Below are 57,671 nucleotides of genomic sequence, written 5' to 3' on the forward strand. Positions count from 1 at the left end.
GCGTTAAGCCCTGCTGTTGATCGTGGCGCGCTAAAAATAACAGTTTATCTAACAGTGCTTTCATTAATTGAGCCTCATCTTTTAAATCCGTAATTAACTCTTTGCCAAAAGGAGTTAAATGCTTTGCTTCCTCAAGTTCTAAAATATCGAGTGAACTATAAAAAATACTAAGTGGTGTGCGCAATTCATGAGAGGCATCCGAAACAAACTTTTTTTGTTTATCAAATGACCATTGAATAGGAACCATCGCTTTGCCAGCCATGTAGTAGCTCAGTAACCCGATTAAAATCGTTGAAATACACGCTAATAGTAGCAGTAACTCACTTACTTTTTGAAAAAAGTGATGTTGTGTTGTTACAGATTTCCCAATCAGTATATAACCGACTACTTTTTCATGATAGCTAATCGGTTTTTTGAGTACAAGAAAATGCTGTTCTTTCCATTCGAAACGACGTACGACATCGTGAACTTGACGGTCTTGCGCAAAGACTTTTTCTACTTGTGTTTTAAGCCCTCTAACAGATTCATCCCCATGGATAAATTGATGATCGTTTGTATAGATATAATAAAAATAATTCCGGTTTGGGTCATAGCTCACTGTTTTTTTGTTGTCATTTGCATATTCAAAATAATCATGTTCCTGTTTTATATAAAACGCTTCTAATTCTTGTATTTGTTGATTTTCCATCAATTTAACGAGAGAAAAATAAAGAACAATAATAAACAGCGAAAACAATAAAAAATAGAGTGTGGCATACAAATAAGATAATTTTTTTCTGGTTTTATGAAACATGAGATTCCCTCAATTTATAGCCAATGCCCCGCACATTTTGAATGCGTGATTTGACTTGCCCATCATCAATTTTTTTTCGAACTAGCTTTACTAAAGCATCTAATGAATTGTTGGACACATCATAATCATAGCCCCAAATATAAATGCATATTTGTTCTCTCGTTAGAACACGACCTTTATTTAAAAATAAATATTCAAGAAGTAAAAATTCATTTTTAGTTAATTCTACTTCGGTATTATTAAGTAAAAAAGTCCGCGCATCGACTTGTAAGGTTAAATTATCTACTCTGACAACTTGCTCAATCACTTTATTTTTTCTACGCAGTAATGCCCGCACCCTTGCTAACAGTTCCTCCATCTTAAAGGGTTTTACTAAATAATCGTCAGCGCCACTATCAAGTCCTGTAATGATATCTTCTGTATCGTCCTTGGCAGTTAGCATTAAAATACTGCCATTAAAGCCACTTTGTCGTAACTGCTGACAAACAGCAATACCACTTAGCTGAGGCATCATCCAATCTAAAATCACTAAATCGTACTGTTCAGAAAATGTATTGTTCAGGGCATCCTGTCCATTATCGACAGATGCTACATGGTGGAATTCTTTTTTTAAAATATGAACAATATTTTTACGTAGTCGACTATCATCTTCTGCCAGTAATATTTTCATTTTAGTTCCCTCCTGTTTCCATATTCAAATTATTATACTATGCTAAAATGAAGGCAAACTGAAAAAATAGTATATCATCCTGTTTTTTTCACATTTAGCTATCTTTAGTGTGAACCACCAAGTTATCATTTAGTAAATTGAATCATCAATAGAGATGGCTATCGCATAATGACTAAAAGTTAGTTCTATGGTACATACCTCCATTATAAAGGGTAGTACTACAATGTATACTAACGGAAGTTTGCAGAACTGCCACGACATAGCTTATCGAAATTAAATGGATAGGATTTTTCGTATACAATAGTCGTGAAAGAGGAGGGGGAGTAAAGGATGGATAGTTATTATGCAGTTATTTTCACCTCACAACGGACGGATAACGACAACGAAGGATATGCCAAAATGGCGGATGCCATTGAAGCATTAGCAAAGCAGCAGTCAGGTTTTCTTCGTGTGGCAAGTACAAGAAATGCCGAGGGGCAGGGGATTACTGTATCGTATTGGGAATCGTTAGAGGCGATTCAACAGTGGAAAAACAATGCACAACATGTTGTAGCACAACAATTAGGTAAAGAAAAATGGTACAGTCATTATCATGTAGAAATATGCCAAGTTATGCGTGCATATTCTTTTTAAGGAAACTAGCATTCAGTCTTCAACGATAGCACAAATAAAAAAATCCGCTGTGCCTGCAAAAGGCTCCACACGGATTTTTTTGCTTTTAATAACGATAAGCCATGTTCCATTATTACGAGTATCGAGTTACTGTCATATCATTTTCACCAAACACTTTATAGGCAAGATGGTCAATGGCTCCAGCAACAGTTTCAAACGGTATAGCTCGACGAATGCCAGCAGTAACAAACTTTTTAGCCTGAATAACAGCCTCTTCAACACTTAAACCTTGTGCTAAGCCAGCAGTGATAGCGGCAGAATATGAACAACCTGCACCATTTGTATGGATAGTATCAATACGTGGGGCTTCCAATGTTACCATGCGTACGCCATCATATAATACATCTGTTGCTGGACCATCGAGACGACCACCTTTTACGAGTACAAATTGCGTGCCAAGCTTATGTAAATCACGGGCAGCATCCTGTAAATCAGTGGCAGTCGTCAGTTTTTTACCACCGAGCAAATATTCTGCTTCAGGCATATTAGGGGTCATAATTGTTGCATGCGGTAATAGTTTATCCTTTAAAGAAGACATGGCACCTTCTTCCATTAATGCAGTTCCTACTTTACCGAACATAACGGGGTCAATTACGACATGTTTGACCTGAACAGTAGAGAGCCAGTCTGACACAAGCTCAATGATATCTTTGGTGAATAGCATCCCTGTTTTTAAAGCATCTATGCCAATTTGCGTCGCAATCGTATGGAGCTGTGCCTCAATAACGTCTAACGATTGCGTAAAAACGCCTTGATTAGTACGAGGATGTGTTGCTACAAAGGCCGTAATGGCAGAAGTGCCGTACACCCCTAGTTCTTGGAAAGTTTTTAAATCTGCTTGAATACCAGCTCCGCCACGTGCGGCAGAACCAGCGATTGTCAGTGTTTTTTTCATGTTTCGTGTACTCCTCATCTTTTACGTGAAAGCTAGTTGACGATGTCTTAAAAGTAATTCTATATTACTTTATTGTAATAATAATTGTCGTTATTTTGAAATAGCCAGAAAGTAGAGTTTTTATAATGTCAGTTTAAAGATAAAGCTGAAAATTAAAACATGTATGTGCTAGTCATTAGGAAGAACATACATGTTTTAATGTCGCTATGCAATCAAAGGGATTACGTTAATTTTTGTAGATGGCGTTTCACAGGGATATTGCCAAGTTTACGCCAGATGGTTTCAACTGGACCTTGTTTATATTTTCGTAACCATAAAGTAGAAAATCCAATCATAAACAACGTAATGCCTAGCCAAGATGCGTGGATTAATGGTTGACTATAATGGTTGGATAGGCCGAGTCCCCAATTATAGAACAAAAAGGATGCGATGATATTTTGCGCGATATAGCATGTAAGTGCCATTTTGCCAACATTACTAATATAATGTTGGGCTTTAACGAACTTTTGATGGCGGGCGATTAAAAAGACAAGACCGAGATAACCCAGTGATAAAACAGGGGCAAAAACATAGCGGTCTAAAACGACAAATTGAGTACTGAATAGCGATAGCGCATTTAATGGGATGCCAATGCCTAGTCCAATCCAAAGCAAGCGGTTTTGCAGTCGAATACCGTGTTCATCCATTTTTAATAAACCTTTTCTGACGAGGAAGACACCCAGTAAAAATAAAAAAACATTCATTGGTAAAATCATAATCGCTTCTGAGCGTAAAACCCAAAAATGTTCTAGTCTGTACACAACTTGCTCCCACCATGAAAACCCAGCTATCTCAAGCAATTGATTTTCCTGACGAACTAATGCTGCTTGTTCAGCGATACTACTACGATTAGCACTTATATTGGCATATGGGTTGTTTGGAAACAATGTTCGTGCAAGTTGAGTCGTCATAATTTTGTCCATAAGGAAACCTTCTACAACTTGGTGAAAAAGGTGAATACTAGCTGCAACAAACATACAAATCTTCATGACTCGCTCTGAGCGTTGAATAATAAATGCAACGAGGATACCTGTTAGGGAATAACTCATTAATACATCAAATTCAAAAACAAATATAAAATGAAGAACCCCATCTAAAAAAAGCAATATCATAGACCATAGGTACAGTTTAAACCAAGGGAGCCCCCTATTTTGGAAACTAGCATATTTCAATTGCATGCCAATGCCGAACATAATCGTTAATAAGCCAAGAAATTTCCCGTTCGTCAAATAATCTGAAAACTTAGATATATATGAACCAATCCTTGAAATATCAGTTTCATCTAAATCGACTGAATAGCCAGCTGATCCAAAAATCCAAATGTTTGTTCCCAATGTGCCAATTATGGCTAGTCCTCTCGCAACATCCAATAATTTTATTCTTTCCATCAAAACACCTCTCAAAAAAATATATATAGAACGAAATGATAACGATTTTCATTCAGTTCTCATAAGTAATAAACGCTAAGATGGAAGAAAGGTTTCGTGAAAATAAGCATTTTTCTATATTGATGTAGCCTAAATAAGATTTTATTAGTATAGAAAATAGGTTCGAAAAGAGAAGCGAAAATATTCATCGATTTATCACTAGGGAAATTGTTTGGGGATTTAAGCTTCTAGAGGAGAGAATTTTATAGAACGCGCAAACAAGTTAATGCTTATGTTCTTCCTGCTCCGAAGCGGATAACAGCGTTTAAATGGAAAAAGTGTTAGATGATTTGCGATTTGCTGTCAATCTAACACTTTCTTTGTTTTGTCTAACGCTTTTAAAACATCTGTGGTAATAGCTCATTTATAAATTGACGATTTTTACGTAGCCAAATTTTTAAAATGATGCGATGCGTTAAAAGCTGATGTCTTTTGTTGGGCCTGTTTTTTGCTTCTAGTAAACTCTCGAGTAATAGGCACGTTTCGGTAGCGTAATTTGTAGGTTCTACTAGCACATCAAGTTTATAATCTATTAAGTGCGCTGCTTGCACCTTTGCGAGTAATTTGGCAAATAGAGTCGTCATTTCTTGGTAAGCTTCATCAAGTTCTAAGTCAATTAATGTATATAATGTATGTTCAATTTCAGCCTCTAAAGCTTGAAGCTGCTCGATTGTTGGTTGTGTCAAAAAATCACCTCTAATGTTTTAAGGACGCCCTGCATGAGGGAAAGCCCTAGTGCTACAAAGAGCAATCCGACAATTACTGTACTACAAACATAACGGAACGCTAGATGCCATTGTTTCTTTTCGATTAGTTGCAATGTTTCAAAACCAAATGTTGAAAACGTTGTATAAGCACCTAAAAAACCAATTCCTAAGAAATGCCATAGCGCATCACTTGGATGTGCACCAACTAACAGACCGAGTACAAAGGAACCTGTTATGTTGATGACAAAGGTAGCCCAAGGATATGTACTAACAATCCATTTACCTAAGTAAAACCTTGCTAATGCACCTAAAAATCCGCCTATTCCAACTAATATCATTGCATCCGCCTCCTTGCAAGTAGAGCACCTAGCCAAGCGCATACTAGACCACCGAACACACTCATCAAACAATAGGCGAGTGCTTGTCCCCATTTACTATTTTCCAACAGTAAAAGTGTCTCTACAGAAAAGGTCGAGAAGGTAGTAAAGGCTCCTAAAAAGCCTGTACCAATGCCGAGTACAAGGGGCGTGCGCTTAGTAAAGGTGGTGAAAAGGAAGGCTAAACAAAAACAGCCAACTAAATTAATGCAAAGTGTTGAAAATGGAAAGACCGCCGTATTTGCAGCTAGCATACTTATATAATAGCGGGAAATAGCGCCTAAACATCCTCCTAAGCCGATTGCAACAAATATTTTCAATGTCAAAGACTCCTTTATTTTTTAGACCGAGTATACATAATAAGATTCATCGCATGCCTTTCTATTGTATCAAGCACAAAAGCAGGATGGTAGTTTTTTAAAGTTTGTTGTAATAAAAGCTATTTTCTTGCGAATAAAGCAATTCACTACTTTAAAGCGTTAATTATTTCCTGTAATATATAAAAAATAACAGTTTGAATGTTGACAATTATTTCAATTATATGATAATCTTCAATAACACTATAACAAACCAAACAAAGGAGGGCATGACAATGATGATTTTATCCGTACGATACAAAAGCACAGCTGCATACATTGTCCATGTCTAACATTGTTATTTTTTATGCAATGAAAGGGATGGGTGCACCTTACCTTTTATAAGAGACGCATGCTCTTTTCAGGGGATGCGTCTTTTTTATTGCAAAAAAAGGTGATAGTGAACAGAAAAAGGAGTGTATGTGTATGCAAAACATCACAAGGAAATTAATTTTCAATAAGGAATTGCTAGATAGTGGGTAGCGAAGATGTAAAGCATGTAGGAAAGAAGGTATTGAAGTATGTTTGATGTATTAAGTAAACTAAGTTGGTTTTTTAAGCAATATTGGAAGCAATATACAATAGCGATTGTACTCTTAATCATTGCGAGTGGATTAGAGGTTATTCCACCGTATTTACTAGGGTCTATTATTGATATTTTAACTGCAGGCACAATGACAACAGCAATTTTAACGAAATATTTGTTGATTTTTGTGGCTATTATTGTTGGCGGTTATGTCTTGAATTTTGTTTGGCAATTTCGATTATTTGAAGGTGCCATTAATTTAGAGAAAATGTTACGTCGCAATTTAATGCAACATTTTTTACGTATGACACCGACATTTTATGAAAAAAATCGCACTGGTGATTTGATGGCACGAGCTACAAATGATTTAAACGCCGTGTCACTAACTGCGGGCTTTGGAATCATGACACTGATAGACTCGACGATATATATGGGCTGTATTATTTTTGCAATGGGTTATATGATTTCGTGGAAGTTAACGTTTTTTGCCATGTTGCCAGTGCCCGTTATGGCTATTCTTATTCAGTATTTAGGGAAAATTGTGCATGAACGGTATATGAAAGCGCAGGACGCCTTTGGTGAATTAAATGATAGTGTCCTTGAGTCAGTAGCAGGTGTTCGAGTTGTAAGGGCATATGTACAAGAAAAAAAGGACGAAGCAAACTTTGCGGCAATGAGTGAAGTCGTTTATGAAAAAAATATGCATACGGCAAAAATCAACGCTTTATTTGGACCCATCACGAAAGTAGGGACAGGGATTAGTTATGTTGTGGCACTTGGCTACGGTGCACATCTAGTATCGACTGAGGCGATGTCGTTAGGGCAACTGGTAACATTTACTGTCTATTTAGGATTAGCAGTTTGGCCAATTTTTGCGATTGGGGAACTTATTAATGTAATGCAGCAAGGGAATGCCTCACTGGACCGTGTACAGGAAACGTTACGCTATGAAGCGGATGTACAAAATAGTGCAACACCGCAAGCTGTAGCAACGCCAAATGCTATCGGGTTCAACGATTTATCTTTCCAGTATCCAATGAGCCATGTGAAAAACTTGGAGCGTATTTCATTGTCGCTAAAAAAAGGGCAAACACTTGGTATTGTTGGAAAGACAGGTGCAGGGAAAACAACCTTCTTACGACAGCTGCTACGTGAATATCCGATTGGAGAAGGTCAGTTGTCTATTGATGGCATTGATATTACAGCTCAAACAAAAGAGCAGTTACTCGATTGGATCGGCTATGTGCCGCAGGATCATGTATTATTCTCCCGTACAATTCGAGAAAATATTTTATTTGGAAAAGAAGATGCTACAGAAGAAGAGCTGAAACAAGCGATTTATGCAGCATATTTTGAAAAAGATTTAGCCCATCTCCCAATGGGGCTTGAAACACTTGTTGGAGAAAAAGGGGTATCACTTTCAGGCGGTCAAAAGCAACGTGTATCAATTGCGCGGGCACTCATTAAAGACCCTGAAATTTTAATCCTTGATGATTCACTTTCAGCGGTAGACGCTAAAACGGAAGCTAAAATCATCGAAAATATTCAGCGTGAACGACAGGATCGAACGACGATTATTACAACCCATCGATTATCGGGAATTCAACATGCAGATATGATTATTGTGCTTGATGAAGGACAAATCGTAGAACAGGGAACACATGAACAGCTCCTTTCACAACAAGGCTGGTATAAAGAACAATTCGACCGTCAGCAGCTAGAAGGGGGTGCCTCATGAGTACGAGTCAACGCTTAACACGCTATGCAATGTATTTTAAAAAACCAATATTTTTAGGGTTATTTTTCTTAACCATTGCTGTCTTTACCGAACTTGTCGGGCCATTTATTGCAAAGCATATCATCGATAATTATATGACGATCGGTCAAATAGAGATTAAACCGATTACGTGGTTGTTACTATTGTATTTAATTTTGGCGATTGCTACAGCGGTATTACGTTACTTTATGTATATTTATTTACAAATGGGCGCAAATCGGGTTGTTCAAAAATTACGTAAAGATGTATTTGAGCATATTCAAACGTTACCGATTCAATATTTCGATAATTTACCAGCAGGGAAAGTTGTTGCGCGTGTAACCAATGATACCGAGGCAGTACGCAATTTATATGTCCAGGTGCTATCGAATTTTGCAACAAGTTTAATTTCAATCATCGGTGTATATGTAGCGCTGTTTATTTTAAATTGGCAAATGGCATTATTGGCATTAGTCATGGTGCCGGTTATTTATGTATGGATGATTTTATATCGGAAATTTGCTTCGAAATACAATGATGTTATTCGCACAAAGATTGCCGATATCAATGCAATGATTAATGAATCCATTCAAGGAATGACAATTATTCAAGCATTCCGACGTGAGCAACAAATGACGAAGGAATTTGATGATATGAATAATGAACACTATGCCTATGAACGTAAACTATTAGTGCTCGATTCGGCGACTTCATTTAACTTAGTGAATACGTTAAGGCTTTTAATGTTTACGATTTTTATTTTCTATTTTGGGACCCAATCGATGACGACAACGCAAATAATTTCAGCAGGGACTTTATATGCTTTTGTCGATTACTTAACAAAACTCTTCAATCCAATCACCAATATTGTAAATCAATTTTCGCAGCTTGAACGCTCGCTGATTGCAGGGAAGCGCGTGTTTGAGGTGTTAGATATAGATGGAGAGCCCGTATCTGAAGTAAGTCTACCAAGATATAAAGGAAATGTAGTGTTTGAGGATGTTTCCTTTGCCTACAAAAACGATGACTATGTTTTGAAAAACTTATCATTTGAAGCACATCAAGGAGAAACAATTGCACTTGTAGGTCATACGGGCTCTGGAAAAAGTTCGATTATGAATTTATTATTCCGCTTCTATGACCCATCTAAAGGCAAGATTTCGATTGATGGTATTGATATCACAACGGTTGCTCGTCAATCTATGCGTGAGCATATGGGGATTGTCTTACAGGATCCGTATTTATTTACAGGGACCATTGCTTCCAATGTGAGCTTAAATAATCCGAAAATCTCTCGACAAAAAGTGGAAGATTCTTTAAGAGCCGTTGGAGGAGATCGCGTGCTTGCAAACTTGCCAAATGGCTATGATGAACCAGTGATTGAAAAGGGAAGTACATTATCTTCTGGTCAGCGACAATTAATTTCTTTTGCACGTGCATTAGCCTTTGATCCAGCCATTTTAATCTTAGATGAAGCAACTTCAAATATTGACACTGAGACAGAAGAAATTATTCAACATGCAATGGATGTACTGAAAAAAGGGCGCACAACATTCATTATTGCCCACCGTCTGTCAACAATTAAAAATGCGGATCGAATACTTGTCTTAGATCGTGGAAATATTGTGGAGCGTGGTACCCACGATGAGCTATTAGCACATGGTGGAATTTATGAAAAAATGTATCAAATGCAAGCAAACTCTTTGCAGTAAAAGTAAGGACAACGAGGCTGGGACAAAAGAGAAAAGGTGTTAGATTGATGGCAGTCAATCTAACACTTTTTTGCTGCGCCGTTGTTGCCCGCGTCTTACGCTGTGTGCGTTCTGAGCAGGAGTCACCGCCTTCGCTACCAACAACTAGTGAACACTTCTAATTTTTTATTTATTGCAAAAGCAAGAATAGCTAAGTTAGCTAAGTTCTCCATATAGCAAAAATTTACGAAAACCTTTCTTTTTTATTAAAAGTCAAGAATTAGAGTAATGCACTTAATATTTCTGGATCTATATACAATGTGCAACATTATAATATGCTATTTTTAAGCTGAACTAATTTTGATCTTGGTTCAGCTTTTATGTGTGTTTTAAGTGTTGGTTTGAAATAAAGATTGATCAAAAGTATGCTACGGTTGTTGTTATAATCTAACTCAAAGTTGAAAGGGTTTAGACCTCAACTACTCGCCCTGCTGTAACAGTCAATCTCCCTTGTTAATCATACACATTCATCTCCCACCAACATTTGGAAACATGTTACACTATACCAAACAACTGATTACTCAGATATTCAACTAACGGTCCAGTTTAGTTGAATAGAAGATTGATGTAAAGGAGGATAAAATGAATATATATTGTAAGAGTGCATTACATCAAATTAAAGTCGCTGTAACGACAATTGTTGAAATGATAGAAAAGTTAACAGAAAATGACTTGGAAAAAAGGCCTACACCTAATAAGCAGTCCATAGGAGAGCTGTTAGAGCATATTGCTATAATTTGTGAAGCTGATTCGCTTATTTCGGACGGGGCATCTCAAGACACGATGAACAAATTTTATTCAAGTGTTTCATATAAAAGTCTAAATGGAATTAAAGAGGCATTAATAAAAAATCATCAATTTTTAGAAGATAAATTTATGAATTTCACTGAAGTCGAACTTCAAGAGGAAGTTACTTCTTTTTGGGGTGTTACATACTCACGATATGAATGGTTGTTAGAGATTGTAGCTCACATTTATCATCACAGAGGGCAATTACACTCTATGCTTATTCATTGTTATGGAATAGACCCAAAAGTTCCATTGTTTGAATAGAACTTTACTATTGAACTAACGGAGTGCGTTAATTAGAGATCATTACAAAGCATGCATTAAAATTAGACTTTCCAATTAGTCTGGTAGGAGATGGCTTAATTCAGTTGAAATAACGTTTGATAGTGATGAATTATACAGCAGAGGTTGTTAAATGATTGGAAACTTTAGCTTTCTTATCGTGGAAAAAGCCTACTTAGATATTAAATTATTGACTGTAGAAACTCTAACGGAAATATTAAATGATAGCAGACCAATGTAAAAATAAAAGACAAAGTCGAAACACTCGACTTTGTCTTTAGTAAGTAACTTCGCAATAAAAGTATAATATTACGATTCATAAAAAAAACTAACGCTCACCTATCATGAAAAGTAGTATAATAGACAAGAAAATACCAAGGAAATAAAGCCACAAAACAATATAAGGGGAATACTTCCAAAATCCTTTTTCCTTTTTAATAAAGCTTAAAATACTAAAGATTATTCCTATCGCAATTAAAATTTCTCCAACTAAAATTACGATTACCGCAGCAATTTGAAAATAATAAAAGCAAGCAATTACAATAAGTCCTGCTATAGAAAATAATGCTGATAACTTCCCACTTTTACCAAGCATAATTTCCCTCCTTATTCCTTTTTCTTACTTCTCAAGTCATATGTATATACTGAATTATATCAAAAAATAAAAAACATAGCGATTCATCATATCGCCTTAAGGTAGTTTCATGAATAACCATATAAGAGAAAGACGCAACCTTAGAGAAAAATCGAAAGTTGCGTCCATCGCATGTATGAATAAATCATAGAAATAAGGTGGCACTAGTAATTGAGCTGTGAAAAGGTGTAGTATAACCTTTTTCCATTTGGCAATGTAGCGTAAGAACACTAAAGTCAATGCTAGTAAGAAAATTAGCAGCCCATTGCAACCATTTTTGCAGAGAACGCCCCAACGATACGTGATGTCCCTGCTTCATCTGTCTGATTAGCACATTCGATAATAATACGGTCACAGCCACAACGTTCAGGATATTTCGTATTTGCATCATAACAATGATCGTGATATTTACAGCAATTGTCTAATGCATTAACAGTAGGACCTGAACCACAGTTCGCCCCTTACCAGTTATATCTAACAAGTGGGTTAAATGGATTTCCTTTATAACGGAAAGAACAACAACCGTTTTGAAGACAAGGTAAACCCCACCCCTGTGCACTAAGTACATCATCGTCTTGAAAGTCATCTGATGTTACATTCTTGTAATCTTCTGGTATCGTTAACTTACTATCAGAGGACAACTGCTCCCATTCATTTAATAGTTCATCATCTAAATACATAATAGTCTTCTTAATTTCTTTTTCTATATCTAATGATACAACTTTCACTAAGTAAGATGTTCTGTTTGTCTCAGTGTTTATTGTTTTGAAAATAGTACCAATAAGAAAATTATTAAATTGTAGGAAGGTGGTTTTTTGTTTCACTTTTGTTTTGTTTTGTTCATTGAATTCGTTGAATGCATAAGTAGTTTCGTAGTCTACTTGTTCTATTTTGGGGTCATTGAATAATTCTTCTTTATTCAATTTATCTAGTGCTTTTGTTAATAGCGCTTGGCTCTGCTGATCTAAAGTACTTACTCCATCGGATGGTACTTTTCTTACTCGAATATCAGTAATGTTCATTCTTATTCCTCCTTTGGTGGTTTATACTTTATAAAAGAGGTATGTTATAAAGAAAAAACAAAAATTAAGCTAAACTAATTGGCTCGTTATACCAAAAGAAGGAAGTGAAATCCTTAATGAGATATTAAATATGTGAGAAAATCAATGCAACAGCCCTAATAAAATTTTTAACACAGTCTAAGCCCCACTTTGCTAAGTGGGGCTTAAGTGTTGACGAAAGGCATCAAGAAGTTCGCTCTTGATGCCTTTGCTTTATATTGTGTAGAGTGAAAAACGCCCTCTATATTTAATAAGTACTTTTCACATTTTTTAAGACATTGACAAAGAATAATAAAATAGAAAGTGCAACGGCAATTCCACCGCCAGATACGAACAGTTCAAATAACCAATGAGGCACATCTAAGTAAACCATCATCATCCCAACTAACAGAAACGGTAAACCGATATTGTAAAGCCAAAACTGTGCCTTGGCGAGCCCTGTTTTTGCAGCATCCTTAAAATGACAATAAACGAGCCCTATGAATCCCGTAGTTAGCCAACCAACGACACCAATATGTGCATGTGTCGTCTTCCATTGAAGTTGAAATGCATAATGCATAAACAGTCCAAAAGCGATTGTAAGTATTAAATAGAAGATCGATATTTTAATCCATTTTGCGCCCATCGAAACCAACTCCTACCTTGAAAGCGATTTTAGCTAGCTACTACAGTCTATTCATGTCGAAAAAAAAGATGTCTGTCCACTTCAGAAGAAGTTAGAATGGCTGTTGAATTGAAAAAATAAGTGCTTTTACTTAAAATAAAAAATAATTAGAGAATATTTTATCAAATGGAGGTTTTATGAAAAAGAAAATTGTTATATTGACGATGCTTCTAACATTGTGTTGTTACCCATTGCTATTTGTTGAACAAGCACAGGCAAATGAGCAAACGATGACGAATAAAATCAATACAATCATCGCTAAAAACTGGAAAAACAATGAATATAGTATTACGGTGCGAGAAATGGAAAAAGGAGACGTTCTTTATAGTAAGCATGGAGAAAAAATGATACGTCCCGCCTCCACACATAAATTGCTTGTTAGTGCTGCGGCATTAGATTTACTCGGCTCTGATTATCGTTTTGAAACGAAGGCTTATGTGGATGGTCCCATTGAAAATGGTGTATTACAAGGAAATATTTATTTACAAGGTGGGGGTGATCCGACATTATTACCTGTCCATTTAGAAACATTCGCCAATGGGCTGAAAAAATTAGGAATCACCAAAATTACAGGTGCATTGATTGCTGATGATTCATGGTTTGATGACGATCGATTAGCCAAAGGAATAGTACCACAAGAAGAGGCATTCTCTTATGCATCACGTATTTCTGCTCTAACGCTCTCACCGAATGACCAATATGATGTCGGCAATGTCCATGTAAAAGTGACTGGCACTAAAATTGGACAAGCAGCCAAAATTCAGCTTATACCATATGCAAGCACAATCCCCATTGTCAACAAAACAAAAACTGTGAAAAAGGGTGAGAAATCGACCGTCAAAATCACAAGAGAATATGGAACAGATCGTATTGTTGTAACAGGCAATTTACCAGCAGGTACAGAAAAAAATACATATGTCACTGTTTATAATCCAACAATGTTTACGCTGGATGTATTACGAGAAAAACTAGTAGCAAAAGGAATTCAAAAAATGCCGCTTGATGTAGGGAAAGTGCCAGAAAATGCACAGCGAGTTGGCATTACTTACTCCATGCCATTAAAGGATATGAATTTTCGATTTTTAAAGTTAAGCATTAACGGTATGGGAGAAATGCTAACTAAGCAATTGGGAAGGGAGCTTCTTGGAGAAGGAAGCTGGTCTGCGGGCATTGAAGCCATTCGCACCTATGGTATAGATAGTGGATTAAATATGGACCAATGGTACTTTGAAGATGGCTCAGGCTTAAATCATCAAAACCGCGTTAGCAGTATGCAGGAAAGCTTATTACTATTTAAAGTTCGACAAAAACCTTGGTACTTCTCGTATTTGGACGCTTTACCACATGCGGGACGAAAAGGAAAGCTAGTTGGGGCAACATTAGAAAACCGCTTGAAAGGCTATAGTGTCTCAGCTAAAACGGGGTATATAAGTGGTACCTATGCGTTAAGTGGCTATGTTAAAGGGAGAAGTGGCAAGTGGTATATTTTTAGTATTTTAACGCAAGGCAATAAAGGTTCAGCAATCGCTACGATTGATGAAATTGTCAAGCAAATTGCCAATGAAATGTAAAGGGTTTCAATAGAGTGAGCAATCTAGTTTAACTATTAATAATTTAGTGATAAACTATTTAATGATTAATGAAAAGGAGCTGTTCACTCATGGGCAAATTACAAGACAAAGTAGTAATTATTACTGGTGGAGCTGGCGGTATCGGTAGTGGTATGGCAAAAGCGATGGTAAAAGAAGGCGCAATCGTCACGATTGTAGATTTAAATGAAGAAACAGGGAAAGCAATGGAAAAGGAATTGCAAAAAATTTCTCCAAAATCAATGTTTTTACAGGCAAATTTAATAGATCGTGCTAATTTGCATAAAATAATCGATACAGTTGTTGAAAAATACGGTAAACTAGATGTATTAGTTAATAATGCACATGCTTCAAAACAAGCAACGATTGAAGATACAACGCAGGCTGATTTAGATTTATCATTTGATACTGGTTTTTATCCAACATTTTATTTAATGCAAGCAGCATTACCGCATTTAAAAGAAACAAAAGGTAATATTATTAACTTTGCTTCTGGTGCTGGAATTGCTGGTCATGAAACACAAGGTGCGTATGCTGCAGCAAAAGAAGCAATCCGTGGTATTTCTCGTGTAGCGGCAAATGAATGGGGACGTTTCGGTATTAATGTAAACTTAATTAGCCCAATTGCAAATTCACCAGGTGTACAAGCATGGGCAAAAGCACAACCAGAATATTACGAAGCTGTTAAAAATAAAATCCCAATGGGCCGCTTTGGTGATGTAGAAGATGACATCGGCCGTGTAGCAGTATTTTTAGCATCAGAGGATTCACAGTATATCACAGGTCAAACACTTATGGTTGACGGTGGTTCAATCATGCTTCACTAATTTTCTCGGTTATTGTTCGAGGAGGATTTTTTTGACACAGACAAGTATTTTTAAACTCATTCATATGATTGATCAGATGAATAATGCTAATATTATACGTTTTACGAAAGGTTTTCCATATCCGCTAGGCATTTCACCGATTTTAGTTTTAAGTGAACTAAAAATTAAAGGTCCGCAAAGACAAGCAGAATTAGCGGAAACGATTGGTTATACGAAAGGTGCTATGACAAGCATTGCTGAAAAATTAGTAAAACTAGGCTTAGCAGAAAGACTATACGATGAGGCGGATAGACGTACGATTCGTTTACAAATTACGGATAAAGGTGTAGAGGCATTAATAAAAGCACAAGAGGTTGGAAAGGACGTATTTATTCAGCTTTTTGAAGTATTGAATGATGAAGAGATTGCACAATATTTGTCCATTCAAGAAAAGTTAGTGCAAGGAATACACGACAGAAATAATCAATAACAAAGTTGCGTTTTCCAGTAGCTTGGAGAAATATCTTGAGCGTTTTTACTGCTCTAGGTATTTCTCTTTTTTTTCGTAATGATTGCGTTAAAAATGCAAATCCAAATCCAAATCGAAAGGCTTGTGCCTGAAAAATGATTATGCGATTGAGATGGTTTTGTTGGCGAATTTAGTTGTCTAACTGAATCTTCTTTTAAAAAAACCGTAAAATCGACAAAAAAACTTTATAATTTAAGGAAAATTTGCTATTCTATACGGTACAAAGGGGTTTTTACATACATAACGAAATATTTTCTTACTGTAGGGAAATGATAGAAGGTAGGTTAAAAAATTCAAAGATAAAACAGCGGCATTTACAAACAGGATTGCCAATTTTACATATTAACGAATATAAAGACGCATATTTAGTAAATACTAGTGTACGTCTTTTTTTCGTCCAATATGCATATAAATAGACCATATAAACTTTTTTCCAACCTAAAACGTCAAAAAGAGGGGCAAATTTTTTTAAAAAGCTAGAGAGGACTTAAGTATGGAAAAAAACATGAAACGAATGAAAGAAAAGAAAAAAAAGAGTAAGAAGAAAATATGGCTTTGGATAGTAGGTAGCCTATTAACAATTTTTTTAATATTTATAGGTACAGCTTATTATACTATTCAGAAAACGATGAATAAAATCAATACACCTTTAGTTGAAGCGACAGACATTACTGAAGAAGCGCCAAAAACAATGAAGAAAAAAGAACCGTTTTCTGTGCTGTTACTCGGTGTTGATGAACGAAGCAACGACAGTGGCCGCTCAGATACAATGATTGTCATTACGGTCAATCCTGAAAAACAAACGATGAAAATGTTAAGCATCCCGCGAGATACACGTACCGAAATCATCGGTCATGACACAGTAGATAAGATTAATCATGCTTATGCTTTTGGAGGCGTACCAATGGCAATGGATACAGTTGAAAATTTGTTAGATATTCCACTCGATTATTATGTATTTATTAATATGGAAGGGTTTCTACAAATTATAGATACGCTTGGCGGTGTTACGATTGAAAATGATATGGATTTAACCTATGATTCATACCATTTTCCTAAGGGAGAACTATCTTTAAATGGCGATGAAGCACTTATTTTTTCACGTATACGATACGAAGACCCCCGAGGGGACTTTGGTCGCCAAATTCGTCAACGTCAAATTATTGAAGCAGTAATGAAAAAAGCTTCTACACCGTCCGTGATTTTAAAGGCTAGTGATATGCTCGATGTTGTCGGAGACAATGTCCGCATGAATTTTACAGTGAAAGATTTAATCCAGCTACAAAGTATATATAAGAAAATGGATAGTAGTATTGAGCAGTTATCATTTGAAGCAGAAGGAGGGCAAATGATTGATCAAATTTGGTATTATGTACCAGATGAAACGGAGCTTCAACAAATACAAACAGAGTTAAAAACCCATTTAGAATAAGGCACGATCATTTGGCTACAATAGTTGTAAAAATATGTTTGCGAAGGGAGCGAGATGAATGAATGGGAGGACCCAGGTGCTTAGGTATACAGCATTAAATAATTGCATGCAAAGCTATGTACCTAAACGGAAAGTACAAAAAAGTCCAGTTAAATTCATGATGCAACAGCTACAACTATTATGTTTTAAAATTTTTATGTAATACAAAAAAATCATTCAGGTAGGATGCATGCCTAGTTGAATGATTTTTTTCGTTATAAAACGTGCTAGCAGTTTTTTATTTCGTTTGAAATATCTGAAAATTTAGTGTATAATTCTTTATAAGAAATGGTTGAGGGAGTGATTGTGATGATGATTGGTACAATATTGTTAGCTATTGCGTTGCCTGTTGGGATTGTATTAGCAGTTGATTTATTTAACGAGCAACATCACTCTACTACATAAAGCAACTAGTTAATGTACATAAATAGAATATATTTTCCAAGACACAAGCGACTGAGCTTATGTCTTTTTTTCATGGTATGGAAACATTTTGTGTTTTTATTCGTCAATAGACACTAGAAAATGCTATACTATTAAATAAAAAAGTATCGGGGAATGAGCATGCAAGCAGAAAAAACGAATATGAAAAAAGAAATTCTATCCTACATTAAAATTATTGTCATTACAGCAATCGTCGTCTTAGGCTGTAAGCAATTTTTATTTGCACCGATAAAAGTACAAGGTGCTTCTATGTATCCGACATATGAGGATAGGGACATCATTATTGTAAGTAAAACAAGTAAAATTGAACGCTTTGACCAAATTGTCTTTCAATCTCCAACTGAGGATGAATTATATATTAAGCGTGTGATAGGGCTTCCAGGGGATACAGTCGAAATGATCGATGATGTATTGTATGTAAATGGAAAGGCCTATAAAGAAGATTATGTAAATCGTCAAACTGATGATCCGAGTCAACTACGCATTACCGAGAATTTCACACTAGAAGGTTTAACGAATGAGAAAAAGGTGCCAGAAGGTAAATACTTTGTCATGGGTGATAACCGTTTGAAAAGTTATGATAGTCGCCATTACGGCTTAATCGCAAAAGATGCTATTTATGGAGAAGCGAAATTGACACTTTATCCATTTAAGCATTTTCACATTGGCATTGAATAGAGACCAACGATAAAAATTCAAAAGGGGGCAGCTCATTGTAAATGGGCATGCCTCCTTATTTTATTTTGCTGATAATGCTTTACACACTTTATAAGAAGGGTAGTAAACGCAAACTGTTGAATCTTCAACAGTTTCTTTTAGCGGATGTTGACTTTTTTCTAAGCTAGTAGTTGGTTGATCGATTGAGAGCTCTTCTACAACTAATTCCGCGCCATAAAATAGCATTAAAAAATAGCATACTAATCCAAATATCCGCAAACAATCACCCCATTGCTATATTTCATGTCTATTACTATGTATGGTCGAATGATAAAAAATATAAGCAAAAAGCTAAAAAAATATATAAAAATAAATTGAGCCTATGTAAAGTACTGCTGGTGTTAGCAAATAGGGTGATAGAAAAATGTTGTAACGCAAAAATCCATATGCTAATATAGCTAAAGTAAAATAATGATCTGTATAACCTCAATAATATGGATTGAGGGTCTCTACCAGGAACCATAAAAATCCTGACTACAAAAATTTGCTTGCATTTTGTAGTCAGGATTTTTTTATGCTGCTACAAAATGAGAGTGTAACAGAAAGGTGATTCCATGAATTGGAGAGTATTTATATTGGCTGCTACTACTTTTGCAGTTGGGTTGGTAGAGCTAATTGTGGGCGGTATATTGCCATACATCGCAGATGATTTGAACGTCTCAGTTGCAACAGCAGGACAATTAATTACCATTTTTGCACTAGTATATGCTATTTCAGCGCCTGTCCTTTTATCGTTAACTGCGAAAGTGGAAAGGAAGCAGCTTTATCTTATTTCATTGTTTTTATTCACATTGGGGAATGTCATGACCTATTTCAGCCCAACCTTTGCCATTGTGATGATTGCAAGAATTATCACAGCAATGAGTACGGCATTGGTAATTGTGTTGTCTTTAACAATTACAACAAAAATAGTAGAGCCAAGACATCGTGCCAAAGCGTTAGGGCTTATTTTTGTCGGCGTCAGTTCGGCATTAGTCATCGGTGTACCGATGGGCATTTTTATTACCGAAGCATTCGGTTGGCGTGCCGTTTTTTTAGGGATTGCAATGCTGTCAACTGTATCCATGATTCTAATATTTATGATTTTAGAAAAAATGCCAGTTGTTGAAGTGGTGCCATTAAAAGCTCAAATCAAGTCATTAGCTAATTGGAAAATAGCGAGTGCGCATTTAACAACACTGTTTATGTTGGCGGGGCATTATATGCTTTATGCCTACTTTACGCCATTTTTAGTTGAAGCATTTAATTTAAGCTCTTCTTGGATCAGTATTTGTTATTTAGTATTCGGTCTCGCTTCAGTAAGCGGAAATGCAATTGGTGGTTGGTTAAGTGACCAAATTGGTACGGGCAAATCAATCGTTATGATTATCGCAACATTTGCCATCGTGCTGTTCAGTATTCCGTATACAATTGTCGCTTTTCCCTTATTTTTAGTCGTGACAGTGTTGTGGGGAGCGCTTAGTTGGGCACTTACACCACCGTTACAAAATTATTTGATACAAACAGATCCTAAAACATCGGATATTCAACAAAGCTTAAATACTGCCGCCTTACAAATAGGTATTTCGATAGGCTCTGCAATTGGAGGGGCTATGTTTACTGTTACAGGCTCGGTCATGCATTTAGCAAGCTTTGGTGCTATTTTAGTGTTAGCTGCATTAGGTTGTGCCATTTTTTCTTTAAAGAGAGCGCCGCTTGCAAAAAAATCATCATTTAAATAGTAACCTATAAAATATCATTTATGCTAAATGTAAATTATGATATAAAGCAGGACTATGATTGTTGAAAATAGAATGTAAGAGAAGAGAGGGAGGCTGGTAAATAAATGCAGGTAGATTTAACGGAATTTGAAGGATTGAATGTGAAAGTTGTCGCAACGATTGATCACACGCTTTATCGGAACGTTGGTGCCATTATTTTATATGAAGAAGATTCACACATTTTATCTGTACGAAAACTGAAACGAAAAATCGCTGATCAATATATACCAACAGACGAACTCGAAAATTTTATATTTGATTCACAAGCTGATGCTATTAAATTTACACATAAGTTAACTAGAATGAGTGCGCTGGATTATTTGTTAGTGACAAACAGAGAAAAACAGTTAAGTGAATAGCCGTTTAGGTCGCCTTGTAAAGTACGAGACGACCTAAACAATTGCTTTATTGCTCGATTTACATTGTAGAAGGAGCAAGTAACCAACTTTTTTTGTGACTAAGGGCAATTAACTTTGCGCCAAGATTGGCATACTTCATATGAAAGACTTGATATTTTGTAGAGAGCATATGCTCGATAGACATGTCCATCGCTTGACTGACTGAAATTAACGAAGAAGCAATATTCATCGATAGGATGGCACTAATTTCGCAATCATTTACTGCTGTCTTGCCTCCAATCTTAGCAATTTGTAAACTTCCTTGGTCAATGGATAGTGGTGGGGCAAGTACGCCATTTTCTTTTATTAGCTTCTCTAGTTGTTTATTTTCCTCTTTTAAATATTGAATAAACTCCAAAATAATAACTTTTAACTCTCGATTCACGGCATGCTTGAAAAAGAGATGATTGGTCGCTATATAGCCATTGTTGACCCCAAGTTGTTTCCAAATTGCAAACACTTCCTTAAAACGTAGAGCGTCTAAATTTCGCTTTGACATTTTCATTATTGCACGTCCTAACTCATTTTATAGTTGTTTATTGTGAGATTAGGATGGGGTGATTTGTTATTTTTTATACATTTATAGGAAAAGTAGTCATTATCAATTTGGTATGTGTGTCATCTAGCAAAACGTATGTACATTATTTGTTTGAAGGCTTCGCCACTTTACTTCTGCTTTTTCTCTGTTTTGCTTTTCAATAGAAGTCTCGTCACGAAGCATTCCTTATCTACCATCATGCTTTTGTTGTTTTATTTTTAAAGCTCCTAATCGTGGTCTTTAAGGACGCATAATTCCCAATGGCTGCGTATCCATAAAAAAGGCCCATAAATACACCTACTAAAAAATTATGTTTGTGGCTAATAAAAATAGAAATCATTAAACCTAGAGCCAGAGCGATTGCTGGTACATATTTAGGTTGAATAGGGAAAAAAACCTTAATTGCTTGAGTCAGGATCATGACAACCGGTACGGCAATCACAGCATCCCAAAAATTTGTATGAATAATAGGAAAGCCCATAGTTTATACACCTCTTTTATGCATGATGAATAATAGTTAGACTTTCCATTCTGAAATGTTTTATGCATTTTTGCAACGAAAACCAATAGACTTCATGCCATGAATATTAGTAACCATTTTGATACATGTATGGATAATGGTAAAGATTTAGGTTGTAAGGCAGATACATTTGCATAAAATTTGGTGAGCTAGAGGGAGTGGGAATGGATTGGTTGCATTCTTTTGGAGGACCGATATAAGTCGTAGGAACAACAGGCGCAATCGTTTGTTTCCATACATTTTCGTCTAAGCAATACGTATGCGCCATAATTGCTGGTGGTGTAAATTTCAAAATATCAGAACCTAAAATGACTTCTGGTGTAGGGGCATCAAAAATAGCGAGTATATGCGTGTTGTCTGCATTCGCGACGATATAATGCCACCACCCCTGTGGAATATTTGTTACCTGTCCAGATTTTATTGGGTAATTTTGAATTTGTTTTGTAAAGGAATTTAATAAGGAAACGGTAGCAGCACCAGAAATACAATAAACAAGCTCTCCTGCATTTTGATGATAATGCGGTTCTACAACATTATTCGTACTTAGAAATATATCAAGCAAGGATACATTTTCTAATGTATTTAATTGGGCAGTACCAAGAATATTGATGTAGTTTTGATTATCCTTTTTAAATAGGGGGCTTGTATTTACATCAAACGTAAACTGCGTGGATGGAGATGTGTAGTCGATGGGCAAAATCATACATCCTTCCTTCATGTAAGTACATGTTCGTTAATATCACAGATTATGACTATAGATGTAGGTGCTTTAAGCGAACGCCTATGAAAGAACTAAATAACAAAAAAAATTAAACGGGATTTGCGCGAGGGTTTTAAATTTTTATCTAGTAATCAATGATTATTTTGTATTTCAATTATGACTTCTTTTTCAACTTTAGAATGCTCTTGTTCAGAATTCACTTGAGATTTTAGATTAAACCAGATAAATAAGTTTAATACATTTACGATTACTATGATGACTATAATTGCGACTGCAACTTTTACCCAATTCATATGTACCTCACTTCCTTTTTATTTTTTTGATTGGATTTAGATGAGTCTATAAAAATTATAATATATTTCTGATAATTAATGAAGAAATTAGCTACTTCAAACGAATAAATTAAAATACAGTTTCTACATTTCCTATTTTTCAGTCAGTGTCCCAGTAAAAATTTATGAATACGCATTTGTCTTCTACATAACAATACAAGTCTAAACATATAAATAAAGGTAGCGAAAAAATACTAGTGTTTAACCATTAATAGAATCAAATCTAGTATTTTCACAATTCAACTACATCCTATTAAAAATTAAGGAAATCTTAAGTTTCAGCTTAAGTAAAAATTAAGATTTATTTTCTATACTATAAAAATAAGGAAATTACGAAACCATTTGAAGAATTAAAACGTATTGGTATTAACAGAACAATATTGAAGTAGGTGACGAAATGGTATATACCATTTACATAGTATTGACAAAAACAGGGACCTTATTATCGAAAGCAATAGGGATGTATACGGGAAAAGAGATGAACCATGCTTCCATCGCATTTGACCAGGAACTTTTTGATATGTACAGTTTTGGGCGAAGACAGCTCAATAATCCTCTAAGTGGCGGATTTTTAAGGGAAAATGCAGAAGCTGGTCTTTTTGAATGTGCGGATTGTGTGATTTACCGTTGTCGTGTTTCGTATTATCAGTACCTAGAGATGGAAAAAATTGTACACTATATGTATTGCAATCGAGATCGATATAAATATAATTTTATTGGGCTTTTTGGTGTGATGATGCAAAAGGAAGTACGCAGAGAACGCGCTTATTTTTGTTCTCAGTTTGTGGCAACCCTTTTAAAAATCGGTGGTCTGAAGATTTATCAAAATCCAGCGTTAATGACCCCCGACTGTATTGCACAGTTACCTTATTTAGAAGAGATTTTTGCTGGTAAACTAGCAGATTATTTACAAGATGTACGACAACCCGCAATGCTGTATGGTTAACATCACCTTATTCAATTCCGTTGTATGCCTATCGAATACATGTAAGACATTTTTTGATATAATGATTGAATAAAGAGAGGCGGGTGATAAAGGTGCAAATCATTGTAGTTGAAGGTGTACCTTATCATTGGGTACAACAGTTACAAGAAATTCATGCACATGTATTTGAAGGTGCACATCTTACTCTAGAAAAACTGGAATGTAAAAAAGACCTACTTTGTTTATTTGCCGTGGAGAAACAGGAGATGGTAGGATTTAAATTAGGCTATCCACATTCTGATGGCGTTTTTTATAGTTGGTTGGGCGGTGTTCACGAAAAAATGCGAGGTCAAGGTATTGCTAGTCAATTGATGCGACAGCAACATGAAAAAGTGCTAGATCTTGGCTATAGTAAAGTTCGTACATACGGTAGAAATAAGCGCAAAACCATGCTCATCATGAATATTCACCATGGTTTTGATATTGTATCGACTTTTATTGATGATAAAGGTCGACATAAAATAGTGTTTGAAAAATTATTGAATTGAGGAATGTATGATGAAAGCATATTTAGCGAATGGGTTATTTTCTTTAGGAGATCGCTTAGTAAATGAACGATTAGCAAAGGCAATTCGACAAGCGATACCAGATATTGAATTATATGTGCCACAGGAGAACGATGCGATTAATGATAAGGCATCCTATGCGGATAGTTTAGCCATTGCAGAAGCGGATTTAGCAATGCTACAAACGAGTGATGTTTTAGTGGCTGTGTTAGATGGTGTAGAAATTGATTCTGGCGTAGCGGCTGAAATCGGTGCATTTTCAATACTGAACCGCCCAATCGTTGGGGTATTTACAGACGTCCGTCAACAAGGGCGAGAAAATATGATGAAAATAGAAGCGCTTATACGTGATGGCATTGAAAATCAATTTGTTTACCGTAATTTATTTGTTATCGGTTTAATCAAGCGCAACGGTGTCATTACGACTTCTATTGACGATGCTGTATTAGCGGTTCAAGAACTACAACAATAAGGAGGAATGGCAATGCTTTTAACAACAACGGATGTTGTTGCAGGAAAAGAGATTGAAGAAACATTAGGTTTGGTTAAGGGCAATTCGGTCCAATCGAGAAATATTGGTCGCGATATGATGGCGGGGCTTCGCAATATTGTGGGCGGTGAAATGAAAGAATATGCCGAAATGCTCGTGCGCTCCAGAGAAATTGCTACACGAGCTATGGAAGAAGAAGCGCAGCTTTTAGGAGCTGATGCGATTGTAGCCGTTCGATTTTCCACATCATCTGTTATGGACGGAACTTCCGAGGTTTTAGTCTATGGTACAGCCGTAAAATTAAAAAGTTAACTACTATAAGAGGACTTCAACCTACTCGGATTGAAGTCCTTTAATATGCCAAAGCACTTGATAATACTTACAAAAAATCGGTATGTCCGTCTGTGAAGAATGGAATCTAATGCAATTAGTATTGCACTAATTATCCCAATTATATAGAAAATTCGTAGTTATAAGGACTAATGATGTCCATCTCGTTTTGTATAATAAGAGGGTAACTATGTAGAAAGAGTGGGATATATGGTGGATTCACAACAAAATAAAGGCTATCGTGTCATTTCAATGTTCGACAGATTGATGGATGGTCAAGGAATTAGCAAAAAGCAAGAAGCATTTACACATCAAGTTGGTGAAAAAACCATACAACGAGATTTAGATCAAATTCGAGCGTATATTGAAAAAGCTAAACTAGACTGTCATTTAGAATATGTGCGAACAGAAAAAGTGTATAAGCTAACGAATACGGGAAAAAACATTTTATCCAAAGAACAAGTGCTAGCGATTGTTAAAATACTTATTGAATCAAGAGCGCTTTTAAAATCAGAAATGAGCGACATTATCGATAAACTGATATCGATTGTTGCAGCAGATAAACAAGAGTTTATTCATAATATCATTTTAAATGAGAAGCATTTGTACGTTGACTTAAATCATAAAAAATCTCTTTTACATTTAATATGGGTAATTTCAGAGGCGATTCAAAAGAAAAAAATAATTAAAATTGATTATTTACGAGAGAGTGAGACAATTCCTTCACAAAAGATATTAAAACCTCTTGGTGTTATTTTCTCCGAATACTATTTCTATTTAATAGCTTACGATAGTAAGCATGAGAAGGACCTACCGATTGTCTATCGTATTGATCGTATCCAGCATTTTCTAGAGTTAGATAAGAAATTTCAAATCCCCTACTCTGAACGCTTTCAAGAAGGTGAATTTCGTAAACGCATTCAGTTTATGGATGCAGGTGAGCTGATGCATATTAAGTTTCTTTTTAAGGGGCGTTCGCCACAGGCGGTCTTAGATCGTTTACCGACAGCCAAAATTTTGTCCAATAAAGATGGACAATGCTTGTTTGAAGCGGAAGTTTTTGGTCGTGGTATTAAAATGTGGCTACTTAGTCAAGGGGCGAATATTGAGGTGTTGGAGCCTTTAGAGTTGAGAGAAGAAATGATCGAAACAATCCAATCCATGCAGCAAAATTATTTTTATATGTAAATGAGGAATGTATACTTCATTTTTAAACGCATCGCATATTAGAACAAAAAAGTTATAAGAATGAATGAAAAGTTGACTAAATTCCCTTGCTATTGCCGACTATAAAATGAAGGGGGAATTTACAATGTACTCACTTTCAAATTTCAAATTATTGGTTGAAAAACAGAAAAAAATTGATGCGATTTATCAACATTGCGATGAATTAAAAAAAACAACGATTACACCTAAAATTTCCGAAGAAGTAGAACGATTTTATACATGTTGTAAAACACGTTTAGAACAGCAAGGTTTTAAGGTCACTTTGACATCTTCAAAATTAATTGCAGAGTATAAAGAGGCATTTATTACTATCGATAAGCATTCTAAAGACATCGAAGAATGTATTTTTATTAATTTAAATAATTATGTGGAAGATCAGTTATCCATTATGCTAGACATTGAATATCAACAGTTCGAACAAATCATTACATATAACCTAGATGGTTTTTCAACGGTTATAGAGCAAGTAAACGAAAAATTAAATCAAGCCAAAAATTTTCAAGATGCTTGTAAAGCCGCAAAGCTTATTTATAAAAATAATCAAAATGAAATTTTTCATTCTGCTGACGAGGCAGTAAACTATTATTTTAAGTAAAACACAAGGCATCATCCTTACTAGGGATATGCTCTGTTTCAGATGTCCGTTGGTAAAGAAGTGTTATAACCATGATAAAAGGCATTGCTTGATGCCTTTTATCGACAAGCTAAAGCATACTAGGAGCGCATCTTAGTATGCTGTTTTTAGTTTGAAATAATAGGACATTAGGAGTCTTGATCCTTACAATTAAATGCTTTTCTTATTTTATATGTATTACAAGCAGTTCCTTGCTCATCGTAAATTTCTTTACCTACGACTAATTCAGTATTGCGATTAGCGTATTCGTCATAGTTCGTAATCGACAGTACATCGTCGGCAGTCCAGTTTACATTTACACTACCTTTGGCATCACTAAAATAAATGGTTTGTTCTTCGTCATGTTTTTGATGATATATAATATTGACAATCAAATTGACTCCACCTATAGCGCCACCATAATTGTCATAATAAACTTGTGCTGAATAGTCACCATTTGGTGAAAGAATAGGGCGACCATATTTGATATCGCCTGTATAGAAAAATATATAAGTAAAATGGTGATAAACAACATAAAGGCAAAATAGTAAGATTGGCATCAACAAATATAAACTCATTTTTTTCATATTCTTCCATACCTCCTCCAGTAAATAATACGAAACTTTTCATTGAGAGTTCCTAGAAAGGTAGTTCACCTTTAAAAGGGTTTTTGCCAATTTTGGAGAATTGTAAATACAATAAGGGAGGAATAAGATGTTTCCTATTGTAGAGACTGAACGATTAATATTAAGAGAAATAATAGATGAAGATGCAACAGACCTTTTTCGCTGTTTTTCCAATCACCTTGTTACCCAGTATTATGGATTAGAACCCTTTGCAACAATCGAAGAAGCAGAAAAACTAATCGAAACTTTTTCTGAAAATTATAAGGAAAAAAGAGGTATTCGGTGGGGTATAGAGCGGAAAGAAGTAAAGGGCATTATCGGAACCATCGGCTTTAACGCATGGTCACCTAAACATAAGCGGGCAGAAATTGGCTATGAGCTGCACCCCGACTTCTGGCGAAAGGGCTATACGAAAGAGGCAGTAGCTGAAATTGTAGCCTTTGGGTTTGAAAAGATGGAACTAAACCGGATTGGGGCAATTGTCTTTATTGAAAATGTAGCATCCAATCAGTTACTAACCCATCTAGGCTTTCGCAAAGAAGGCGTATTAAAAGAATATATGTATCAACAAGGGAAAGCACATGATACAAATGTATATGCTATTTTTAATGATAAGCTATAAAAACATGAGCCCAAATTCACCTTTCAGTGCGTTTGGGCTCGCTGTTTGAAAATAAGATTTAATCCTTCGTTAGCGCCAGTAGAAAATTGTCTCGTTCGGATTCTTCTTGCATTTTACTATCGACTAACATTGCACCATACTTCACAGTTGTCATTTTGGCATCGACTAAAAATTGTACATTGACTTTCGCCTTCTTGTTGTTGATAGGACAATCACCTTTAAATTCCACTACATCTTGTCCCTTTTGTGTCTCAAAATAAACCCAATATGGATTTTCGCAAGCTGAAGCAAAAGCTGTTTCGAATGATTGGTTACTATTTTCGATTGAATAGTTTTTGACATATGTAATATATTCATTATCCGTTATGTCTTCTTGTGGACCATAAAAATACCAAAACACGCCTATTATGCCGATTGGTATAATCCATAAAATATTACGCTTACTTAATTTCCCCATTTCCCATCCCCCTTTATAACCATATTTTATCATCCTGCCCCTATTATTTGCTAGCTCAATATAATATTTTCTAACTTAAACATTTTTCTTGTTATCCGAAAACCTATGTTGGAAGGGGGGAGAGTTTCATTACATGTAGTTTTTTCTATTTGAAGAGAGGCACGGTTGCTTCGCTTCTAACATTAGGAAGTGCTTTTTTCATCGTTTACAGTAAAATAGTAGTAGGGTATTTCACAATTAACTCAACTAATCCATAAATTGAGTTTTACATTTTTAGATAACAAACTATGAATCGGCTAAAATAAGTCTTATGAAATGATGATGCTTAATATTGATTATCTTTTTTTTCATTCTCCGAAGTGTACTTCAACTAACCAGCCTAATCATGTGTTAACAAGTAGAGGGTGAACATGTTAGTTGTCGGGATCAAATCCCACGGGTGCTTACGTTCTACCCCGGCTACTATCAATCTATAAATTGAATAAAAAATAGTCAACCAGATTTTAAAATGTACCCTATAAGATAGACACTTTCAAAAAGGTCATCTTATAGGGTATTTTTATTTATAATGAAGAAAAAAACGAGCGGTGGTAAATAGTATGACTAAAAATTTATTTTCGAAACAACAACAGGCACAATTAAAATTAAATCCATACGTCAAAACAGTAAGCGCGAAAGCCATTACTTATACAGATGAATTTAAAGAATTTTTTATTGATGAATATGATAAAGGAAAATATCCAAGTGAAATTTTTCTTGAGGCGGGTTTTGACATTGAAGCCCTTGGTCCAGCACGTATTCGGAGAGCTTCGAATCGTTGGCGTACGGCTTATAAAGAGCATGGGCTAACAGGTTTAGAAGATGCCAGAAAACATACTTCAGGTCGCCCTTTAAAACGCGAATTAAGTTTAGAGGAAAAATACGCCCGCTTAGAGGCGAAGATGAAATTGTTAGAAGCAGAAAACGAATTTTTAAAAAAGCTAGATCAACTCGAAAGGCAGCTGATAAGGAAGAAATCAAAATAAGTACTACACAAAAATTTGAGTTAATCCATCAAATTATTGAAAAATATCAATTAAAACGAATGGTACGATATCTTTGTGAAATGGCAAATGTTTCACGCTCAGGCTACTATCGCTATTTTAGAGAAGAAGCTGTCTTGACTCGTCAAAAACAGAATGAAGAAGATGAAGTGGTGAAAGAAGTCATTTTAAAGGCCTTTCATTTCCGAGGACGAAAGAAAGGCGCACGTCAAATAAAAATGACACTAGAAAACCAATATGAAATTACATACAACCTTAAGCGTATCCGTCGCATTATGAAGAAATTTAATATTATCTGCCCCATTCGAAAAGCGAATCCAGCACGTCGTATGGCAAAAGCAACGAAGGAACATCGCATATGCCCTAACAATTTACACCGCAACTTCAAGCAAGGTGTGGCAGGAAAAGTATTACTAACCGACATCACATATTTAACATATGGAGGCGGTAAACGTGCTTATTTATCAACGATAAAAGACGCCGAAACAAATGAAATTTTAGCTTATGAAGTATCTTCTACATTGAGTATAGAAATTGCGCTCAATACGTTACATAAATTGAAAAAGCATCGCCATTTAAGGGAAGATGCCTTTATCCATTCAGATCAAGGTTTCCACTATACGAATCCAAAATTCCGAGCCTTAGTGAAGAAAATTGGCTTAGGACAGTCCATGTCGCGTCGAGGAAACTGTTGGGATAATGCGCCACAAGAATCATTCTTTGGGCATTTTAAAGATGAAACAACTATTAGAGCATGTGAAACGTTAGAAGAAGTAAAAAAAGAAATTAAAAGTTATATGATTTACTACAATCATTATCGAGGACAATGGAATTTAAAAAAGCTGCCGCCTGCAAAATACAGACAGCAGCTTCAAGAGGTTGCCTAACCTTTATTAAATGTCCTTTACAAAGGGTACATTTTATTTCTCTGGCTGACCTTATAATACTAACGGGTGCTTAGTTAAATTTTGATTCATGTAATATCAAACCTAGTTGGACAAAAAAGGTACTGCGAATTGCAGTACCTTTTTTGTAAGCTAATTAATTGTCTTTTTAACCTGCGATTTTGCTTTTTGTACTTCAAAACAGAACCCGCCAAAATACAGCTTTCGTTTTTTTGAAGGTGATATTTTGAAAAATGCTTACAAACCTTAATATGTCAAACGCTTTCGGTTCTAACAGAAAGTGACTACATTCTGAAGAGCGTCAAACTACGATTACGACATGTTGATATTAGGGTTGTTGATTATGGAGAAATTTAAAAATAATTTTATGTTCTTTTTCATCCCAGCAAAGGTGTGCATTAAAAGTCTTACCGCCTTTTTTAAATCCCTTAATTAATGCGGATTCACCAGAAGTTAATAGCTTTTTTATATTAACTTGCGTAATGGTTTTACTTAAAATTTTCTTTGAAACCGAGAATTTACAGTTAGCAGCTTTATAATTTGAGCAACCGTAAAAAGTGCCATGATCGATAATTAATCCATCGCAAAGTATGCATTTTCCAACAACAGTTTTTTCTTTTTTGTATTTTTTATTATAAGGATTATTTGCGGTAATTTTCTCAACTTGGCTTTGATTAAATGCCCATTCCTTTTCTCGTTCATAGGCATCTGATATCAATTTGTCAGCAAGTTTTTTTACTTGTTCCATAAATGCTTTAGGTGAAGCATTGCCTTCACCAATTTCAGATAGTCGTTGCTCCCATTTTGCTGTCATTGAAGGAGACGTCAAGATGCTTTCACCTAGTGCTTCAATCAATAGCATGCCTTTAGTCGTTGCAAAGACTTGATTTTTCTTAACTTCGATATAGTTACGATCTTTAAGTGTACCAATAATTCCAGCGCGAGTGGCTTCAGTACCTAAACCTTCAGTTTTAGATAAAACCTTTTCTAATTCAGCATCTTCTAAATACTTACCAGCTGTTTTCATCACTGTAATTAAATTACCTTCAGAATATCTATTCGGTGGTTGTGTTTCACCTTTTTTTACTTTAGTTTTAGCCACTATACCAAGTTCATCTTCTGAAAGTAGGGGAAGCAATTCATCTTCGTCTGTAGGTGAGTTGTCTTTAGAATGATAAATTACTTTACGCCAACCTTCTTCAATTTGCACTTTGCCCTTAGAAATGAACTCCGCTCGTTTTTCTACAAGTGAATGGATCGTTGTGTAAGAAAAAATTGCATTGTTATAATGAGCTGCAATGATTTGTCTAACGACTAAATCATAAATTTTTTCTTCTTCCGAATTAAGCTTAGAAAAATTAGGTAACTGCTCTGTAATAATAATCGCATGGTGATCGGTAACTTTTTTTTCATTGACGAATCTTTTATTATTTATAATTGAATTTGTGGGTGATGGAAGAAGTTTTTTATACTTATCAATTTTACTTAAATTTTCTAATATATTTGGAAGTGTTTTTGCTTCTTCGTTCGTCAAAAATTGTGAATCAGATCTCGGGTATGAAACTAAGCCCTTCAAATAAAGCCTTTGCAAAATATCGAGTGTATTTTGTGGTGAGAATTTATATGCCTTATTCGCTGTTGCTTGTAATGCAGATAGATTGAACAACAAAGGAGGAGCGTATTCCTTTGTTTCTTTTTTTATACTAGTAATTTCTACATTTTTATTAATACAGAAATTAGCAATAGCAATAGCTTGTCTTTCCTCTTGAACTCTTGAAATATTATTTTTATGCCATTTTGCTTTTAACATTTTTCCTTCAAAATTAAATTCTGCTTCAACTTCCCAAAAAGGTTCAGGCTTAAAATTCACTATTTCGTGTTCTCTTTTAACGATTAGTGCTAGTGTAGGTGTTTGTACTCTTCCTATTGAAAAAACATCTTTTACGCCATTCTGTTTGAGTAAAACGGTATACAACCTGGATGTATTGATTCCTATTAACCAATCGGCGCATGAACGGCTTAATGCTTCGAAATAAATATCTCTTGTTTTCTCTTCTGGTAGTAAATTTGAAAACCCGTTTTTTACAGCGTTTTCAGTTAAAGATGATATCCATAAGCGTTTCATCGGTTTATTAACTTGACATACCTTTAAAATGGTACGAATGATTAGTTCACCTTCACGCCCCGCATCCCCACCAATTATGATTTCTCGAATATCAGGTCTTTTTACTAAACCTTTGATTACATTAAATTGTTTATATTTTGATTTCGTAACTTTATATTCGAATCGATCTGGAATAATCGGTAATGTTTCTAATGTCCATTTTTTCCATGTCGAGTTATATTCTTCGGGGGCTTTCAATTCACAAAGATGTCCAATCGCCCAGGTGATAAGTGCCCCATTTGGAAAATACGTGTTTGGCTTTACTTCAAAATAACCAGCTTTTTTAGTAAAAGAAAAGGGGGCAGCTAATTTTGCTGCTTGATCTGGTTTTTCTGCAATAACTAAAAATTGTCCCATCTTAATACCTCCTCATCGGTTTTAATAATTTGGCATTGGTGAGTTTGTAAATTTTTTATTAAGAAGACAGGCTAATTTCTAGATTCAAAATTAATTCATTTGTGCTAATTAGAGTATCACTAAAAACTAGATGATGTTGTTGACTAATATTTGTACCATGGCCAGAAAAATAAAATATTAGAGTATCTTCAGGATTTGTAATGGTTGCATTTCTTGATAATGATTCAACAAAATCATGCTTTGTTACAGTTCCATTACCACATGTAGTTATGTCATGATTTTCAATGTTTAAACCATTTTGCAATGATCGTTCCATTAAATAAACATCATTTTTACAAAAAGGTAAATCATTTGTCCTCTCGATAAAATAATACTAACTACAATTACTAATGCTCGTACAGTCATTATTATTTCATCACAATCTATGAAAATTTAGTAGCCTAGAAGTATTAATAATCACATTGAAATAACTCTCTATAATTAGTTGAAACGTATTTTCTTATTATAATGTTGTGTGACTCTAATCGTAAGGGTACTATAAAAAATGGCCATAACCGATTCTATTATCGACTGATCTCTGGGTACTCACATTTCGTTTCATTTTTATTGTAAGGCTTAAATCTTCTTTCAAACTCCATTTCCATTATCTCCGAATGACGAATGGTAGATATTTTAATCAATACATATTCTTCTTCGAAAGCATACAAATATAACCCTTCCGGCCGTAATACATAACTAATTGGTGCCACAACCATCCTCTTTTCACCAACTAATAGGCTGAGGTATTGTTCTTCATCAAGACAATAATTAATTTCCTTATATACATCACCTGTCATATCAATTTTTTTATCGACAAGATCCACAACAAAATATTCGTTGGCATCATTGTCAAATAAATGAATCAATTCTGGAGAAATAAGCGCCAACTTTTTCATCACGCTGTCTTTATGTTTTTTCGTTGAAATACTATCATAAATAGATAAGGCTAATGTAATACTTTGAAGATCTTCATTATTGAAAAAACTGCTGGATAGCTTGTAACTTTCTTCTATATAGATACCACCTTGATTGCCCTGTTTGCAAGTAACAGGAATGCCCATCACAGATAATTTGTCAATATCTCTCTGAATCGTTTTAACGCTCACTTCAAATGTCTGTGCTAACTCCCTATGCGTTGTTTTTTTCACTTTAAGTAGATATAGTAATATTTCAACTTGACGATTTCGAATCATTCTGTAAACTCCCCCTTTCAATTTGCACAAAATAATACGTAGCCATACCGTTTAAGGTCATAAATATGGGCACGTAAAAATAATCTACAGTCCGTAACAATAACTTAAAAATCCATCCAAGTAAATAAGGATTGTTGCATTGTGCATAAGAATATCCAGTTTGTTTTAAGACCATACCCACGATCTATAACATCTAGAACACCCAAAATCAATCAAACTCTTGTTGTGGTGAAGGAAAAAACTATCCTCTCAAATAAGACGTTAGGTGACCAGTTTGAGTGATATAGTTACCTTTGGGTGGAAACAATAAGAATAAAAATAGATCATGATAGCTATTCGGGTTCGGTAAATAATGGATAAAAAAACTATTTTCAGTTTCTTTTAAAACAGGAGGTTAAGTATGAGTAACGAGACAATAAGTGGTGGAAAGAAATTATTATACTCACCAAAACGTCAATTAGAGTTAGATATCGCAAAAGGTTTAGCAGTGTTATGCATGATAGCCGTTCATGTTCAAAGTAATTTATCGAAAACAGAAATTATATATTCTGGTTTTGGGGGAATTATTGAATTTTTAGGCACATTACCTGCTGCACCAGTCTTTATGTTTTTATTGGGCACAGGCGCAGTATATTCTAGAAATAATAATTTAACAAAAAATATAGAGAGAGGAGTGAAAATACTCATCTTAGGATATATTTTAAATATCCTTAGAACTATAATCATTTTTCTACCGTTAATTGTATCAGGCGAATGGAAAAATCAAATTGATAATATAATCCCAAGCCTTATTACTGTTGACATATTACAATTCGCAGGATTGGCAATAATATTTATTGGATTCATTAAAAAGTTAGAACTAAGTATTCCCAAGATTATCGCTTTAGCAGTTGCAATTAGTAGTATAAATTACATTATGATTTCATTTCAAACCAAAAGTTATTTTTTAGGAGCAATAACTGGAGTTTTATGGGGATCATCTGAATGGTCTTCATTCCCATTTATAACATGGATTTTTTACCCATTAATCGGGTACTGCTTTGGGATTGTATTGAAAAACGCAATTTCTAAAGAAGACTTTTATAAGAAGAGTCTGCTTTATTCTGTAATAATTTTAGTGTCGTTGATTGTAGTTTCAATTTATTTCAAAATAGATTCTGGGCTTTTGACAGAGACATCCTACGCCCATCATACTTTGTTTAATAATTTTTTATATACCTCGTTTGTAGTAGCTTGGATTTCATGCTTGTACTATATCTCAAAAATTTCACCCTTATATTTAAATAATATGTTGGCGAGGTGGAGCAAAAATGTTAATTCTATATACATCATACACTGGATATTAATATCAATATTAATTGCAGTGGTGGGTTTAAATAAATTAGGATTCTTTGTAGCTATGATGGCTGTTACAATTATTTGTATTGCAAGCGATATGATTGCTCAAAATTATAAAAAAATGAATTTAGCAATAAGAAAACAATGAATTGTCAGGGTTACTGTTGTTCTCTTAATGAACAGTAAGGGATAAGCCCAATCACTATATCCTAGATTTCGGCGAAACAGACTAATTGCCAGACAAGACAATACTCAAAGCGAAAATATAATTGCGCCTATTACTGGCATCTTAGACTCTGAAATAATTATAGTATTAAACAAATCAACTAATATTCCAATATAATTAGTAAAGATTTATATTTGAAATTTTTATGATATAGGAGAGATAAAAATGAAAATATACGCTGATAAGACTATCATAAACTATGATGGATTAACTGCTGCAACTAAAACGGCTTCTAAATCCACAAATCCCATCCAAAACAAAAATCGCCAAAAGGATACAATTGAACTATCCAACACAAGCAGAACCATGGGAAACATGCTAAGTATGGATAAAGGAACCGCATCCCACACCACACTATACGTGGATAATTCTACTTTTCAAAAAATCGCAACATACACTACAAATCATCCCGAAACCAGATGGACTGAACTCGGAAAAGATTGTGACAAACGTTGGATTGTTGTCAATGGGCAACGCTTTGAATCTCCATTGAGCGAGGAAGAAAAGGCCTTGATGAAAAGGGGAGAGATGACACTCTTAGACTATCTGCGAGAGATTGAAGAACATAAAGAAAAAACGGAAACAAAAGAAAAAGTGACACTTGATTTTGCTGCTAAAAACGGTATTACTGATTCTAGTAACGATCCTAAAATAAACGGTTTACTAAAAAATAAAGAGGTAATGGAAATGCTTAAAAATATTTCCAAGGCGACAAAAGGAAAAATATCCATATTTAAATAATATCACTAAAGGTACTTTTGCAATATCTACAGTTATTGTGAATTCGCTTATCTTATTATTTAGGAACCCAGTACCTTTTTTAATATCAATCATTTTTTAAAAAATTCTTTGCGACTTCCCCCAATGGTTGAATCATTGAATATGCTGGATTCAATGGTAAAACGAGCTCAGAATCTTTATTGAGCTTGTTTTTTAAAGAAATAATGATTTTTATTCAGTCATCAGCAAAAGCCACTTCCACGGGCAGCCAATTGGAGAACGAAGGGTCCATTTGTATAGTATCTGCGCCCTTTGAAATTGTTCGGACCTTTAGCGATGTGCTCTGTTCTTCTTCAATTTCTTCCTGTTACATGGTGCCAATTTGCTTCCGTGTGCTTCCCACTCACGTAAAACTCTCACTGCCTACGAAAACTTGTCTCCTCAAGATATTCAACATCAGTATTTTTCTAATGTGATGATTACATACAAGCGTTTGAAACCATTCACTATGTACATGCAGTAAAGAACTAATTCTTTTCATTAACGTCAAATCCTTACCCGAAAAAAGCGGGTAAGGATTTTTTAACCTTCATTCTTATTGCTATTTGAAGAATTAAAATAGACTATATATAATATGCGATAAAAAATACTATTTCTACTTAAGGTACAAATGGATTGAAATTGTGCCTTTTTATAAAAGGAGTGAAGCGTGTGGATGAGCAGGAGCTAGTAGTGAAGGATTACTTGTTACAGGGAATCGAGGCAGGGAATTATTCGCAAGATGGGAAAATGCCAAGTGAACATGCTCTCATGGAAATGTTTGGTGTGCCACGTATAAAAGTACGAAATGCCTATGATTTACTAGAGAAAATGGGTTTAATTTATTCGCAGAAGGGGATTGGGCGCTTTTTGCGGGAAAAACAAAAACCACTTGAGGTTGTAATGTCTGGCGATATTAGCTTTAGTGAAAAAATGCTCAAATTTACATCAAACTATCAATCAGTTGTGACGAAAATTGAACAGGTACCTAAAGAACATATTATTTTTAGCAAGCCGTATGTCAATCATAGCGATCTTTACCTAATCGAAAGGTTGCGTTTTATTGATGATGAACCAGCCGCAATCCATCGCTCGTATGTTGTTGTTGAAAATATGCCTGCCATTAAGCAGGTGAATGATGATTTAACCTCTATCTATACATTTTATCAACAGCATGGTGTGAAACAATTTCGGAGTTCCTTCTCACATTTAGCTGTCAAATTTCCAAATGAACTGGATCGGACATTGCTTGCATGTGAAATATTGGTGCCTCTCGTCAAGGTAGAATCGGATAGTTGGGATGACGAGCATAATATTTTACTAGAGTACACAGAAATTTTATATCGAACAGACCGCTTCTTTTTTCAAATATAGATTAGATTGACTTCAAACCATTCGTGTTTGAAGTCTTTTTTTATGCTGTAAGGCAACCGGAAGATAAATTGCTACGTGACCCCGCCATTTTAATCAAAGGGCGTTAATTTTTGTAAAACTTAATTTACATGAACTTCACGAAACCTTTTCACTACTGAACATGGCGCCAAGTTAAGGTATTGATGAAGGGAGTTGGTCAAGTGAAACGAGCTGAACGGACTAAATTATTAATTGAGGTTGGACGTGAAGAAGCATTACAGATGGCAAATGAAGTTTGTAGCCACTATGAGGTAATTGAAATCCAAGCACCGAGAGAGGGGCTTGTCATGATTAAAATGCGAGAATCTGCACAGCAATCACTTTTTTATATAGGCGAGACGTTAGTAACAGAAACGAAGGTCAAAGTTGGAGAAGCATTTGGTCTTGGCTTAGTTCGCGAATATGAGCCAGAGCTTTCCAAGGCACTGGCCATTATAGATGCTGCTTATAATGGGCAACTACCTATAGTGGCAAAGTGGGAAAGCCTGTTAACTAAACTGTCACAACGTCTTGATTTGAAACAACAAGAAATAAAATGTTCAATTGAACGGACAAAAGTTCAGTTCGACACGATGTCGATTTAAGGAGGTAGGGAAAATGGAAACGGTACACTTTACGCAACTGACATTTCGTACATTAATGGATTGTTTTGCTCGACCAGGCAGTAAAGGAACGTTACAAACTTTGCATTCCATCGATGGGCTATATCCTCAAACATTATCTGTTTTAATGACATTGTTCGATGGAGAAATCAGCTTTCAAGCAGTGGATGATTCGAAGCGACTTCACCAAGAACTACGTCAATGGACAGGCGCAAAAGTGAAAGATTACCATGAAGCGGATTTTATCATTGTGCCTGCAAATGCTAACAAAGAGCAAATATTGAAAGTGTTAGAAGTAGTGAAAATAGGAAATTTAATTGATCCACAGCAATCCGCTACAATCGTTATGGAATTGCCACAGCAGTCAAACGAGGTTGTCTATCAATTAACAGGGCCTGGTATTTTGCATAAAGAACTAGTGGAACTGGGATTATCTCCTGATATTTTGGCGTTGCGTGCAATTCGAAATCGAGAGTTTCCGCTAGGAGTCGATTTGATTTTAATAGATGAAAATGGTAAGGTGCTCGCTTTACCACGCACAACGAAGTTGGAAGAGGTGAAAAGCTAATGGCGTATGTAGCAGTTCGTGGTGGCGCCGAGGCGATTGAAGCATCTTTAGAGCATTTGCAGTATGAGCGCGTGAAGCGAGGCGCACATATTTCAGTGCATACATTACAGTCCACAATGCGAGGCTTTTTAGATCAAGTCATGTCGGAAAGTAGTTTATATAGTGAACGTTTAGCCTCTTTAGCGATGAAACAAAGCGAGGGCAATGCAGAGGAGGCTGTATTTTTATTACGTGCTCACCGCTCCACGTTGCCACGCATGTATTATTCAACTGTAACGAATGCGAGAGAAATGTTTGTCCTACGACGCATATCGGCTAGTTTCAAAGATATTCCGGGAGGGCAAATTTTAGGGGCTTCACACGATTATTTACACCGCTTATTGGACTTTGATTTGCTGGAGGAAACCGTAGCAGATGTTGAGCTAAAAAAGGCGGCATTTGAACAAATAAATAAACCTGAAGAAAGCAATCTTGCATTAGAGCAGCTACCAAAAGTAATGGATTATTTACGCGATGAAGGTTTAATAAGAAAATTCTCATTAAATAATCAAGAACCTAAAGATGTGACGAAGCAAGCCCTAACGTTTCCAACAAATCGTTCTCAACGTTTGCAAACATTAACAAGGGGACAAACTGGGACGATTACATCTCTTGGCTATGCAGGTCTTCGCGGATACGGTGCATCCCATCCAAATGTTGGGGAGGTACGGGTAGGTTGGCAACCAATTTATGTTGCATTAGAAGACGACGATATGGACCCTTACTATATTGGCGCCATTAAACTAACGGAAGTAGAGTCGTTTATTCCTGTCGATGTTGATGACGATGGACAACAAGTGTTGGAATTCGATGTTGGCTATGGTGCATGTTTTGGACAAAACGAAACAAAAGCCATTGCGATGTCTATCGTAGATCATGCACTAGAAGTAGGAGGCGATTCTCCTATCCATGATGAAGAATTTGTACTACTTCACGTGGATATGATTGAATCTACAGGATTTATCTCACACTTGAAAATGCCGCATTATGTCACATTCCAAGCGAAGTTAGAACAAATGCGCAGTATAAAAAAGGAGGGGAACCAATGAGCGCAGTACCATTTGCTTTGTTAGACGAACAGTCAAAGCGTGAAATCCGACGAGCAATTTTGAAAGGAATAGCTATTCCTGGCTATCAAGTGCCATTCGCCTCGCGTGAGTTGCCAATTGCCCGCGGTTGGGGAACAGGGGGCTTGCAGGTGACACTCGCATTAATTGGTAAAAATGATGTATTGAAAGTTATTGACCAAGGTTCGGATGACTCCGTCAATGCGGTTAATATAAAAAAGCTTGTGACCAAAACAACGGGTGTTCAAACAACGACTCGTACGCAAGATGCCACGCTTGTACAATCACGCCATCGCATTCCTGAAGTGCCATTGCGTGCAGATCAAGTATTAGTGCTACAAGTTCCAGAGCCAGAGCCGTTGCGGGACATTGAACGGAGTGAATTTAAAACAAAACGTTATCATGCAGAAAAAGAATATAGCGGTGCTTATTTAATGTTGTTTGAACAAATTATGCGCTATAACCAGACTTCTCAAGGGGCGGATTATCCAGTATTAGTCAATGGACGCTACGTTATGAATCCTAGTCCGATTCCACGGTTTGATAACCCAAAAATACATCAAAGTGATGCGCTTATACTTTTTGGTGCGGGACGTGAGAAAAAAATTTACGCAGTACCGCCGTATACAAATGTGGAGTCCCTTGCATTTGAAGACTATCCGTTTGTTGTCGAGCAATTTGAAGGAAAGGTGTGCCGAGAAACAGGTCTGTCAGATGTTTTTCTTGATGAGCTGACAGATGAAGTTACGGGTGAAACTTACTATGTTTGTAATGATACAAGTTATATGCAAGAAATATTACAACAAAAGGTGGCAGCAAAATGATGCAAGAACAACCGGTATTATCGATTCGACAGTTATCCAAGCAGTACGGTGATGGTTGTACGCATTGTCAGCACGAAGACATGAAGCTAGAAAAAAATTTTTGCCCTGTCTGTAAAACTGTTTATGCATGTCGAAGTGTATCGTTCGATTTATATCGAGGAGAAATTTTAGGAATTGTCGGTGAGAGTGGCAGTGGTAAATCGACATTGATGAAAAGTCTTTACTTTGATGAGACGGTGACATCAGGAGAAGGCTATTTAGTAGATTATGAAAATGGGCACAACAATATTTTTACTGAATCGAGCCAAATGAAGCGTCATATACGAAATACGATTTTAGGTATGGTCTATCAAAATCCGATGCTTGGACTGAAAATGGACTTTTCATCCATGAGTAATATTGCAGAAAAGCAAATTGCAGCGGGTAATCGTCATGTTCGTCAGATGGAAGAGCGAAGCCTATCGCTTCTACAACATGTTAAAATTCCTGTCCATCGAAGTAAAGAAGCACCGAAAAACTTTTCAGGTGGGATGCAGCAACGGGTTCAAATTGCGAAGGCCATGTCCAATAACCCGCCTATTCTACTTCTAGATGAAGTAACGACAGGATTAGACTTGTCTGTACAAGCAGATGTTTTAGATTTAATTAAATCGATACAACGTGAGTTAAATATTTCAATGATTGTTGTATCACATGATTTGGCCGTTATTCGTATGCTTGCTGACCGTACAATTGTCATGCTGAATGGGGAAATTATTGAACATGGGTTAACAGATCAGGTGTTGGAGGATCCACAGCACGAATATACACAACAACTAGTTTACTCATTACTGTAAGGAGGTAAATGGATGCTTGCGATTATAAATGGCGTTATTGTGACAGAACAGCAATTTTTAAAAAACCACATTGTATTAGTGGAGGACAATTTAATTAATGGGATTGTCCATGAAGCGGACATTGATTTACATGGTATAGAGGTTTTAGATGCTAAAGGTGGCTATGTGTCACCAGGTTTTGTCGATATTCATTCGGATTATATTGAGACGATTGTCAGCCCTCGTCCAACCTCAGTAATGAGCATGAACATTGGTTTACGCGAGAGCGAACGCATTTTAATGACGCATGGCATTACAACAATTTTTCATTCCTTATCCTATTACGGGGATGATAAATACTCACATAAAGCAATTCGTAATCCTGAAAATGTTCAAAAATGTGTTGATGCTATTTACGCGTCACACGAAGAGCCACATTTAATACGACATCGTTTACATGCTCGCTTTGAAATTGATTCCATCGATCAAATACCGAACTTAGAGCGCAATATTAAAGATGGCAAAGTGCATTTGCTATCATTTATGGATCATACACCAGGTCAGGGACAATATCGAAATCTTGAAATCTATAAAAATATTATGCGCGGCTATCGTTCCATGTCAGATCAGGAAGCCAATGTATTAATTCAAAATCAAGTTGATAAGGCGAAAATGACTTTCGATGATATTGAACGACTAAGTCGACTAGCCATTGAGCATAACATTGCGGTTGCTTCACATGATGACGATGATGTAGCAAAGCTTCAACTTGTTCAATCGTATGGCACGACAATCAGTGAGTTTCCGATTACACTCGATGTGGCAAAAGAAGCAAAGAAGATGGGGATGCAAACGATTGCTGGTGCACCCAATATTTTAAATGGTGGCTCCCATTCAGGGAATTTAAGCGCCAGTGAGGCGATTCAAGCACAAGTAATCGATATTATTTGTAGTGATTATTATCCTCCTGCTATGTTACACGGGATTTTCGAATTATCGAAACAATATGATGAAGATTTACATCGTTTATTCCAACTTGTGACGATTAATCCTGCACGTGCAGTAAATCTTGATCACGAAATTGGCTCAATTGAGGTTGGTAAAAAGGCAGATATATTAATTATTGAACAGATGGAAGACGGCTATCCAGTTGTCACAACGACCATGGTTGATGGCAACATTATTATGCAAACCAATTATCGCTAAGGGGGGGAAACGATGTTAACTATACACAATTTGCAGAAATCTTTTACGATTCATCATTTACAAAAGACTTTTCCAGCACTTGAAAATATATCATTGCATGTGAAGGAGGGGGGCTTTTTAGGGATTGTCGGTAAAAGTGGCAGTGGCAAATCGACCATCTTAAAAAGTATTTATCGCACTTATATGCCGCAAGCTGGAAACATTATATTCCATTCAGATGCCTATGGTGAGATTGATTTATTACAAGCGACGACTCGACAAATTGTTTATTTGCGAAAACATGAAATTGGTTATGTGTCGCAATTTTTAAACGTCATGCCTCGAACGACAGCATTAGAACTGGTGACACAATCTCTACTAGATGTAGGGGTAGAACAACAAGAAGCTATTGCCCGAGCAAAGCAAGCATTACGTCATTTTGATTTGGAGGAAAAATTATGGAATAGTTATCCAAATAATTTTTCGGGCGGAGAGAAACTTCGTTTAAATATTGCTTGTGCGATCGTGAAAGAGCCACGCCTCCTTCTTTTAGATGAACCTACTGCTAGCTTAGATCAAGCCTCGAAAGTTAAGGTAAGGGAATCCATCGAAAAACTAAAAGCACAAGGAACCACTTTAATTGGTATTTTTCATGATTTAGAGTTTATGGAAGGCCTGTGCGATGATGTTTTTACAATGATGAAAATTAGCGACAAGGAAGTGTTAGCGTGAAAATTGATTTGCATACACATAGTCGTTATTCCGATGGTAGTGAAACTTTGATGCAATTATTTCAGCAAGCGAAGGCAGCAGGTATCACACATCTAGGCGTTGTTGACCATGATACAACAGCTCACCATGCGGAGGGGCGTAAGCTTGGGGCACAATTCAATATCGAATTTATTGCTGGTGTTGAAATATCGGCCTATGACTTTAAGCGTCAGCGAAAAGTCCATATGCTTGGCTATGGTTTTCAAGGTCAATGTCCACATATTCAAGCACTTTGTACACCACTACTTGCTCGCCGGCACGCCCATTCATTATGGCAATTAGCGCGCATACAGGAGGCGGGGTTCCCGCTCGATGCAAAGCAGGCACTCGCCTTTGCTCGCGAAAGCGGTACATTATATAAACAGCATATTATGAATGCGTTGACAGAAGAGGCATATAGTTCAAAATACTATCAAACATTGTATCGCTCATTATTTAAAACAGGAGTAGCAGCAGGGGATATTGTTTATGTTGATGCATTTGATGCCTTGCAAGCCATTCATGCTGATGGAGGAGTCGCTGTCGTTGCCCACCCTGGTCAGTTAGACTCTTTCGATATCACGGAGGAGCTTGTGCAAGAAGGGCTTGATGGAATCGAGTTACTTCATCCTGATCACACACCTGTGCATATGGAACAGGTGCAACAATTAGCTCAAAAATATCATTTAATCACAACAGGTGGATCAGATTATCATGGTCGTTATGGTGCACCTGTACAATTAGGGCAATATACATTATCCAATTTACAAACTGCCGTTTTTATTTAGTCAATGTAAAATTTTATTAAGAAAAATGCGGAGCTATTTTCAAGCGCTTGCCGAGATGATTAAATGGGGCATGTAGAGCAAAACTACAAAAACTGAAGTGAAAAAGGAGAAGAATAATGAACAAACGATGGTTATCAATTTTGATGGGCATGTTAACTGTACTTTTTTTAGCTGCTTGTAGTTCGGAAAATGGAACAAGTGAAACAAAGAAAGCCAATGCAAAATCAGATGAACCACTTGTAATGGTCTGGTATCCAAATGAATCAGGTTCTGAAATGGCTCCTTCTCGTGATGCTTTTGGTGCCATTTTTGAAAAGGCAACAGGGCGTAAAGTAGAACATAAATTAACGACAGATTATGCGATTGCGATTGAATCAATTGCCAATGGCAATGCGCATATTGCTTTTATGGGCGCACAAGGCTATATCGAAGCAAAGGACAAAAGTAAAGATGTCGAGCCTTTAGTTGTACCATCAGGAGAGTCTGGTACGTTAGACGATGCGGTCTATTATAGCTGGCTAGCTGTTCCAAAGGATAAGGCACAACAATATCAAAAGAATGGTCAATATACGTTAGATGCAACGGAAGGCAAAACGATTTCCTTCGTCTCTGCCTCTTCAACATCAGGTTTCAAAGTACCAACCAGTTCAATTATTTCCCACTTTAGCAATAAAAATTTAACAGAAGAAGCTTTAATGGAAGGCAATGAAGTATATCCTGAAGTGTTATTTGGAGATTCTCACCAAGGGTCAGCTGTCAATATGTTGATGGAGCGCTCTGATATCGCAGCATTTTGTGATACATGTGTGGAGGCTTATGTTGAGCTAGTGGAAGGAAAAGCAAGTACACCAGGAGCAGTTTATAAGGTAAAAGATAATGCTGCAGCACCGTTTAACACCTTAACAGGAAAAGAGTTTGTGCTGATACAGGTAACACCAGTGCTTAACGCTCCATTCGTAGTCAATACGTCGGTATTAAGCGAAGAAGCTATTAAGACATTAAAAGAACTGTTAATTTCAGATGAAACAACCAATAACAAAAGTATTTTTGTACCAAAAGATTCCGGCGATTCGGGATTATTCTATAGGGCTGCGGACGAGCGTTTCTTAGATGTGGACGACGCCTGGTTTAATCCAATTCGCGAGCTATCAAAATAATACTGTACAGGGCTTTTATCTTTAAAGATAGAAGCCTTTTTCAAAAAAAGTTTCAGAGATTTTCCATGCTATAAGCTTTATAAAATGACGATACAAGGAGAGAGGATAATGACTACTATTGTATTGGAAAGACAGCCCCTGCAGTCAGCATTTACTATTGCTCCAGAAAGAGAGCAAACAAACACGATTTTGCAGCTAACTAACATTGCTAAAAGCTATGACCATAAGTCCATGGTGTTAAATGATATCAATCTTTCCTTGCAAGAAGGCGAGTTTGTATCCATTATAGGTCAATCGGGTGCAGGGAAATCGACATTACTGCGCTGCATTAATCGAATGATTGAACCGTCCAATGGAAAAATCATTTTTGATCAGCAAGATATTACGTCTATCAATAAAAGAGCAATGCGGCAGCAACGTGCGAAAATGGGCATGATTTTTCAACATTATAACTTAGTTTCTCGCCTGACTGTATTTGAAAATGTGTTGCATGGTCGGTTTGGTTATAAATCCACGATGCAAGGTGTCCTAAGTATTTATACAGAAGAGGAGAAACGACTTGCATTATCGATATTAGAAAAGCTGGATATGAAGGATCAAATTTATAAACGTTGTGACCAGTTAAGTGGTGGTCAAAAGCAACGAGTAGGAATAGCAAGGGCATTAGTGCAAGAGCCAAAGTTATTGTTATGTGATGAGCCTATCGCATCCCTTGATCCCAATTCATCGAAGGTCATTATGGATCACTTAAAGGAAATTTCACAGTCTATGGGCATTACTGTGTTAGTGAATTTACATCAAGTCGACGTTGCCATGCGTTATTCTGATCGAATTATCGGATTACGTAAAGGGGAGAAAGTATTTGATGATATCCCGAAGCAGTTAAACCAGCTTGCTATACGTAACATTTATGGAACAAGCGTAGATGAATTAATTACGGAATAAAAGGTTCGGAGGGTATGATGACAGAGGCGAATATTTTACGTAGGAAAAAGTGGCGAATGACAGGTGTAATGATTGTTCTGATTGTATTAACGTACGGCTCAGCAGCCATTACAAAGTTTAATATAATAGAAGGTTTATTTGCGATTCCAAGTACACTTGCATGGATGATTAATAATTTAGTTCCTTCAGCTGAAACAATAGAAAATATCCCAAAAGTATTAAAACGCCTTTGGGAGACGATTATTTTATCCGTCATAGCCTCTACTACAGCAGCAGTATTTGCTTTGCTTTTTGCAATATTAGGGGCGCAAACGACACAATTCAATCGTTTCTTCGGCTTTGTAGCAAGGTTCATGGCATCCATTTTTCGTAATGTTCCAGTAATCGCATGGGCGCTTGTTCTTGTTATTTCATTTGGACATAATGTTGTAACGGGCTATTTCGCTCTATTTTTCTCGACGTTTGGCTTTTTAGTTCGGATGTTTATTGAAACAATTGATGAGGCAAGTTCAGACGGAGTAGAGGCGCTAATGGCTACAGGTGCTACATATTTTCAAATGGTATGTAAAGGCGTATTACCAGATACGATGCCTCAGATGCTTAGTTGGATATTTTATATGATTGAAACCAATATTCGAAGTGCGACATTAGTTGGATTATTAACAGGTACAGGTATTGGTTATCTATTTGATCTTTACTATAAAAAACTGGATTATAATATGCTAGGGCTTATTACCATTATGATTATCGCCGTTGTGTTTATTATTGAATTTACATCAAACAAAGTAAGGAAGGTGATTTCTTAATGCACGTGTCACCTTTAGAGACAAATGTCAAAGTAAGAAATGGTCGAATTCAAATCACTAATATGACAAAGGCGAATATCGTCATGCGTCTTGTACTATGGGCACTACTGTTGTTTACACTGATTGGACCATTTTTCCTTGATTATGGGACCATTACATGGTCAACAGCCATTTCATTAACGCTAGGTAATTTAAAGATGATGTTTTTAGAACCAGCCTTTCATCAAATTACATTTGCTACAGCGTTAAAGCAAATTAGTATGACACTTGCATTAGCTTTTTTAGCAACGATTTTAGGAGCAGTACTCTCCTTTTTCCTTGCTATTTTTAGCGCAAAAAACTTAGCGCCTTCAATGGTGTCAAATGGGATAATTGCCTTTAACTCATTTATTAGAGCTGTACCTACAGTCCTGTGGGTGTTAATCTTTGCGATTGTTGCAGGTCTTGGTGCAATTGCTTGTGTACTTGGGATGATGCTGCATACCATTGCTTACTTAACAAAGGCATTTGCTGAATCATTTGAGGAGTTAGAAGAAGGTACTATAGAAGCATTGCGGGCGTCAGGAGCGAATTGGTGGCATATTGTATGGCACGCTGTCGTACCGCAGTCTTCGTCCTATATGGTGTCGTGGATTTTCTTACGGTTTGAAACGAACTATGGTGTGGCAGTGGCGATGGGTGCAGCGGCGGCGGCAGGTGGTATTGGCTTTGAGTTATTTATGGCTTCTAGTTTTTACTACGATTTACACGAAGTAGGGATGATTACGTATTGTGCTCTTATTGTCGCCATCATCTTAGAGCTTGTATCCCTTCGTATTAAAAGAAAATTAATGGCGAAATCATAAAATGAGATGCAGAAGAAGATTTGACTTCGAACACACTGTAGGCAAGTTCTAATCCTAAAAGAAACGAACGATAATAAAAACAACACCCTAATGATGGTTATTTCATACATCAATTAGGGTGTTATTTGTCATTTAGATTTTAAAGCTACGTACCATCTGATTAAGCGCATCCGAAATGCTCGTTAATGTGTGCGCAACGCTTTGAATTTCTTCCATAGAAGCTAACTGTTCTTCTGTTGCAGCGACCACTTCGTGTGTACTTTCGGAATTTTCCTTAAAGAGTGAAGAAACGATTTCATATTGTTGGGTAACCGTTGTAAAATCGGCTGTTAGTTGTTCTGTTGTGGCAGCTATTTCTTGTACTTTACCAGTGACATGGGCAATGGATTGCCTAATATCTTGAAATTGTACGGAAGTAGTAGAGGTTAATTGAACCCCACTTCCGACATTTGTTTTCACTTTTTGTATCGTTTGAACGGTTTCATTGGTTGTCTCTTGAATACGTGTAATGAGTGCTTTGATTTGATTTGTCGAGCCACTGGATTGTTCAGCTAATTTCCGTACTTCTTCTGCAACTACGGCAAATCCTTTTCCATGCTCTCCTGCACGTGCAGCTTCAATGGCCGCATTTAAGGCAAGAAGATTTGTTTGATTGGCAATGTCATTTATCAATGTTGTGATTTCACCAATTTTGACAGCATCTTCAGCAAGTGAATTGATATTTTTATCTGTTTCGTCTACCGATTGTGCAATGGCCTCCATGGACGAAACAATTTCTTTAACGGATTTTTCTCCTTGATCCGCCTGTATACTAACTTCATTCGTATCTTCTGAAACATCAGCTGTATAATGTGTCATACTTTCTAAACTTTGCAATGCTTGCACGATGGCAATAGTGCTTTCGTGTAAAATGTTCGCTTGGCTATCCATACTCGTCGAGACATCTTGTATATTTTCCGTAATTTGATGCGAAGATCGTTTTGATTGTTCCGCACTCGCAGAAAACTCTTCGGAAGACGCTGCTACTCGCTCGGATGAAGAGCTAATTTGTGTCATCATCTGTTTTAATGAAGAAATGAAGTGGTTAAATGAAGCAGCTACTTCCCCTAATTCATCTTTGTTTTTTACCTGGATCGTTTTAGTTAAATCGCCGTTTCCTTGCGCGATATCGTTCATCTGAATGTTTAGTTGGCGCAATGGTTTTAAAATGGATTGGTAAAGTAAAACGCCTAATATGATTCCAGATACTGTGGCAACTATGGCAACCCCGAGTAGAAGTGCTTGGCTCATTTTAGACTGCGATTTTAAGCTAGCGCTTGCTACTTCTGTATGTTGATCTATTTGTGCAATAAAACGTTCAAACGAAGGGTCAAGTACTTCTTTCCGTATTCTTCGTTCTTCTCCAAAATGAATGTCAGCAGCTTTCTTAGGGTCAATCGTATGATTGTGAATAACTAATTGAACTTGATTCCAATATTTTTCGTAATTTTCCTTAATGTCATCAATGGTCTGTTGCTCTGAGGATATGATGGAAAAGGCATATAATTGATTAAATTGGTTTATGATATCGTTTGATTTTTCCTCCATTTGTGATACAAATGTTGGATCATTAGTTAATAGTAATGCTCGCTCATCATTTGAAAGACCGGCAAGCCGATATTGAATTTGCTTGGTGATTGTTTTAATTTCCATCAGATTATTTACCTCATTATTTTGTGAGACAATCTTCGATAAAGACCATGTCCCAAATCCACCTACGGCCATGATTGACAACACAAAAATTGAAGTAACAAGAATAAGTCTTGTCTTAATACGCATACAAATCCTCCATCTATTTCGATAAATTAACTTTGCTTTAAGAAAGCAAAAAGTGATAGAGATAAATAGTGATAGGGTCGACTAACACCAAATGGGGTATTAACATCTTGCTTTTATAACTATTATCTTTTGCAATAAGTATTCATCTACTTGTAGTGTCCTTTATCAAACTATATGGCTTAACAGTTTGATATTCTTTTTCAGTACTAAAATAGAATAAGAGAAAAGCAGTTATGTACTTCACTGGCTTTATCAATAAAGTAACCTGATTTGCATCTTACATTATTTAAGGATAATGAATCTGTTATTGCTAAATATTAGTTTATTTTAACATCACATGTGGTGATTAGCGAGAACTATGTGGTAGATTTTTGCTTTTTCATATAAACATAAAGCGAGTAGTCCGTAAATTCGAGTTACTAATCTTTTGTCACACATCAATAAATCAGCAAAGCGTATTGAATCTATCCAAAAAGGCAGCTATTTTACGTAAAATAATAAAGAAGTAAGCGTTTGCTTTATTATATAGAAGAAAGACAAAAGCTTCTGCATTTCCAGACAGTCCAAAAGGAACCAGAAAGGTATTAACCCAATGGACTAAATGGTAAGCGCACAAATAAAAATGCCATCTTATATAAGGTGGCATTTTTTAATCGTTGCTAACAAATTCATTATCAAATAGCACAGACATAATGATGATTGTAGCATATCATAATGACAGTAAGCGCTCTCTTCATTAGTCATAAAAGAAAACAGTTTTCAGCTAGCAACGTATGATAGAAAGCTGTTGGATGCCATTAGATGAAGGAGACGAGCTCACTTGAAGCTCGTCTTTTCATAAACAATCGTAATCGCCACGATCAAATAGCTAATTTAAGCTAGTTCAAACGAAAATTTACACGATTATGTGACATATGCGAAAAAAATTTATAAAAACCTTAACTAATTCATATGAAATCCGTATAATAAATCAAACAGTGCGAAAATTGTCCATTTTTCTATCGACGAATTGCGTGAATTTTTTAAATTGTATTGACGTAGAGAACGATAATTTGTACACTGTGTACATTCAATTGTTTTTTGGAGGAATACATTATTTTAAAAAGTTAGGATTTGATAGATATGATCGTATGTAAATTTGGTGGAACATCTGTAGCAAGTGCAGAACAAATTCAAAAAGTAGCAAACATTGTAAAATCTAATCCGGCACGCAAAATCGTAGCCGTTTCAGCACCAGGAAAACGTTCTGGTGATGATATAAAAGTAACAGATTTACTAATTGACTTAGCTCATGCGGCATTACAAAATGAAAATATAGAAGAAAAACTACAAACAGTCGTTAATCGTTACAAGTCTATTGCTGACGGATTACAGCTAGATGATACGATTTGTGACGTTATTACAGAGGACTTGCGCGAACGTGTGCAAGGTGATACTTCCAATGAAGAATTATTTATTGATAGCTTAAAAGCGGCAGGAGAAGATAACAATGCCAAGCTTATTGCAGCATATTTTAACTCTATCGGTATGCCAGCACGCTATGTAAGTCCAAAAGAAGGTTTGGTCGTCAACGATTTACCTGAGCGTACGTTTGCCTTACCTGAAGCATATACAAATTTAGCGCCATTAAAAGATACAAAAGAAATTATTGTTTTCCCAGGTTTCTTCGGTTACACTAAAGCGGGCATATTGCGTACGTTTGATCGCGGAGGCTCGGATATTACAGGCTCTATTTTAGCAGCTGCTGTTGAAGCGGAGCTTTATGAAAACTTTACGGATGTTGATTGTGTATTTTCCGCAAATCCGAAAGTCGTGAATGATCCAGTGGAAATTAAAGAAATAACGTATCGCGAAATGCGCGAATTATCCTATGCGGGCTTTTCTGTCTTCCATGATGAAGCATTAATGCCTGTCTATAAGATTGGGGTGCCAGTTAACATAAAAAATACAAATAATCCTTCAGCCCCAGGTACTCGAATTGTACCGAGTCGTCCTGCTACAGGTCGTCCGGTTACAGGTATCTCGGCAGACAGCGGCTTTTCAACGTTATATGTGTCTAAATATTTAATGAACCGTGAAGTAGGGTTCGGTCGTAAGCTTCTACAAATTTTAGAAGATGAAAATATTTCATATGAACATACTCCGTCTGGTTTAGATGATATTTCGGTGATTATGCGATCCAACCAACTAACACCAGAAAATGAAGCGCGTATATTAACGCGTGTGAAAAATGAATTGCAGGCAGATGATGTCCAAATGCGTCATGGATTCTCAATGATTGTGATTGTTGGGGAAGGGATGCGTAATAACACTGGTCTTGCAGCACGTGCAGCAACAGCCATATCTAAAACTGGAGCTAATATTGAAATGATTAATCAAGGCTCGTCTGAAGTAAGTCTTGTATTTGGTGTTCTACAAGAGTATGAAAATCGAATTTTACAAGCACTATATGGAGAATTCTTTGCACAAGTGCAAGCATAAGTAAACCCAATACGATAGTTTTATGAAAACAATAAAATTATCTAAAAATAAAACGGAGCTGCCTTATAAGCAATGAATTCATTGCTTATAAGGCAGCTCTTTCATTTTATAAGTTACCTGGATGTATGAATGCCTCCAAAAAATCAAACACTACTAGAAGGAATAGAGTTTTCTTTTATACAGTAATGCTGTAAAATCGAGTTCGTACATAGATAGGAGGTCGTAATAGATTGAAGAGTTTTTCAATGGGCATGATTTTGTCAGTTATCGGTATTTTAGTTGTCTGTTTAACTATTATGGACATTTTACCAGCATCGACGAAATCCATGAAAATTATATATGTTGGGATTGGTTGGGTTTTTATTATAGCCGGTTCAATTATTCGATTTAAAAATTTAAAGCAAAGGCAATAAGAAAATTAACTAAAATGAATGTTGCAAACATCAAAGTTATGATACAATTTCAAAGAAATAAATAATTTCAATACGATGAAGTTATTATTTTGTACTATACAAAAAATTCAGAAGGTTCAAATTTGCAGTGTATTCATAATTAAAGAATGAACAGTACAAATTCTTCTTGTAAGAATTTGTTTTTTTATTTACCTCCACTACAAAATATGGGTTCTCCCGTTGGAAAGGGAGTAGTGAATAACCAATTCGGTATATAATAAATAATGGAGGTAAGAAGACGATGATTGTACGTAAGGAAGATATAAAAATAGTAGATAATTATGTTACGATTCAAACAATAACTCCGATGAAAGTTGTCTCGTCAGCGATGCATAATCCTGGCTTTGGCTACTATACACATCTACTGAATCGCTCTGTACCCAAAACTTATGATGAACGAAAACCACATCATGAATTACGGTGTTTTTTGCAATCAGCGGGTTATCCCATCGACAAAACCGTTGCGATGATGACAGCGGTAGACGCTCGTTTTGCAACAATACGTGAATTTACATATGAAGGTTTGCATCTAGTTGTTATGATAACGGCAGGCTTGGGCAATGCCGTCGATATTACACGTGCATTTCATCGACAAGAGCAATATCACGCTGGAACGATTAATACGTGGGTGCTAATCAATGGGAAACTATCGGATGAGGCGCTGTTCCAGGCAATGATCTCTACGACAGAGGCAAAGGTTAAAGCACTAATAGATGAAAATATTACGGACCCTACTACGGGTACATTAGCAACAGGCACGTCAACGGATAGTTTACTTATTGCATCGACGGAAGAAGGCGATTTCCATCAATATGCAGGCCCTATAACAATGTTGGGCAAAGTGATTGGGCATGGTGTTTATGAAACGATGCGTGAGGCCATCCAAAAATACAAAAAAGAGAAAGAGGCGAATCCACTATGATTTTACTAGTGATTGCCTGTATCATTGGCTTATTATTTGATTTAGTTGTCGGTGATCCTCCTAAAATGCCACATCCAGTACGGTGGATAGGCAAACTTATTCAAGCGCAAACCGCCTTGTGGAATAAGGGTAATATGCGAAAATTTCGTGGGATGATCATGGCGCTTGCTGTCGTTGGAACGACCATGTTTGTTGTAACCGTGATTGTAGTGCTTAGTTATCAAGTGAACATCGTGTTTGGAATTCTAATAGAGGGGTTATTAATTGGCGTTGGACTAGCACAGCGTAGTTTAAAAGAAGCAGCAATTGCTGTCTATGATCCTCTTGTCCAAGGAGATTTTGCAGAGGCACGTGTGAAATTATCGTGGATTGTTGGGCGAGATACCGATCAGCTTGATGAGGATGAAATTGTTCGGGGTGTTGTAGAAACAGTATCTGAAAATACAAGTGATGGTGTAACCGCGCCACTCTTTTATGCATTTTTATTTGGGGCAATTGGTTTATGGGGATACAAGGCAGTAAACACGTTAGATTCAATGATTGGCTATAAAAATGAAAAATACAAAGATTTTGGTATGTTTGCCGCAAGACTTGATGATGTCCTAAATTTTATTCCTAGTCGTTTAACAGGATTGTTGATGGTACTTGGTACTAAAAATGAAACAACTGTTTCGCTTGGCAAACGCTTAAAACGCTGGGTACAGGATGCTAAAAAACATCCTAGTCCGAATAGCGGTTATTTGGAAGCAGCAACTGCTGTACAGTTAGGCGTACAACTCGGCGGGAAAAATACATATCAAGGTGTTGCATCGTATAGAGCGACGATGGGTGAAAAACTTGTACCGTTAACGAAAGAGCACATTGCAACATCTGTGACTCATATGCGAATTGCTACACTGCTCTTTACGCTTGTTATGTTAGCAATGGAGGTGTTAATTTTTGCAATTACCTAATCATGGAGCAAATCCGCAAAATGTCTATCAGCAGCTCGGGCTGAAAATGCCGACAGAAGTATTTGATTTTAGTGAAAATGTAAATGCAGCAGGTCCTCCTCCTTTTGTTGAGGCACGCTGGCGCACATTTTATCCATTAATCCAGCGTTACCCAGATCCAGATGGTGAACCTTTTTTAACAAAGGTGGCCTATTTTCATCGCATTGAAAAACAGGCAATCGTCCTAGGGAATGGGGCGTCAGAGTTATTTAGTGTGTTAGCCAGACGCTATGTAAATAAACGTGTTATTGTGATTCATCCGACATTTTCGGAGTACGAACGGACGCTAAAGGCTGCCGGGGCGAATGTTGTGCCAATTGTTGTGGATGACGTTATAAACTATACATTACCAATGACACAACTTTATCAAGAAATGGTTTATGCAGATGCAGTATATATCTGTACACCAAATAATCCAACAGGTGTCTTACCAAAAAAAGAAGAACTACTCCGCTTAATAGCTTATGGAGCGGAAGTAGACTGTGAACTCGTATTGGATGAGGCATTTATTGATTGGGTCAGTGAAGATCATTCGTTAATTGGCGATGTTGCGCATAATCCACATGTTATTGTTGTGCGATCGATGACAAAAATGTATGCCATTCCTGGATTAAGACTCGGCTATTTAGTTGCAAGCAAAATCATTGTTTCAGAGCTAAAAGCAATGTTGTCACATTGGAATCTTAACGCATTTGCGCTTGTTATCGGTGCGGGCTGTTTGGATGAGCATGATTATTGTCAACAGGCAATCGACTATGCAACAAATCAAAGAGCGTGGCTCCAACGTTTTTTGCACGAACACGGATGCCGCGTAACAAATAGTGTGACAAACTATGTATGCTTTTCATTGCCGAGCAACCAGCATCCAGATACATTTTTCAGCTTTTGTTTAGGACAAGGAATTGTCCTGCGCCATACAAAAAACTTTATGGGGTTAAATGGTGAATGGTTCCGCATCGGTATTAAAGATGTAACAGCGATGACCTATTTACATAACTGTTTACAAACGTGGTTTAAAGCAAATAAGGGGTGAGAAAAGTGACAACTTTTTATCTAGTTCGACACGGGGAAACAGTTTGGAATAAAGAACATCGATTGCAAGGGTGGTTAGATTCTCCATTGTCTGAAAACGGCATTTTACATGCCCAAAAACTTGGTGAACAATTGAAAAACATTCCCTTTACTGCAGCGTATAGTAGCACAAGTGGTCGTGCAAAAGAAACATTACACTATTTAACAGTAGGTCGTAAGCTAGCAATTCACTATGAGGATGATCTACGTGAAATTTTTTTAGGAAACTGGCAAGGAAAAACTGTGGAGGATATTATGGTCAGTAATCGTTTTGACTACGAGCTGTATACCCATTATCCAGCACAATTTGTCGCCACTCACACCGAAAGCTTTGGCGAAGTAACAGAACGAGCGATGTATACGTTAAAAAATATTACCCAACGCTATCCACATGAACATATTTTAATTGTGTCACATGGAGTAACGATTAATTGTATAATCAATGCCATATTAGAGCGGGGCATTGACCAGTTATGGACAGCGCCACACATAGAGGGGACAAGCGTGACTATCGTAGAGCGTACAGAAGAAAGCTGGCACGTCAAGGTTATTGGTAGCACGCAACATTTACAATAGAGAGGTGAAAACAGTGCCGCTAATTTTTATATCAGGTGGGGTTCGCAGCGGTAAATCTCACTTTGCCGAACAACAAGCTGTTTTGCACTATCAAAATAAAGATTTAATAAACAAACGATTGATATATATTGCTTCTGGTGTTGCCATGGATGTTGAAATGGAAAAACGCATAGTGCGACACAAAGCAGATCGTTTAAAACAAGCGATTGCGTGGCATACAATTGAAGCACCTTATCAAATACAGGATGCCTTTAATACGTTGGATGAAGGGGATATTGTACTTTGGGACTGTGTGACGACATGGCTGACTAATGCCTTTTATGAAGGGTTTGATAGTGGAACGCCATGTGTAGAAAAGCCAGGGTGTCTAGAGTCAAAAATATGGTTTATGAAAAGTGCAGTATTGACGTTACTTGACAAAAAGGTGACGCTTTTTGTCGTTTCTAATGAA

The 57,671-nt window shown here is 36.3% G+C and carries 61 protein-coding genes, 3 pseudogenes and 1 riboswitch (2 of these 65 only partly in view); of the genes and pseudogenes, 44 read left to right on the forward strand and 20 right to left on the reverse strand.

Annotated elements, in window-relative coordinates; all coding sequences use genetic code 11:
* Both C9J37_RS04565 and C9J37_RS04570 read right to left on the reverse strand, forming a co-directional pair.
* Nucleotides 1-793 carry the 5' portion of a sensor histidine kinase gene (locus tag C9J37_RS04565; RefSeq protein WP_107894434.1) on the reverse strand. It extends 446 nt beyond the left edge of the window, so only the first 793 of its 1,239 coding nucleotides appear in the window; the start codon lies at nt 791-793; its stop codon lies beyond the left edge, outside the window.
* Nucleotides 783-1,463, reverse strand: a complete 681-nt coding sequence (locus C9J37_RS04570) for a response regulator transcription factor (RefSeq protein ID WP_024361015.1) — start codon at nt 1,461-1,463, stop codon at nt 783-785. Before C9J37_RS04570 ends, C9J37_RS04565 begins: the two co-directional genes overlap by 11 nt.
* A 330-nt stretch (nt 1,464-1,793) precedes the next feature.
* Here C9J37_RS04570 and C9J37_RS04575 point away from each other — a divergent pair, with 330 nt between their 5' ends.
* On the forward strand, nt 1,794-2,096 hold the full coding sequence (locus C9J37_RS04575) for an antibiotic biosynthesis monooxygenase family protein (protein ID WP_069513218.1): 303 nt from the start codon (nt 1,794-1,796) through the stop codon (nt 2,094-2,096).
* 112 nt (nt 2,097-2,208) lie between these two features.
* Here the strand turns inward: C9J37_RS04575 and thiD are convergent, their stop codons facing one another.
* The 5 genes from thiD to crcB (C9J37_RS04600) form a co-directional block, all read right to left on the reverse strand.
* Nucleotides 2,209-3,030 (reverse strand): bifunctional hydroxymethylpyrimidine kinase/phosphomethylpyrimidine kinase, encoded by an 822-nt coding sequence (gene thiD, locus C9J37_RS04580; RefSeq protein ID WP_107894435.1) that lies wholly within the window; start codon nt 3,028-3,030, stop codon nt 2,209-2,211.
* Nucleotides 3,031-3,251: 221 nt separating this feature from the next.
* Nucleotides 3,252-4,457 (reverse strand): DUF418 domain-containing protein, encoded by a 1,206-nt coding sequence (locus C9J37_RS04585; protein WP_107894436.1) that lies wholly within the window; start codon nt 4,455-4,457, stop codon nt 3,252-3,254.
* A 377-nt stretch (nt 4,458-4,834) separates the two neighbouring features.
* Complete coding sequence (locus C9J37_RS04590; protein WP_107894437.1) at nt 4,835-5,182, reverse strand: hypothetical protein; 348 nt, start codon at nt 5,180-5,182, stop codon at nt 4,835-4,837.
* Entirely contained in the window at nt 5,179-5,541 is a 363-nt protein-coding gene (gene crcB, locus C9J37_RS04595; protein ID WP_107894438.1) for a fluoride efflux transporter CrcB, read from the reverse strand. The genes C9J37_RS04590 and crcB (C9J37_RS04595) overlap by 4 nt, the downstream gene beginning before the upstream one ends.
* Nucleotides 5,538-5,900, reverse strand: a complete 363-nt coding sequence (gene crcB / locus C9J37_RS04600) for a fluoride efflux transporter CrcB (RefSeq protein ID WP_107894439.1) — start codon at nt 5,898-5,900, stop codon at nt 5,538-5,540. The genes crcB (C9J37_RS04595) and crcB (C9J37_RS04600) overlap by 4 nt, the downstream gene beginning before the upstream one ends.
* A 557-nt stretch (nt 5,901-6,457) precedes the next feature.
* Here crcB (C9J37_RS04600) and C9J37_RS04605 point away from each other — a divergent pair.
* The 3 genes from C9J37_RS04605 to C9J37_RS04615 all read left to right on the forward strand — a co-directional run bounded on the left by C9J37_RS04605 (nt 6,458) and on the right by C9J37_RS04615 (nt 11,022).
* Nucleotides 6,458-8,200, forward strand: coding sequence for an ABC transporter ATP-binding protein (locus C9J37_RS04605; protein ID WP_107894440.1), 1,743 nt, complete (start codon nt 6,458-6,460; stop codon nt 8,198-8,200).
* Nucleotides 8,197-9,930, forward strand: a complete 1,734-nt coding sequence (locus C9J37_RS04610) for an ABC transporter ATP-binding protein (RefSeq protein WP_107894441.1) — start codon at nt 8,197-8,199, stop codon at nt 9,928-9,930. Before C9J37_RS04605 ends, C9J37_RS04610 begins: the two co-directional genes overlap by 4 nt.
* Before the next feature lie 621 nt (nt 9,931-10,551).
* Nucleotides 10,552-11,022 (forward strand): DinB family protein, encoded by a 471-nt coding sequence (locus C9J37_RS04615; RefSeq protein ID WP_107894442.1) that lies wholly within the window; start codon nt 10,552-10,554, stop codon nt 11,020-11,022.
* Nucleotides 11,023-11,368: 346 nt separating this feature from the next.
* Here the strand turns inward: C9J37_RS04615 and C9J37_RS04620 are convergent, their stop codons facing one another.
* From C9J37_RS04620 to C9J37_RS04630, 3 genes are all read right to left on the reverse strand, one after another.
* Complete coding sequence (locus tag C9J37_RS04620; RefSeq protein WP_107894443.1) at nt 11,369-11,635, reverse strand: hypothetical protein; 267 nt, start codon at nt 11,633-11,635, stop codon at nt 11,369-11,371.
* A gap of 500 nt (nt 11,636-12,135) precedes the next feature.
* Nucleotides 12,136-12,696 carry a hypothetical protein gene (locus C9J37_RS04625; RefSeq protein WP_107894444.1) on the reverse strand — a complete coding sequence of 187 codons (561 nt, stop codon included), beginning with the start codon at nt 12,694-12,696 and terminating at the stop codon, nt 12,136-12,138.
* 286 nt (nt 12,697-12,982) lie between these two features.
* Entirely contained in the window at nt 12,983-13,360 is a 378-nt protein-coding gene (locus C9J37_RS04630) for a hypothetical protein (RefSeq protein ID WP_107894445.1), read from the reverse strand.
* 176 nt (nt 13,361-13,536) lie between these two features.
* Here C9J37_RS04630 and dacB point away from each other — a divergent pair, with 176 nt between their 5' ends.
* From dacB to lepB, 6 genes are all read left to right on the forward strand, one after another.
* Nucleotides 13,537-14,970 carry a D-alanyl-D-alanine carboxypeptidase/D-alanyl-D-alanine endopeptidase gene (gene dacB / locus C9J37_RS04635; protein ID WP_107894446.1) on the forward strand — a complete coding sequence of 478 codons (1,434 nt, stop codon included), beginning with the start codon at nt 13,537-13,539 and terminating at the stop codon, nt 14,968-14,970.
* A gap of 89 nt (nt 14,971-15,059) precedes the next feature.
* On the forward strand, nt 15,060-15,815 hold the full coding sequence (locus C9J37_RS04640) for an SDR family NAD(P)-dependent oxidoreductase (protein WP_107894447.1): 756 nt from the start codon (nt 15,060-15,062) through the stop codon (nt 15,813-15,815).
* A gap of 31 nt (nt 15,816-15,846) precedes the next feature.
* Nucleotides 15,847-16,284 (forward strand): MarR family winged helix-turn-helix transcriptional regulator, encoded by a 438-nt coding sequence (locus tag C9J37_RS04645; protein ID WP_024360997.1) that lies wholly within the window; start codon nt 15,847-15,849, stop codon nt 16,282-16,284.
* A 532-nt stretch (nt 16,285-16,816) separates the two neighbouring features.
* Nucleotides 16,817-17,755, forward strand: coding sequence for an LCP family glycopolymer transferase (locus C9J37_RS04650; protein WP_107894448.1), 939 nt, complete (start codon nt 16,817-16,819; stop codon nt 17,753-17,755).
* 348 nt (nt 17,756-18,103) lie between these two features.
* Nucleotides 18,104-18,199 (forward strand): hypothetical protein, encoded by a 96-nt coding sequence (locus tag C9J37_RS04655; RefSeq protein ID WP_029747072.1) that lies wholly within the window; start codon nt 18,104-18,106, stop codon nt 18,197-18,199.
* Between the two features lie 159 nt (nt 18,200-18,358).
* Nucleotides 18,359-18,916 carry a signal peptidase I gene (gene lepB / locus C9J37_RS04660; protein ID WP_107894449.1) on the forward strand — a complete coding sequence of 186 codons (558 nt, stop codon included), beginning with the start codon at nt 18,359-18,361 and terminating at the stop codon, nt 18,914-18,916.
* 60 nt (nt 18,917-18,976) lie between these two features.
* Here lepB and C9J37_RS04665 read toward each other — a convergent pair whose 3' ends face one another.
* Nucleotides 18,977-19,174, reverse strand: coding sequence for a hypothetical protein (locus tag C9J37_RS04665; RefSeq protein ID WP_107894450.1), 198 nt, complete (start codon nt 19,172-19,174; stop codon nt 18,977-18,979).
* A 177-nt stretch (nt 19,175-19,351) separates the two neighbouring features.
* Nucleotides 19,352-19,452, forward strand: a riboswitch (purine riboswitch).
* 57 nt (nt 19,453-19,509) lie between these two features.
* Between C9J37_RS04665 and C9J37_RS04670 the strand changes: the two genes are divergently transcribed.
* Both C9J37_RS04670 and C9J37_RS04675 read left to right on the forward strand, forming a co-directional pair.
* A complete protein-coding gene (locus tag C9J37_RS04670) occupies nt 19,510-20,676 on the forward strand; it encodes an MFS transporter (protein WP_107894451.1) in 1,167 nt (388 codons plus the stop codon).
* A 104-nt stretch (nt 20,677-20,780) separates the two neighbouring features.
* Nucleotides 20,781-21,074 (forward strand): hypothetical protein, encoded by a 294-nt coding sequence (locus tag C9J37_RS04675; protein ID WP_024360992.1) that lies wholly within the window; start codon nt 20,781-20,783, stop codon nt 21,072-21,074.
* A gap of 58 nt (nt 21,075-21,132) precedes the next feature.
* Here the strand turns inward: C9J37_RS04675 and C9J37_RS04680 are convergent, their stop codons facing one another.
* The 3 genes from C9J37_RS04680 to C9J37_RS04690 form a co-directional block, all read right to left on the reverse strand.
* Complete coding sequence (locus tag C9J37_RS04680) at nt 21,133-21,618, reverse strand: DUF3231 family protein (RefSeq protein WP_235617020.1); 486 nt, start codon at nt 21,616-21,618, stop codon at nt 21,133-21,135.
* A 229-nt stretch (nt 21,619-21,847) separates the two neighbouring features.
* A complete protein-coding gene (locus tag C9J37_RS04685) occupies nt 21,848-22,132 on the reverse strand; it encodes a hypothetical protein (protein ID WP_107894452.1) in 285 nt (94 codons plus the stop codon).
* 106 nt (nt 22,133-22,238) lie between these two features.
* Nucleotides 22,239-22,874 (reverse strand): cupin domain-containing protein, encoded by a 636-nt coding sequence (locus C9J37_RS04690; RefSeq protein WP_107894453.1) that lies wholly within the window; start codon nt 22,872-22,874, stop codon nt 22,239-22,241.
* Between the two features lie 747 nt (nt 22,875-23,621).
* Between C9J37_RS04690 and C9J37_RS04695 the strand changes: the two genes are divergently transcribed.
* The 6 genes from C9J37_RS04695 (at nt 23,622) to C9J37_RS04720 (ending at nt 27,357) form a co-directional block, all read left to right on the forward strand.
* Nucleotides 23,622-24,170 (forward strand): hypothetical protein, encoded by a 549-nt coding sequence (locus C9J37_RS04695; RefSeq protein WP_107894454.1) that lies wholly within the window; start codon nt 23,622-23,624, stop codon nt 24,168-24,170.
* 92 nt (nt 24,171-24,262) lie between these two features.
* Nucleotides 24,263-24,697 carry a GNAT family N-acetyltransferase gene (locus tag C9J37_RS04700; RefSeq protein WP_107894455.1) on the forward strand — a complete coding sequence of 145 codons (435 nt, stop codon included), beginning with the start codon at nt 24,263-24,265 and terminating at the stop codon, nt 24,695-24,697.
* A 7-nt stretch (nt 24,698-24,704) separates the two neighbouring features.
* Nucleotides 24,705-25,187 carry a nucleoside 2-deoxyribosyltransferase gene (locus tag C9J37_RS04705; RefSeq protein WP_235617021.1) on the forward strand — a complete coding sequence of 161 codons (483 nt, stop codon included), beginning with the start codon at nt 24,705-24,707 and terminating at the stop codon, nt 25,185-25,187.
* 12 nt (nt 25,188-25,199) lie between these two features.
* Nucleotides 25,200-25,517 carry a YbjQ family protein gene (locus C9J37_RS04710; RefSeq protein ID WP_024360985.1) on the forward strand — a complete coding sequence of 106 codons (318 nt, stop codon included), beginning with the start codon at nt 25,200-25,202 and terminating at the stop codon, nt 25,515-25,517.
* Nucleotides 25,518-25,745: 228 nt separating this feature from the next.
* Nucleotides 25,746-26,723, forward strand: coding sequence for a helix-turn-helix transcriptional regulator (locus C9J37_RS04715; RefSeq protein ID WP_107894457.1), 978 nt, complete (start codon nt 25,746-25,748; stop codon nt 26,721-26,723).
* Between the two features lie 124 nt (nt 26,724-26,847).
* Nucleotides 26,848-27,357 carry a hypothetical protein gene (locus tag C9J37_RS04720; protein ID WP_024360983.1) on the forward strand — a complete coding sequence of 170 codons (510 nt, stop codon included), beginning with the start codon at nt 26,848-26,850 and terminating at the stop codon, nt 27,355-27,357.
* Between the two features lie 167 nt (nt 27,358-27,524).
* Here the strand turns inward: C9J37_RS04720 and C9J37_RS04725 are convergent, their stop codons facing one another.
* Complete coding sequence (locus tag C9J37_RS04725) at nt 27,525-27,953, reverse strand: DUF5412 family protein (protein WP_137067735.1); 429 nt, start codon at nt 27,951-27,953, stop codon at nt 27,525-27,527.
* Nucleotides 27,954-28,089: 136 nt separating this feature from the next.
* Between C9J37_RS04725 and C9J37_RS04730 the strand changes: the two genes are divergently transcribed.
* Nucleotides 28,090-28,623, forward strand: coding sequence for a GNAT family N-acetyltransferase (locus C9J37_RS04730; RefSeq protein WP_107894459.1), 534 nt, complete (start codon nt 28,090-28,092; stop codon nt 28,621-28,623).
* Between the two features lie 58 nt (nt 28,624-28,681).
* On the opposite strand, the gene C9J37_RS04735 is transcribed toward C9J37_RS04730, so the two are convergent.
* Complete coding sequence (locus C9J37_RS04735; protein WP_107894460.1) at nt 28,682-29,080, reverse strand: glucosamine 6-phosphate synthetase; 399 nt, start codon at nt 29,078-29,080, stop codon at nt 28,682-28,684.
* Nucleotides 29,081-29,679: 599 nt separating this feature from the next.
* Here C9J37_RS04735 and C9J37_RS29535 point away from each other — a divergent pair.
* Together C9J37_RS29535 and C9J37_RS04740 are read left to right on the forward strand one after the other, a co-directional pair.
* Nucleotides 29,680-30,018: pseudogene (locus tag C9J37_RS29535) on the forward strand (HTH domain-containing protein); the annotation flags it as partial.
* Nucleotides 29,979-31,010, forward strand: a pseudogene (locus C9J37_RS04740) (IS3 family transposase); the annotation flags it as partial. The pseudogenes C9J37_RS29535 and C9J37_RS04740, both read left to right, overlap by 40 nt.
* Nucleotides 31,011-31,356: 346 nt before the next feature.
* Here the strand turns inward: C9J37_RS04740 and C9J37_RS04745 are convergent.
* The 3 genes from C9J37_RS04745 to C9J37_RS04755 all read right to left on the reverse strand — a co-directional run bounded on the left by C9J37_RS04745 (nt 31,357) and on the right by C9J37_RS04755 (nt 34,781).
* Nucleotides 31,357-33,549: a DNA topoisomerase III gene (locus tag C9J37_RS04745; RefSeq protein ID WP_107894461.1), complete on the reverse strand. Its 2,193-nt coding sequence runs from the start codon at nt 33,547-33,549 to the stop codon at nt 31,357-31,359.
* 58 nt (nt 33,550-33,607) lie between these two features.
* On the reverse strand, nt 33,608-33,913 hold the full coding sequence (locus tag C9J37_RS04750) for a caspase family protein (protein ID WP_268807979.1): 306 nt from the start codon (nt 33,911-33,913) through the stop codon (nt 33,608-33,610).
* A gap of 199 nt (nt 33,914-34,112) precedes the next feature.
* Nucleotides 34,113-34,781 (reverse strand): helix-turn-helix transcriptional regulator, encoded by a 669-nt coding sequence (locus tag C9J37_RS04755; protein WP_107894463.1) that lies wholly within the window; start codon nt 34,779-34,781, stop codon nt 34,113-34,115.
* Between the two features lie 400 nt (nt 34,782-35,181).
* On the opposite strand from C9J37_RS04755, the gene C9J37_RS04760 reads away from it, so the two are divergent.
* From C9J37_RS04760 to C9J37_RS04830, 16 genes and pseudogenes are all read left to right on the forward strand, one after another.
* Nucleotides 35,182-36,267 carry a heparan-alpha-glucosaminide N-acetyltransferase domain-containing protein gene (locus C9J37_RS04760; RefSeq protein WP_107894464.1) on the forward strand — a complete coding sequence of 362 codons (1,086 nt, stop codon included), beginning with the start codon at nt 35,182-35,184 and terminating at the stop codon, nt 36,265-36,267.
* 243 nt (nt 36,268-36,510) lie between these two features.
* Nucleotides 36,511-37,086 carry a hypothetical protein gene (locus C9J37_RS04765; protein WP_107894465.1) on the forward strand — a complete coding sequence of 192 codons (576 nt, stop codon included), beginning with the start codon at nt 36,511-36,513 and terminating at the stop codon, nt 37,084-37,086.
* Between the two features lie 394 nt (nt 37,087-37,480).
* Nucleotides 37,481-37,596, forward strand: a pseudogene (locus C9J37_RS29620) (class I SAM-dependent methyltransferase); the annotation flags it as partial.
* 180 nt (nt 37,597-37,776) lie between these two features.
* Entirely contained in the window at nt 37,777-38,478 is a 702-nt protein-coding gene (locus C9J37_RS04770) for a GntR family transcriptional regulator (RefSeq protein WP_167397255.1), read from the forward strand.
* 200 nt (nt 38,479-38,678) lie between these two features.
* On the forward strand, nt 38,679-39,101 hold the full coding sequence (gene phnG / locus C9J37_RS04775; RefSeq protein ID WP_107894467.1) for a phosphonate C-P lyase system protein PhnG: 423 nt from the start codon (nt 38,679-38,681) through the stop codon (nt 39,099-39,101).
* Between the two features lie 13 nt (nt 39,102-39,114).
* The gene (gene phnH, locus C9J37_RS04780) at nt 39,115-39,687 is read left to right on the forward strand and encodes a phosphonate C-P lyase system protein PhnH (RefSeq protein ID WP_107894468.1); all 573 of its coding nucleotides are present in this window, start codon (nt 39,115-39,117) and stop codon (nt 39,685-39,687) included.
* Nucleotides 39,687-40,775 (forward strand): carbon-phosphorus lyase complex subunit PhnI, encoded by a 1,089-nt coding sequence (locus C9J37_RS04785; RefSeq protein WP_107894469.1) that lies wholly within the window; start codon nt 39,687-39,689, stop codon nt 40,773-40,775. The genes phnH and C9J37_RS04785 overlap by 1 nt, the downstream gene beginning before the upstream one ends.
* Complete coding sequence (locus C9J37_RS04790) at nt 40,772-41,617, forward strand: alpha-D-ribose 1-methylphosphonate 5-phosphate C-P-lyase PhnJ (protein WP_107894470.1); 846 nt, start codon at nt 40,772-40,774, stop codon at nt 41,615-41,617. Before C9J37_RS04785 ends, C9J37_RS04790 begins: the two co-directional genes overlap by 4 nt.
* On the forward strand, nt 41,617-42,453 hold the full coding sequence (locus C9J37_RS04795; RefSeq protein ID WP_407656228.1) for an ATP-binding cassette domain-containing protein: 837 nt from the start codon (nt 41,617-41,619) through the stop codon (nt 42,451-42,453). The genes C9J37_RS04790 and C9J37_RS04795 overlap by 1 nt, the downstream gene beginning before the upstream one ends.
* Nucleotides 42,454-42,465: 12 nt before the next feature.
* Nucleotides 42,466-43,638: a phosphonate metabolism protein PhnM gene (gene phnM / locus C9J37_RS04800; protein ID WP_107894472.1), complete on the forward strand. Its 1,173-nt coding sequence runs from the start codon at nt 42,466-42,468 to the stop codon at nt 43,636-43,638.
* A 12-nt stretch (nt 43,639-43,650) separates the two neighbouring features.
* The gene (gene phnL / locus C9J37_RS04805) at nt 43,651-44,349 is read left to right on the forward strand and encodes a phosphonate C-P lyase system protein PhnL (protein ID WP_107894473.1); all 699 of its coding nucleotides are present in this window, start codon (nt 43,651-43,653) and stop codon (nt 44,347-44,349) included.
* The gene (locus C9J37_RS04810; RefSeq protein WP_107894474.1) at nt 44,346-45,155 is read left to right on the forward strand and encodes a PHP domain-containing protein; all 810 of its coding nucleotides are present in this window, start codon (nt 44,346-44,348) and stop codon (nt 45,153-45,155) included. Before phnL ends, C9J37_RS04810 begins: the two co-directional genes overlap by 4 nt.
* A 116-nt stretch (nt 45,156-45,271) precedes the next feature.
* A complete protein-coding gene (locus C9J37_RS04815) occupies nt 45,272-46,312 on the forward strand; it encodes a PhnD/SsuA/transferrin family substrate-binding protein (RefSeq protein ID WP_107894475.1) in 1,041 nt (346 codons plus the stop codon).
* A 108-nt stretch (nt 46,313-46,420) separates the two neighbouring features.
* Complete coding sequence (gene phnC, locus C9J37_RS04820) at nt 46,421-47,257, forward strand: phosphonate ABC transporter ATP-binding protein (protein ID WP_107894476.1); 837 nt, start codon at nt 46,421-46,423, stop codon at nt 47,255-47,257.
* A 17-nt stretch (nt 47,258-47,274) separates the two neighbouring features.
* A complete protein-coding gene (gene phnE / locus C9J37_RS04825) occupies nt 47,275-48,063 on the forward strand; it encodes a phosphonate ABC transporter, permease protein PhnE (RefSeq protein WP_107894477.1) in 789 nt (262 codons plus the stop codon).
* Nucleotides 48,063-48,908, forward strand: coding sequence for a PhnE/PtxC family ABC transporter permease (locus C9J37_RS04830; RefSeq protein ID WP_107894478.1), 846 nt, complete (start codon nt 48,063-48,065; stop codon nt 48,906-48,908). Before phnE ends, C9J37_RS04830 begins: the two co-directional genes overlap by 1 nt.
* A gap of 132 nt (nt 48,909-49,040) precedes the next feature.
* Here the strand turns inward: C9J37_RS04830 and C9J37_RS04835 are convergent, their stop codons facing one another.
* Nucleotides 49,041-50,726 (reverse strand): methyl-accepting chemotaxis protein, encoded by a 1,686-nt coding sequence (locus tag C9J37_RS04835; RefSeq protein ID WP_107894479.1) that lies wholly within the window; start codon nt 50,724-50,726, stop codon nt 49,041-49,043.
* Nucleotides 50,727-51,848: 1,122 nt separating this feature from the next.
* Here C9J37_RS04835 and C9J37_RS04840 point away from each other — a divergent pair.
* The 7 genes from C9J37_RS04840 to C9J37_RS04870 all read left to right on the forward strand — a co-directional run.
* Nucleotides 51,849-53,207 carry an aspartate kinase gene (locus tag C9J37_RS04840; RefSeq protein WP_107894480.1) on the forward strand — a complete coding sequence of 453 codons (1,359 nt, stop codon included), beginning with the start codon at nt 51,849-51,851 and terminating at the stop codon, nt 53,205-53,207.
* A 230-nt stretch (nt 53,208-53,437) separates the two neighbouring features.
* Complete coding sequence (locus C9J37_RS04845; RefSeq protein ID WP_024360963.1) at nt 53,438-53,620, forward strand: hypothetical protein; 183 nt, start codon at nt 53,438-53,440, stop codon at nt 53,618-53,620.
* A 280-nt stretch (nt 53,621-53,900) separates the two neighbouring features.
* Nucleotides 53,901-54,581: an adenosylcobinamide amidohydrolase gene (locus tag C9J37_RS04850; RefSeq protein WP_107894481.1), complete on the forward strand. Its 681-nt coding sequence runs from the start codon at nt 53,901-53,903 to the stop codon at nt 54,579-54,581.
* Nucleotides 54,578-55,534 (forward strand): adenosylcobinamide-phosphate synthase CbiB, encoded by a 957-nt coding sequence (cbiB, locus tag C9J37_RS04855; RefSeq protein ID WP_107894482.1) that lies wholly within the window; start codon nt 54,578-54,580, stop codon nt 55,532-55,534. Before C9J37_RS04850 ends, cbiB begins: the two co-directional genes overlap by 4 nt.
* Nucleotides 55,521-56,606: a pyridoxal phosphate-dependent aminotransferase gene (locus C9J37_RS04860; protein ID WP_107894483.1), complete on the forward strand. Its 1,086-nt coding sequence runs from the start codon at nt 55,521-55,523 to the stop codon at nt 56,604-56,606. Before cbiB ends, C9J37_RS04860 begins: the two co-directional genes overlap by 14 nt.
* A gap of 5 nt (nt 56,607-56,611) precedes the next feature.
* Nucleotides 56,612-57,220, forward strand: coding sequence for a histidine phosphatase family protein (locus C9J37_RS04865; protein WP_107894484.1), 609 nt, complete (start codon nt 56,612-56,614; stop codon nt 57,218-57,220).
* Nucleotides 57,221-57,233: 13 nt separating this feature from the next.
* On the forward strand, nt 57,234-57,671 hold the 5' portion of the coding sequence (locus tag C9J37_RS04870; protein ID WP_107894485.1) for a bifunctional adenosylcobinamide kinase/adenosylcobinamide-phosphate guanylyltransferase. The gene runs 138 nt beyond the window's last position; the window shows 438 of its 576 coding nt (coding positions 1-438); the start codon lies at nt 57,234-57,236; the stop codon falls past the right edge of the window.

It is taken from the genome of Lysinibacillus mangiferihumi (genome assembly GCF_003049665.1).
In the GTDB taxonomy this organism is placed as follows: domain Bacteria; phylum Bacillota; class Bacilli; order Bacillales_A; family Planococcaceae; genus Lysinibacillus; species Lysinibacillus mangiferihumi.

Excerpts from the sequence above, each read along its gene's own strand:
- C9J37_RS04570 (WP_024361015.1), bottom strand. The coding sequence starts at position 1,463 with ATGAAAATATTACTGGCAGAAGATGATAGTCGACTACGTAAAAATATT.
- C9J37_RS04575 (WP_069513218.1), top strand. The coding sequence starts at position 1,794 with ATGGATAGTTATTATGCAGTTATTTTCACCTCACAACGGACGGATAAC.
- thiD (WP_107894435.1), bottom strand. The coding sequence starts at position 3,030 with ATGAAAAAAACACTGACAATCGCTGGTTCTGCCGCACGTGGCGGAGCT.
- C9J37_RS04585 (WP_107894436.1), bottom strand. The coding sequence starts at position 4,457 with ATGGAAAGAATAAAATTATTGGATGTTGCGAGAGGACTAGCCATAATT.
- crcB (WP_107894438.1), bottom strand. The coding sequence starts at position 5,541 with ATGATATTAGTTGGAATAGGCGGATTTTTAGGTGCATTAGCAAGGTTT.
- C9J37_RS04605 (WP_107894440.1), top strand. The coding sequence starts at position 6,458 with ATGTTTGATGTATTAAGTAAACTAAGTTGGTTTTTTAAGCAATATTGG.
- C9J37_RS04610 (WP_107894441.1), top strand. The coding sequence starts at position 8,197 with ATGAGTACGAGTCAACGCTTAACACGCTATGCAATGTATTTTAAAAAA.
- C9J37_RS04615 (WP_107894442.1), top strand. The coding sequence starts at position 10,552 with ATGAATATATATTGTAAGAGTGCATTACATCAAATTAAAGTCGCTGTA.
- C9J37_RS04620 (WP_107894443.1), bottom strand. The coding sequence starts at position 11,635 with ATGCTTGGTAAAAGTGGGAAGTTATCAGCATTATTTTCTATAGCAGGA.
- C9J37_RS04625 (WP_107894444.1), bottom strand. The coding sequence starts at position 12,696 with ATGAACATTACTGATATTCGAGTAAGAAAAGTACCATCCGATGGAGTA.
- C9J37_RS04630 (WP_107894445.1), bottom strand. The coding sequence starts at position 13,360 with ATGGGCGCAAAATGGATTAAAATATCGATCTTCTATTTAATACTTACA.
- dacB (WP_107894446.1), top strand. The coding sequence starts at position 13,537 with ATGAAAAAGAAAATTGTTATATTGACGATGCTTCTAACATTGTGTTGT.
- C9J37_RS04640 (WP_107894447.1), top strand. The coding sequence starts at position 15,060 with ATGGGCAAATTACAAGACAAAGTAGTAATTATTACTGGTGGAGCTGGC.
- C9J37_RS04650 (WP_107894448.1), top strand. The coding sequence starts at position 16,817 with ATGGAAAAAAACATGAAACGAATGAAAGAAAAGAAAAAAAAGAGTAAG.
- C9J37_RS04655 (WP_029747072.1), top strand. The coding sequence starts at position 18,104 with ATGATGATTGGTACAATATTGTTAGCTATTGCGTTGCCTGTTGGGATT.
- lepB (WP_107894449.1), top strand. The coding sequence starts at position 18,359 with ATGCAAGCAGAAAAAACGAATATGAAAAAAGAAATTCTATCCTACATT.
- C9J37_RS04670 (WP_107894451.1), top strand. The coding sequence starts at position 19,510 with ATGAATTGGAGAGTATTTATATTGGCTGCTACTACTTTTGCAGTTGGG.
- C9J37_RS04675 (WP_024360992.1), top strand. The coding sequence starts at position 20,781 with ATGCAGGTAGATTTAACGGAATTTGAAGGATTGAATGTGAAAGTTGTC.
- C9J37_RS04680 (WP_235617020.1), bottom strand. The coding sequence starts at position 21,618 with ATGAAAATGTCAAAGCGAAATTTAGACGCTCTACGTTTTAAGGAAGTG.
- C9J37_RS04685 (WP_107894452.1), bottom strand. The coding sequence starts at position 22,132 with ATGGGCTTTCCTATTATTCATACAAATTTTTGGGATGCTGTGATTGCC.
- C9J37_RS04690 (WP_107894453.1), bottom strand. The coding sequence starts at position 22,874 with ATGATTTTGCCCATCGACTACACATCTCCATCCACGCAGTTTACGTTT.
- C9J37_RS04695 (WP_107894454.1), top strand. The coding sequence starts at position 23,622 with ATGGTATATACCATTTACATAGTATTGACAAAAACAGGGACCTTATTA.
- C9J37_RS04705 (WP_235617021.1), top strand. The coding sequence starts at position 24,705 with ATGATGAAAGCATATTTAGCGAATGGGTTATTTTCTTTAGGAGATCGC.
- C9J37_RS04710 (WP_024360985.1), top strand. The coding sequence starts at position 25,200 with ATGCTTTTAACAACAACGGATGTTGTTGCAGGAAAAGAGATTGAAGAA.
- C9J37_RS04715 (WP_107894457.1), top strand. The coding sequence starts at position 25,746 with ATGGTGGATTCACAACAAAATAAAGGCTATCGTGTCATTTCAATGTTC.
- C9J37_RS04720 (WP_024360983.1), top strand. The coding sequence starts at position 26,848 with ATGTACTCACTTTCAAATTTCAAATTATTGGTTGAAAAACAGAAAAAA.
- C9J37_RS04725 (WP_137067735.1), bottom strand. The coding sequence starts at position 27,953 with ATGAGTTTATATTTGTTGATGCCAATCTTACTATTTTGCCTTTATGTT.
- C9J37_RS04730 (WP_107894459.1), top strand. The coding sequence starts at position 28,090 with ATGTTTCCTATTGTAGAGACTGAACGATTAATATTAAGAGAAATAATA.
- C9J37_RS04735 (WP_107894460.1), bottom strand. The coding sequence starts at position 29,080 with ATGGGGAAATTAAGTAAGCGTAATATTTTATGGATTATACCAATCGGC.
- C9J37_RS04745 (WP_107894461.1), bottom strand. The coding sequence starts at position 33,549 with ATGGGACAATTTTTAGTTATTGCAGAAAAACCAGATCAAGCAGCAAAA.
- C9J37_RS04755 (WP_107894463.1), bottom strand. The coding sequence starts at position 34,781 with ATGATTCGAAATCGTCAAGTTGAAATATTACTATATCTACTTAAAGTG.
- C9J37_RS04760 (WP_107894464.1), top strand. The coding sequence starts at position 35,182 with ATGAGTAACGAGACAATAAGTGGTGGAAAGAAATTATTATACTCACCA.
- C9J37_RS04765 (WP_107894465.1), top strand. The coding sequence starts at position 36,511 with ATGAAAATATACGCTGATAAGACTATCATAAACTATGATGGATTAACT.
- phnH (WP_107894468.1), top strand. The coding sequence starts at position 39,115 with ATGGAAACGGTACACTTTACGCAACTGACATTTCGTACATTAATGGAT.
- C9J37_RS04785 (WP_107894469.1), top strand. The coding sequence starts at position 39,687 with ATGGCGTATGTAGCAGTTCGTGGTGGCGCCGAGGCGATTGAAGCATCT.
- C9J37_RS04790 (WP_107894470.1), top strand. The coding sequence starts at position 40,772 with ATGAGCGCAGTACCATTTGCTTTGTTAGACGAACAGTCAAAGCGTGAA.
- C9J37_RS04795 (WP_407656228.1), top strand. The coding sequence starts at position 41,617 with ATGCAAGAACAACCGGTATTATCGATTCGACAGTTATCCAAGCAGTAC.
- phnM (WP_107894472.1), top strand. The coding sequence starts at position 42,466 with ATGCTTGCGATTATAAATGGCGTTATTGTGACAGAACAGCAATTTTTA.
- phnL (WP_107894473.1), top strand. The coding sequence starts at position 43,651 with ATGTTAACTATACACAATTTGCAGAAATCTTTTACGATTCATCATTTA.
- C9J37_RS04815 (WP_107894475.1), top strand. The coding sequence starts at position 45,272 with ATGAACAAACGATGGTTATCAATTTTGATGGGCATGTTAACTGTACTT.
- phnC (WP_107894476.1), top strand. The coding sequence starts at position 46,421 with ATGACTACTATTGTATTGGAAAGACAGCCCCTGCAGTCAGCATTTACT.
- phnE (WP_107894477.1), top strand. The coding sequence starts at position 47,275 with ATGACAGAGGCGAATATTTTACGTAGGAAAAAGTGGCGAATGACAGGT.
- C9J37_RS04830 (WP_107894478.1), top strand. The coding sequence starts at position 48,063 with ATGCACGTGTCACCTTTAGAGACAAATGTCAAAGTAAGAAATGGTCGA.
- C9J37_RS04835 (WP_107894479.1), bottom strand. The coding sequence starts at position 50,726 with ATGCGTATTAAGACAAGACTTATTCTTGTTACTTCAATTTTTGTGTTG.
- C9J37_RS04840 (WP_107894480.1), top strand. The coding sequence starts at position 51,849 with ATGATCGTATGTAAATTTGGTGGAACATCTGTAGCAAGTGCAGAACAA.
- C9J37_RS04850 (WP_107894481.1), top strand. The coding sequence starts at position 53,901 with ATGATTGTACGTAAGGAAGATATAAAAATAGTAGATAATTATGTTACG.
- cbiB (WP_107894482.1), top strand. The coding sequence starts at position 54,578 with ATGATTTTACTAGTGATTGCCTGTATCATTGGCTTATTATTTGATTTA.